Genomic DNA, 56,822 nt, shown 5'->3' on the forward strand with positions numbered 1-56,822 from the left:
CCACGACAATCCGCTCACCGGCATGACGAAGACCTCCGACGGCGTACGGGTGCAGGTGCGCAACCTCACCAAGCGGTTCGGCGACGTTCCGGCGGTCACCAACCTGAGCTTCACCGTGGAGCCCGGACGGGTGACCGGTTTCCTCGGCCCAAACGGCGCAGGGAAGTCAACCACCCTGCGGATGATCCTGGGGTTGGTCCGGCCCACCTCTGGCGACGCGCTCATCGGTGGCCGACGGTACGTCGAGTTGCCGCAGCCGGCTCGTACCGTCGGCGCAGCTCTGGACGCATCGTGCTGTCATCCCGGAATCAGTGCCCGGGACCACCTGCGGATCTACTGCGACATGGCCGGGCTGCCGGTACGGCGCGCGGACGAGGTCATCGAGGCTCTGGAGATGTCCGGGTTCGCAGGCCGGAAGACCGGCGGATTCTCCACGGGTATGCGCCAGCGGCTCGCCCTCGCCACGGCCCTACTCGGCAACGCCCCCGTGCTGCTTCTTGACGAGCCGACCAACGGGCTCGACCCCGGGGGGATCGCCTGGCTACGCCGGTTCCTACGGCAGCTCGCCGACGAGGGGCGCACCGTCTTGGTCTCCAGCCATGTGCTCAGCGAGGTGGAACAGATGGTGGACCGCGTGGTCGTGCTCAACGGCGGGCGTCTGATGGCCGAAGGCACCCTCGACGAACTCGCTGCGGTGACCGTTCCCGCCGTCGTGGTCCAGTCTCCTGACGCTGACCTCCTCGCCGCGCGACTGGCCGATGTCGCGACGACCGATGGCCGCCCGCCCCGGATCGACAACACCAATCCGGGCACCCTCCGGATCCATGGACTTGACGCCGAACAGGTGGCTGACACCGCCGCGGGCTCGGGTTTGCGGGTGTACGGACTGACCCCGTACCACACCGACCTGGAACAGGCATTCCTGCAGTTGACCGGGGCAGAGAGGATCACCCGATGAGCCACCTCGTCCGAGCCGAGTTCCGCCGGCTGTTCGCCACCCGCCTCTGGATCTGGGCGGTGGTCGCCGCGGTCGTCTTCGGGGGCGGCCTGGTTGGGCTGCTCACCGTCATCGGTCCGGAGAATGTCAATCCGCCACTGCCCGGACTGGACACCGAGGCCGGCATCCGGGCGGTACTCGGCCTCGCCGGGCTCGGAGTGATCGCCCCTGCGCTGTTCGGCGCGACGGCGGTCACCTCCGAGTACCGGCACCGGACCATCTCGGCCACCTTCCTGTTCGCACCTCGACGCTGGAGCGTGCTGGCCGCGAAACTCTTCGCCTACCTCGTCGCCGGAGTGGCCTACGGGCTGATCACCGCGACCACGGCCGGCATCGCGCTCTACGCCGGGATGGCTGTCCGCGACGTCCCCACCGGCGCGCCACTCGACGTCGTTGCCGGTCTGCTGTTGCGTCTGGTCGTGGCGATGGCCGCCTACACGGTACTGGGCGTGGGCATCGGCGCACTGGTCCGCAACCAGGTGATCGCGCTGGCCGGCCTGGGCGCGTACCTCTACATGGGAGAAAACCTGCTGCTCTTCGTACCCGGGGTGAACGTGGCCTACCCGTTCCTGCCCGGCGGCGCCACCGCCGCGCTGACCAACTTCACCGCGCTCACCCAGGTGGCGCACGACACGACGGGGGCCGCACCGCAACTGCTCTCCCCGCAGGCCGGCGCCGGGCTGCTGATCGCCTACGCGGTCGCCGCCGCGCTGCTGGCTATCGTCCTGCCCCTACGCCGGGACGTCACCTGACCGGGGCGGATCACCTGGAACGGGTATGGGATGTGGTGCTGGTGGCGTGGTCGGATACGACAGCGGCGCGGAGCGGAGAGAATCCGGTGAGAGGCATCCCAGCGCTGGCCCTGCCGTGGTCGCCGTCAGCGGCGCACGCGTGCCCGCCGCAGGGAGCAGCAGCGAGACGAATGGACTTGGGGCAAGTCCGCGGAGCTAGTTGGCGGCGGGGTGAGGGCTAGCCTCTTGGGTCATGTCCGCCCCTGCGCCGCGTCCGTTGCTTTTCCTTGACGTGGACGGCACCCTCATCCCGTTCGGAACACCCACGGCGGCTCAGCCGGGCATGCCGCATCGCCACCCCGAGGGACCTGGGCTGCCTGGCCACTCGGGACCGACGTTGGCGAACGGTGCACCGGAACGGCGACACCGGTAGCCGGCTGGGCTGCTCTACGAGAACGGAACGTTCGGAAGCAGATCGTCGTCGCGTCCGGTCTGGGGTAGCCCGGCGGCAGCGGCGAGGGCCTCGACGGCGTCGACCAGGGTGGTGGTCTCCGGTAGGACGAGTTCGTCGGGCCAGCCCAGGACGTCATGGGCGGCGTACCAGCCGCTCATGTGCTCGGCGGTGAACTCACCGGCCTGCGGGCGCGTGAGATGCCGGCGCAGGGTCTCGGCCAGGGACACGTCGAGGTAGCAGAACAGCGACCGGCCGCCGTGGCCGTCCCGCAGGGAGGTCAGCATGCTTCGGTAGCGGCTGGTGTGCATGATGCCCTCCAGCACCACGTGATAGCCGTGGTCCAGCGCGAACCGAACGGTCTGCGCGATCAACGCCGGTGCCGTGCCGCCGGGCTTGTCTCGCTCGCGCAGCAGGATGCGGCGCAGGTAGTCCTGCTCGACCTTTCCGACCATCCTCTTGGTGTACGTGACGTCTGCGGGCGTCTCGTCTGTTGATCATCCGGCGCTCCTAACCTTTCATGATCTCTATGTTCGGGACGTGGGGGTGTGAGGGCGCTTGGACCGCAGGCGGGTTGTAGGGCAGATACGGGTTCAGGAGGTCTTCCTCAGCGGCGGGCGCCGGTCGTGGACGATCCTGTGGCCGGAGGGCGCGGTCCACGAGGAGGCGGACCGTTTCCTGCGCCGGTATGAGGGCGAGCCGGGCACTCAGCGGACGTACGCGTATCTACTGGTGGATCACCTGCGGTGGCTTGAACGCGAAGCGCTGCAGTTCAAGGCGGTGCGGCTGCGTGATCTTGAGCGCCCTGATCGAAGGACCCGGGTTCGACCCGCTGTTTCGGGACGATGTCATCCACGTCCCCAAGAACCATCCGGTGCTGCACTGGAACTGCCTGATCGACGGCTGCGACGGCTACATCCGTGCTCAGGAGCTCTGCGGCAACCACCTGACCCGGTGGCGGGAGGCGGAAGCAGCCGGCGTGGACCGGTTGCAGTTCCTGCGCACCGCCCCGTTGGTCGACGCGCGGAAGCGGCTCAACGCCCCCACCGGCTGCCGCGTCCAACAGTGCGGCCGGCCAGCTGAGCGGAACATGCTCGCCGGGCTGTGCACCTTCCATCGCAACCGCTGGCAGGAGTTCAGCGGGTCCGTTCGCGTGTCGGACGACGACGGGTTCGAGACGTGGTTGTCCGTCCAAGATCCGTGCGCCTCCTACGGGCAGTGTGTTGCGCTCTGCTGCGCCGATCTGGCTCGCTCCCCGCTGGGACTCTGCGAGGACCACGAGAAGCTCTACCGGCGGGCCGGGCGCCCGGGCGGAGCTCGGCTGCCGTCCAACTGGGGCCGCTGGTTCGACCGTCGCGGCCAGCACGTTCCGATCTTCTACGACGACGGGCCCGCGTTCCGGCGCTGGTGCAGCCACGTCCAGCCGGCTGCCCGCCCGGGGCAGATCAGCCTCCACGGCATGAGTCCGCTGATCAAGGCGGAACTGAAGTGGGGCTTGCACTCCTACATCCAGCGCAGCGACCACACCCGGTGGTGGATGCACTCGATCCTGCGGGTCGTGGACGCCTGCCGCGGACTCGCCTCGCTGGAGTACTACAACCTGGACGGGGCGGGCGAGCACGAGCGGATGATCGTGAGCGAGATCCGCCGTGACTTGGAGGTCGTCTATGTGACGCCGAGCGAGAGCAAGGAGGCCGGATACATCGACTTCGAGCACTTCGGCCGCCGAATCAGCAAGCTCAACAGCAAGTTCGACCTGGCGTTGATCCCGCAGCGGTGGCTTCGTGATCTGCTCTGGGATCACCTCGCGGACCTCCTACGGTCGGTGAACTGCCCCCGTGGGCGGGGCACCTACTTCGCGATCCGCGTCGCGGTGCAGGAACTCGGGGCGTTCCTCGAGGCCAGGGCCCCGGCAGCAGGCCACGACCCGTCCCTGCTCCGCGCCGAACACGTCGACCAGTTCGTCGCCGATCATCGACGGCGAGCACGAGACCGACTCCCGGCGCTGCGGCTCGGCTACAACACCAAGCCGCCCATCGTCACGAGCGTGACCTGCAAGAGCACCTTCGACACCCTGCGCAAGATCATGCGGGCGGCGCTGGAGGCCGGCCGCGCCGAGCAGATCAGCCTGGACCGAGAGTTCGTCGTCGCCTTCCCCGGAGGTGACAAGCCCGCCTTCCGGCCCCGCAGCCCCTTCACCGACGACACCGCCCGAACCCTCGCCGACCAGGCCAACCTGGAACTGCTGGCCCAGTCCGACGTCAGGGACCGGGGAGTACGCGACATCTGGGAGACGATCGTCGTGACCGGCCGGCGGGCCGGGGAAGTCCTCGGGTTGCGGCTGGAATGCGTCGGGATCCACAACGGCGTCCCCCTGCTCTGGCACGACCAGACCAAGGTCGGCAACTACAACGAGGCCATCCGCATCCCCGACTACACCTACCAGCGGCTGCGGGAACGGCAACGCACCACCATCACCCGTTTCGAGCAGCGATACGCCCGAACCCCGACACACCAGGAACGCGCGACGATGGCGATGTTCCCCCGCGGCTACAAGAACCCCCACGGCACCTACGCCATCAGCCACACCTGGTTCCACCGGCACTTCCACCACTGGATTGCCGACCTCAACCTCGGGCCTGCGGTCCCGCACCAGGCCCGCCACACCCTCGCGACCAGGCTCCTGGCCGCTGGCGCCAGCCTGCAGCACATCAAGCGCTACCTCGGCCATGTCTCCGAGCGCATGACCGAGCACTACGCCAAGGTCGCGCTCAGCGAGATCGACGACGTCCTCCAGCACGTCTGGGTCGCCGGCCCCGGGGCACCACAACCCGGCCAACTGATCTCCGACGGAGTGACACCACTGCCGCGCGAGCAGGCCCAAGCCCTGGCGATTGACCTCGGACGGCGCAGCACCCCGACCGAAGGCGGGATCTGCACCTACCAGGTCGTCGTGGACGGCGGCGCCTGCCCCTGGAAACTGGCCTGCACCAACTGCGAGAAGTTCGTTATGACCGGCGCTGACCTGCTGTATTGGCGCCGCAAACGAGAGCAGTGGTACTCACTGGCCGAACGCGCACCCACCGACGAGATGGCCGACTGGCTGCACCAGCAGTTCGAGCCCACCGCCCGCGCCATCGCCGGCCTGGAACGCGCCCTCGCCGGCATTGGACTGCTCGACGACGCCCTCGCCCTGGACCTGCGACGCCCCCAGGACTACTTCCACCGCCTCTGGAACACCGCGTTCCGAACCTCCGACCTGACCACCGTCGGCGGCATCGAGAGCACCTCATGACAATCCCCAACCAGGGAACACCACGAACGATGGCGGCCAACCAAGCCCGCCAGCAGAGCACCCGCGACAAGCTCGAACGAATCGAGGCGACGCTGCGGACCATGCGCCGCGAGCGGACCCCTATCACCTACCCGGCCGTCGCACGGCGGGCCAGCGTCTCACGCACCTTCCTCTACCAGAACACCGACGCCAAGAACCTCGTGACCACCGCGATCGCCGCCAACGGCGACCAACGACGCCGAACCCAGGCAGCACACGACGCGCACGTCGAAGCCTCCTGGCACCAGCGAGCCCTCAACGCCGAAGACGCACTCAAAGCCGCCTACGCCGAGATCGACACCCAACGGGAACGCATCGGCATCCTCCTCGGGCAGATCCGCGACCTGCAAGCCGAATACACCGAAGGCACCGCCCAACGCCTCGCCGAGGAGAACACCACGCTCAAACAGCGCGTGCGCCAGCTCACCGAAGACAACCGGGCCCTGGAACAGAAGCTGCAAGCCGCCCGCTCCAACAACCGCTTCCTCGACAAACGCCTCGCCGACCTCGAAGCCCCACTACTCGACACCCAGCTCAACCACCCGACAAACGCCCGTCCCCTTCCTGATCAGTGACAGACGCAGTCGGAAGTAGCCTGCCCTAGTTGGGATGCCCGTCGCGGCACCGTCACCCTACGTGGTGACAAGCAAGGCCGCACGCCATGTTCCAGTGCGCGCTTCTGGTCGATGAGCGGATGGTTGGTTCGGATGTGTCCTCTCAGGAGCGGCTCGCTGTCCACCGTAGCCGAACCCGTTCGGATGAAATCTCCTCGACAGCGTGGAGGCCACTCAGCCGCTGGCGTTGCTCGCGCCTGTCACGGCCAGCTGAGACGCGAAACGTTCCCGGTTGCCGCTAAATCGTTACTCAGCGACTGGCGGCGATTACGATCAGCTTGAAGGAGGGCATATCACCGATAATGATCGCGCGTAAGGGCAGGTGGGCTGCCGGGTATCGGCACCAGCCCCAACCATCGACCGTCGGTAGCCGACGGCTTACGACCGGACCGGGCAGCCCGTGACGGGCGACGCGGCGGTGGGGTTGAGACGCCGGGCAGGCGGCCCGCAACGATCCACCCTGTTGGAATTGTTCCTCGATCTGGTGTTCGTTGCCGCTCTTGCGTTGATCTCGCAGAAACTGGCCGCCGATCTGACCTTGGTCGGTGCCTTTGAAACGCTGGTGCTGATTGCGGGGGTCTGGTGGGTCTGGTCGATCACCGCGCTCACGACCGATCTCTACCTGCCGCACCGACCGCCGATCTACCTCATGACCGTCTCGGTCATGTTCGGCACCATGTTGATGGCCGTCGCGCTGCCTGCGGCCTTCACCCGCGATGCCGTGGTCTTCGCGGGCGCCTACGTAGCGATCCACCTCGGCCGCAGCCTCTTCCTGGTACCCGCTTTACGAAGCCAGCAGGCACGCCGGCACGCCGGGCGGTTCCTCTTCTGGTTCTCCGTCTCGGCCGTACCGTGGCTCGCCGGAGCCGCCGTGCCCGGTCCCGCGCGTGGCGCGTTGTGGACGGCCGCCCTCGCCCTGGACTACGGGGCGGCCTGGCTCCGATACCCCACACCCTGGCTGGGACGGGTGCCCCGGTCGCAGTACGGGTTGGCGGCCGAACACCTGGCCGAGCGTTACCAGCAGTTCTTCACTCTCGCCCTCGGCGATCTCATCCTGGTCACCAGCCTCACGTACGCCGGTAACGGGTTCACGCTCGACCAGACCATCGCGTTCGCAGTCGCGTTCGCCACGACCGTGTTGCTGTGGCAGATCTACGTCCAACGCGCCGGAGCACTGCTCCAGAGCAGCATCGAGTCCTCCCATGATCCGGGCCGGCTCGTGCGGTCCGCGCCCTACACCCACCTGATCATGGTGGCTGGCGTGGTCGTCACCTCGGCCGGAGCCGAAGCGGTCATCCACCATCCCACCGGGGATAGCGGCCCCGGACTGGTCGGCGTCGTTCTCGGCGGGCCAGCCTTGTTCGTGGCCGGCCGAGCCCGATTCGAATACGAGGTATTCAGCCGGGTCTCCCCGTCCCGGCTGGTCGCGCTGCTCGTACTGGCCGCCGCCGCGCCGGCACTGGTCCTGGTGCACGGACCACCGCTGGGCGCCGCCATCGCCGCTACCCTAGTCCTGGCCGGGATCGCCACCACGGACATCGTTCGCGCTCATGGCCGCCCACCCGAACCACCATCCCCCGCCTTCTAGCGCCTGACGACGAACGTTCGCGGTGTTGGTTGACACACCGCCCGGCCTGCCGGCCTAGAGGACATCGTGGCGTTCAGGCCGTCGCGGTGGCAGATCCTGTTCGAGTACGAAGGCCGACCGAGCAGGAAGGTCAGACAGCCGACGTCACGAACATGTTCGCGACGTTTCCTCCCAGCTCAGAGACAATTCAACACCAACGGCGGTCAGTAAGGTCGGTCAGGGCGCAGCCCCGGCCGTGCCGGCGTCGTAGCTCGCGGGCGATGCTGCTTTTGCCCGAGCCGGAGTTGCCTCGGATGCAGACGAGGATCGTGTCCGGGCTGCCCGTGGGTTCAGCGAGCACGATGCCTCCCCGGCTTCAGTTGTTGCGTACGGTGAGGTTGAGGGCGGCGACGGTCAGCTGGGTGAGGTCAGGAAGCTGATCCTTGCCGAGAGTGACGCCGCGCAGGTTGTCCAACGGCGTCTTGAGGCCGCGGAGCCGGCTGCCCCGCAGGTCGGTGCCGTCGAGGTGGCAGGAGTCCAGTTCCAGGCCGGCGAGGTCACAAAACCGCAGCGCGATGCGCGGTAGTCGGCAGGAAGACCACGCGCCGTTGATGAGAGTGCAGTCGGTGAACGCGACTGAGCCTGCGGCGGTGACGCGGTGGAAGGTGGCGTAGTCGAAGCGGCAGCCGTCGAACAGGACGTCCTTGAGGCGGACATCGGTGAGTCTGGTGCCGGTGAACCGGGAGCCGGTAATGGCGCACCGTTCGATGGTGATGCCGGTCAGGGTCGCGCCGGAGAAGTCGGTGCGGGTGATCTCGCAGCCGTAGAGGCTGCCGGCTTCCCAGGTGCTCTCGCTCAGGTCCGCGCCGGTGATCAGGCTGCTGCGGATGCGGGCGTCCTCAAGGTGCGAGCCGTGCCACGCGGCGCCCTCGACGAGGGCCTCGGTGAGGCCGTCGGCAAGGTCCGTCGTGGTGTCGAGGTCGTCCGGTTCGAGGTCCGGCAGCAGGACCTTCACGTCGCCGATCGTGGTGGTGCGCATGCGTCCTCAACCTGTGTGGGCGCGGGGTGGGCATGCCACCCCGCGCGTCCCGTGGTGGGGGCTACTTCTTCTTGTTCCAGTTGTCCCAGCCGGGTCGACTGTCGAACTTACCCTTGTTATCCCAGGTGGGGCGGTTGTCGAACTTCGCCGCGTCGATCGACGCTACCGACCGCTGCGGGTCGACGCCGAGGCGGGCGAGTTGCTCGGGTGCGGCGTTGACGAGGACCGCGAGCGCGTTGGTCACAGTGCTCCTCCTTGAGGGGTGAGGTGGTCGGCGGCGGCGCGGACGAGGGCCTGTCGGGTGGTTCGGCAGTAGGTGGTCTCGCGGGCGGTGAACGTCGCGTGCTCGAAGTAGCGGTTGCCGGCCTGGGCGCCGCGGCAGAAGTCGTAGAAGGCGCAGAGGTCGGCGCAGTCGTTGAGGGCCGTGACGAACTCGGCGACGTAGTCCAGGTCGCCGGCGCGGGCGAGCATGGCGGTGATGGGCTGATGGAGGACGTTTCCGGCGATGAAGTCGCCGTATCGCGGCTCGGTGATGCCGAGCAGCTCCGGTGACAGCAACACCACCTGCCCATCCCAGGAGACGGTCGGGATCGGCTCGTACGGCGCGTCGTCGACGTGACCAGCGCGGGTGGCGGCGAGATAGTCGGCCAGCCGGTCCACGTCGCGGATCCGCAGCGGGCTGCCGCCGACACGACGCTCGATGACGTGCTGCCAGAACCGGTACGCGGCATCCTCCGACACCGCTGCCCGATCGGCGCCCTCCTGCTCTTCGATGTTGAAGCCCACCGACTCGCAGCCGGGCAGGCCGGCAAAGAAGTCGACGAGGGATTCCGCGTGGTCGATGGTTTCCGGGGTCACCACACAGATCACCGAGTACCCCAGCCCCGCGTCGGCCAGGGTCTGCATGCCGCGCAGGGTTCGGGCATCCGTCGACGTGCCGGCCCGGTCGAGGCGGTTGCGGTTCAACGCACCCGGTCCGTCGATGCTGACCCCGACCTCGAACCCGTAAGCGGTGAACAGCTCGCACCACTGTCGGTTAATCAACGTCGCGTTCGTCTGGATCTCGTGACGCACCATCCCCGCGCGCCGCAGCTCCTCGAACGGGGCCAGTAGATCCCGGAGCAACCCGATGGGTGTGGCGGTGGGTTCGCCCCCGTGCCACACGACGCTCACCGGATGACCGCTGTTCTGCTGGGCGACCGACTCGGCGCAAGCCTGCGCGACCGCGCCGTTCATCAGGCGGAGGGATCTCCGGTCGGGCAGGTAGCAGTAGGTGCAGTCGAGGTTGCAGAAGCTCGTCGGCTGCACGACCAGGGTGTGGAAGCTGCCGGCGATCGCCGGCTGGCCGGTGGCGTTGATGAGGCCGATGCCGTTCACGAGGAGGCCTCTTCGATGCTGACGGCCGTGGTGGTACTGACGCGGTAGGCGTGGGTATGGCGGGCGGGCCAGCCGAGGAACCGGTCGAACATGTCGGCGGCGCTGCCCGTGACGCTCGGGTTGAGCCGGTGCAGGTCGTCGATCGCGTCGTGCAGGCAGCCGGCCAGGTAGAGGAACAGGCTCACCGGCACTTCTCGGTACTCGGCTAGGAGCGCGAGCTTCGCTGCGCCGCAGGGCCACGGCTGCCCGCATCGGCGGCACAGCCACAGCGGGCGCATCGGCAGATGTTCCACCTCGGCTGGCGCGAGCCGGTTCGCCGCGAGACGGCGCTGCGGCCCGGTCACCGGCGACCGCCCTCGCGGGCCTGCTGCTCGAACAGCCGACGCCACACGAAGGTGAGTAGCGGCGGATCAGCGGGCCACACCTGCCCCTGCTTGGACGTCCACCTGGGCTCGGGGCGCCGGGACTGGCTGGCCATGGCGTTACGCGAGACGTACACCGTCATGCCGCCACCCCCACCAGGGACGATGAGCGGCGGGCTCGCCGGGGGAAGGGCGAGCCCGCCGCCGCATCACGGCGGCTGGGAGCAGACCGCCGATCACCCACCCGCGCAGCCCTCATGGCGGTACGCAGGCGGGGAAAGCGCTGAGACAGTTCGCTCCCGGACGGGCCGAGCCAGCGGCCCAAGCCGTGGTGTGGTGCGCCGCTCATCGATCCCTCCATCTGCAGCTCCCTGTCAGTCATCCCGACACCGGCATCGACACACGCCGGTGATCTGGGGTGAACTGAACGTAGGGGCGGTCCGTACGGAGGACCGGGAAAATCCGTACCGGGTCCGGCGGGCTTCAGCGGGCAGGGTGATGGTGTGCGAGGGATGACGGACGACATGACGATCGGCCAGCGCGTCGCCTTCTACCGGCGTCGGCGAGGGCTCTCCCAGGAGGTGCTGGCCGGTCTGGTCGGCAAGACGCAGGAGTGGTTACGCAAGGTCGAGACGAACCGGGCCGACCTGGACCGGCTGTCGGTCATACGCGCGATCGCCAAGGCCCTCGACGTGTCCCTCGGCGACCTGATCGGTGCACCGAGCCTGTTCGAGTGGTCGGACGACTCAGGTCGCGAGACGATCCCGGCCTTGCGGGCCGCGCTTCACGACTATCGTCACCTCGCGCCGGCGCTGGCCAGCTCCAGGGACGTCGAGGCACCTGCCCTGCGCGAGATCGAGAACGACGTCGCCGAGATCTGGACCGCCTACCAGCACTCGCGGTACGGCACCCTCGCCCGCCGGCTGCCCTACCTCATCCACGACTGCCTCGCCGCCACTGAGGCGTACGACGGAGGCGATGGCCAGCGCGCGCATACGATGACCGCCTACGCGCACCAGCTCGCCGCGTTGTTCCTTACCAAGCTGGGCGAAGGTGATCTCGCGTGGACCGCCGCCAGCCGAGGGCTGGCCGCCGCCAACGCCAGCCAGGACCATGTCGTCATCGGCTCGCTCAGCCGCTCCGCCGCACACTCGCTGGCATCCATCGGTGAGTACGCCCAAGCCCGCGGCCTCGGCGCCACGGCGGCACAGTTCCTGGAACCACGGCTCGTTAAGCCGACTCCGCAGCTGCTGTCGGTCTACGGCAGCCTGCACCTGGTCTGCGCGCTGGCCGCCGCTCGAGACGACGACCGCGCCTCGGCCGACACCCACATCGCCGAGGCCGATGCCGCCGCACGGCAACTCGGTGCCGATGGCAACCACGTGTGGACCGCGTTCGGGCCGACCAACGTGTCGATCCACAAGACGACCGTGGCGATGGAACTCGGCGACGTGCAACGCGCCATCGCCATCGGCGCCCCACTCGACACCAGCACCGTGCCCGTCGAGCGGCAGGTTCGGCACGCCATCGAAACCGCCCGAGCCCTTGCCCGGTGGAACCGCATCGACGACGCGCTCGCCGCGCTTCTGGACGCCGAGGTCATCGGCCCCGACCAGGTGCGCTATCACCGGCTCTCCCGCGACCTTGTCCGGGACATCCTCACCCGCCCCCGGCCACCTCGACTGGCCGTCGAACTCAGCGACCGGATGGGCGTCCGGTCGGGAGGGCCACGCTGGTAGCTGTGCTCAGATCAGCCGACTCGTGTAGCCGGCCGCCACCAGGCGTCCGAAGGCCGCCCGTACCTGGTCCGGCATCTCCTGCGGGATCGCGAACCCGCGCTCCGCGTACACCTCGATCCGCTGCGTGTCGCCCACCAGCATGTCCACCACCCGCCGCGGGTCGCCGATGCTGCGCACATAGTCGTCCAGCTCGAGCGGATTCGACGCGCACACCACATCGACCTCCGGCCACATCAGCCTGCAGGTGGCGTAGGCCCGACGCTGCTGGTAGGGCCGCGACATGATCAGCACCGACTTCACCGGGATCCGGTGTTCGGTCAGGAGCTGACGCGAGTACTCCAGGTTTTGGGCGGTGTTCGTGGCACGCGGCTCCACGAGAATCGCTTCCACGGGTACGCCCTGCTCGACGGCGTACTCGCGGTAGTGCACTGCTTCTCCACGCGGGAACCGCTCGACGGTCGTCGGGGCGTTCGCGCCGGTGAACACGATCCTTGGGAACAGGCCCCCGTGAAACAGGCGCGTCGCGATGACAGCCACGCCGAGGTCATGACTGCCCAACCCGATCCCCACGTCGCACGGGCGCAACTCGTGACGCATGTCGTGGTAGCGCCAGAGCGTCTCCACGTCCGCCCGGATAGCATCGGGAATCGCCTCGGCATGTGCCGCCGCATGCCGGTTCATCAGCACCTACCAGTCCGGTCCGCGCTGGGTTCCCTCATGCCGCCAGCGTAGGGGTAGCAGCGCAGCACGACGCCGCTGACTCCAGCACCACGCCGCTGGCCTCCTCAGGATCAGGAGGTTGGCGGCGGCCGGGGCATCGTGACGTGGTGAGGTCAGGTTCCGACCTCGATGAAGCGACGCCTGCCAGTCTCGCCCGGCACCTGCCATACCTGCTCGTCCGGCCAGTGGCGATACAACAACTGCCGCCTGGTCGTGGCGGCAGCGTTCCGCAGCGGCCCGCGGAGCAGGTCGGCCTGCAGTCGTTCCTCCCGCTCGGCGTCCTGAGCGATCACCAGAACCGCCCCGACCGGCACCAGCCGGTCCGCCCGCCGGTAGCCGGTCAACAGACCACCCAGCCCTGACGTCGACCGCTCGTGCTCGGTGACAACGTCGCCGACCGGGCCACGGTCGACGTGGACCAGGAACCGCAGGCACCGTCCGTCCTGCAGCCATATGCCGTAGCCGTCGGCCCGCAACTGCGCGAGGTCGTGCTGGCGCAACCACGCCGAGGTCTCCATCGTCGCCAGCCACTGGAACAGCTCGCACCGCCCCGGGTTGCGCCGCGACACCTCGATCAACGGCAGAAACAGCAGGTCATCCGCCATGCCGGCGGGCCGCTGACCCAACCTCAGCGGAACTGGCCGCCCCGACGCCGTCAGGGCGCGCCGGAGCACGTCGGTCCCCTCGGCCGTGACCCCGTACCACCAGGTGTGGGTCCGGTCCTCCGGCGAGCGCTCGCGGCGCACCAGTCCCGCCTCGTGCAGCCACACCAGGTCCCGGTGAGCCGTCAGCCGCGACACCGCACAGACAAGCGCCACGTCCAGCGTCGACGCGGAACCATGCTGCGCCAGGTACCACAGGGCCCGCCACCGCCGCGGGGACAACCGCCGCCTGGCATCCTGCTCGCCCATCCCCCGATGATCCTCCAGGCGCCGACAGTCCACATCCCGCTTGCCCGCAGCTGCAACAGGCAGTAGTCAATACGCCAACCCGGAAGATCGGAAGCCTGGACCGCCGTGACCGGAGACAACGCCCGCCGTGGGCCATTGGGCAAGGCGTCGGCGGGCCGTGCGAGCACCCACATACCCAAACCGTGGTTTTGGGGCCGATTTTGGAGATCACTGTTCAGTGAATCAGCCGAAGAGCCGAGGACAGAAGAAGCGAAGCGGTCAAACCGGGCCACCAAAAGTTGATCTCCACGGATAGCACCGCACCGCGGCACCGATCTCCAGAAACGCCTGACACGCGCCTTCCCGGCTCGGCGATGACGCGCCATACGCCGAGACGGCGGTTACTAAAAGTGACAAAGCCAGGTGAGCTCTCTGCGCCGGCGTTCGGCCGAGAGGCTGGCCCTCACCCCTGCCGGCTAGCGCCCGATCCACTCAGATGCGAGACTGTCTATGTAACTAAATGTGCCTGGGCGGCTGCATTTAGCGATGTGGGTGGTTCCGTTGGAACAGCTTCCGTTGTGGGGACCGAGCACCGACGAAGATCCGAGACCGAAGCCAGTCCTGGCACGACCAGCGACACTCCGCCTCCTGATCACAGTGAAAGCGGCACCCAACCCCTCCGCGCGGTACGGGGAGACGGTCTGCGTCGGGGCACTGGGCATGGACCCGCCCTGGACGGGTTGGATTCGCCTCTACCCGGTCCACTATCGGGACCTCGACGACGGCGGCAAGTTCCACAAGTACGACATCATCCACGTCGATGCACTGCCAGCCAGGCAAGACCAGCGGCGCGAGAGCTGGAAGCCGATCGTGGACACCATCACCACCGAGCGGCACATTGCCAGTCGGCAGTCGCGTCGAAACCTCCTCGATCCGCTCGTCGAAGACTCCATGTGCCGGGTCAACAAACAGACCCGCGACGACCCGAGCGCACGATCGATCGCGCTGATTCGCGTGGCCGACATCTCGGCTCTTCAGGTCAAGCGACATCCCGGCTGGTCGGCGGAGGATCGCAAGAAGATTGCCGGGTACCTCAACCAGCTCGACCTACTGGAACCGGCCAAGCGCAGCCCGCTTCAAGCACCACGCTTCACCGGCGCCTACCGCTACCGCTGCGCAGACCGTCATTGCCGCGGTCACCAGCAGACACTCTGGGACTGGGAGTTCGTCGCCCTACAACGCCGTCTGGACCAGCTCACCGACGCGGAGGCTGCGGAGCAGCTGAGAAACAAGTTCCTCACCCAGCTCTGCGCCGCTGACCGCGACGTCGCCTTCTACGTAGGCAACCAAGCGGCAAGACCGCAGTCCTTCAGCATCGGCGGTGTCTACGCACCGAGACGGCCCGCCGCTCGATACCGATTGCACCTCAACCGATGATGTCGGCCAGCACGTCGGCATGGCACGCATCCTCGACGCGGCACCAGCACGCCAACTGCTTCCCCGTGAGTTCCCGACGCGCCCGGTCAACAAGGGCCGGCTGCCCCACAAGCCACTGCCGATAGAGGCGTAACGCCTCCGCCCGATCATGCTTTCGCAGGCTGAACGGATTGGCCCAGGGAGAACGCCGCAACCCGAACCCCTGCCGCCCCACATACACGGCACCGGGCGGCACCACCGGGTGATAGAGGTCTCCCTGCACGCGAACCCGCGGCTGTCCCCCCACGCCACCAGCGTAATCGCCAACGACCGGCTCCGCGTGGATGCTCGAAGGAAGCGCGTCGCCCCTGGGCGGGCGGATGCGCCAATAACCCCGAAGGCCCGATGCATGCTGGCCACCTCAGAAATGACGATGAGCGCAGGCTTCCACGGAACAACGACGTGTCCCGGCAACGCCAGCCCGGTCCAACGGCTCCCGAGCACCCACCGAGCGACCACCCACCGCCCGCGTACACGAAAAAGGCCCCGACCGGTGTGAACCACCAGGTCAGGGCCTTGATCGTTGGTGCGCCGCCAGGGACTCGAACCCCGAACCCGCGGATTAAGAGTCCGCTGCTCTGCCAGTTGAGCTAGCGGCGCTCGTTGGCAACGGAGAGAACACTAGCACGGCCCCTGAGCCGGGTTCCAATCCGATACCCGGCTCCCCTGTTCGGTCGAGCTTAACGGGCAAAAGCCACGAAAACCCTCGGTCGACCGCCCGACGGGACCAGGGCGGCGGTGGTGATGCGGCACCATGTCGCCAGGCACGCGAGAACTGAGGTGGGGATGGGCAGGTTCACGCAGGCCGGGGCGATGGTGGGCGCCCTGGCCCTGGTGGCGTCGTTGGCACTGACCGGGTGCGGTGACGACCAGAAGAAGGCCGCCGAGTTCGTCGGCGGCAGCACGGCTCCGGGTACGGGCGCGCCCACGGCGCCGCAGGCGGGCGAAGGCTCGGCGGCCGCGAGCCTGGCGGTGAGCCCGGCCGACGGAGCGAAGAACAGGCCGGTGAGTGCCGAGATCAGCGCCGAACTGCCGGGCGGCGGCACGGTGTCCTCGGTCACGCTCGCCTCGGCTGACGGCAAGCAGGTCGCCGGCAGGATGCGGTTGGACGGCTCCTCCTGGGTGCCGTCGGCCCCGCTGAAGTACGGCACCCGGTACACCGCCACGGTGACCGGCACCGGCTCCGGCGGTGAGACCCGGCAGGGCACCAGCACCTTCACCACCATGGCCAAGCCGAAGTCGATGATCAGCTCCGGCCTCTACCTCTTCGACGACCGGACGTACGGCGTGGCCATGCCGGTGGTCGTCGAGTTCCACCCGGGCATCCCGAAGAAGGACCGCGCGGCGGTGCAGAAGCGGATGTTCGTCAAGACCGATCCGCCGCAGCCGGGTGCCTGGCACTGGGTCTACAACGGCACCCAGGCCTACTACCGGGCCCCGGAGTACTGGAAGCCGGGCACCACGCTCGACGTCCGGATCGCGCTGGGCGGCATGCCGCTGAGCAACGGCCGCTACGGCAACGTCGACCGGTCGGCGACCGCCAAGATCGGCCGGTCCTTCGTGATGAAGGTCGACAACGCCAGCAAGAAGATGACGGTGCTCCAGGACGGCCAGGTGATCCGCACCCTGCCGGTCAGCCTGGGCAAGAAGAGCACCCCCTCCTCCAGCGGCACTCTGGTGGTGATGGAGAAGAAGGAGAAGACCGTCTTCGACACCATGGACGAGCCCGATCCGGACAACCGGTACCGCACCGAGATCGACTTCGCCCAGCGGCTGACCTGGGGCGGCGAGTACATTCACGCGGCGCCCTGGTCGGAGGGGGTGCAGGGTCGGCAGAACGTCTCGCACGGCTGCGTCAACGTCTCGATGGCGATGGGCAGGTGGCTCTTCGACCAGACGAAGATCGGCGACCCGATCACCATCACGGGCACCGAACGCAGGGTCTCGCCCGGCAACGGCTGGACGGCCTGGAGCCTGAGCTGGTCGGAGTTCGTCAAGGGCAGCGCCGTGCCCGTGCCGCAGGGCGGCTCCGGCCCGCTGCTGTAGAACCTGCCCGGTCGGGCCGGCGTGACCGCCGGCCCGACCGGGGGCACGTGCGCGGCCCGCCCGGGTCATCGGCCCGGCGGAGCGCGGGGTCCACCACCGGGCGATCCGCCGCCGGACGAAACCGAGCGGGATTCGCGAAAGCCCCGCATTTTATCGGTATTCGTACACCCCCAGTGGCATGTTTCTGATCACGACCGGCAACCGACCGGCGCTCCCCCGCGTCAGTGGGAGAGGATGGGGCATCGGGGACCACGACTGTGAGGGAATCATGCGAGCTACCCACCACCGGCTGACCCGGCACGCCGGGCGGCGCCGCGCACTCGCGGCGGGGCTCCTCGCCGCGACGCTGGCGCTCACCTCCGCCTGCACGAGCTCCGGCGACGACAAGCCGTCGAGCTGGCAGGACGGCAGCGGTGAGAGCGCCCCGAAGGCCGCGGCCACCATCACCGAGCCCAAGGCCGACGCGACCGGCGTCCCGGCCTCCACCGGCATCACCTTCACCACGAAGGACGCGCAGGAGACCACCGTCGAGCTCAAGGACGCCAGTGGCAAGGCCGTCGAGGGCACGCTCGCCGCCGGCGGCAAGAGCTGGCTTCCGGCGGGCGCCCTGGAGTACGGCGAGAAGTACATCGCCACCGTCACGGCGACCGGTGACGACGGCAAGCCGGCCACCGCGACCAGCGCCTTCACCGTGATGGCCAAGCCCGACAAGCAGGTGCGGATCACCAGCTTCCTCGGTGACAACCAGGTGGTCGGGGTGGGCATGCCGCTGATCGTCCGGTTCGGCCGGGCCGTCCCCGAGGACTACCGCGACGACGTCCAGCGCCGGATGACCGTCACCTCCACCCCGGCACAGGAGGGGATCTGGCACTGGTCCAGCCCCACCGAGGTCCGCTACCGGCCGAAGAAGTTCTGGAAGTCGGGCACCACGGTGTCATACCGGGTGCAGGCCGGCGGGCTGCCGATGGGCGGCGGCTGGTACGGCCGCTCCGACCTGACCGTCGACATCAAGATCGGCCCGTCGCTGGTCATGCAGGTGGACAACAAGACCAAGCGGATGACGGTCACCAAGGACGGCAAGGTCGTCAAGACGATCCTGGTCAGCCTCGGCAAGAAGAGCACCCCCTCGTCCAGCGGGACCATGGTGGTGATCGAGAAGCTCCGCAAGACCGTCTTCGACACCATGGACGAGCTGGGCCCCGAGGAGGGGTACCGGACGAAGATCGACTACGCCCAGCGGCTCACCTGGGGCGGCGAGTTCATCCACGCCGCGCCCTGGTCGGAGGGACAGCAGGGCAGCGTCAACGTCTCGCACGGCTGCGTGAACGTCTCGATGGCCGACGGCGCGTGGCTCTTTGCCAACACCCGCATCGGCGACCCGATCACGGTCAAGGGCACCGAGCGCAAGCTCCAGAACGGCAACGGCTGGACCGACTGGAACATGAGCTGGGACGACTACGTCAAGGGCAGCGCCCTGCCGTACGAGGAGCCGGACGCCGCGCAGAGCCCGGAGGCCACCCCCGGCGACCAGGCCCCCAGCGTCGACCCGACTCCCTGACCCGCCGGGAACGACGAAGGCCCCCTCCGCGAGGAGGGGGCCTTCGTGTCTGGGGTGACTGATGGGAATTGAACCCACGACAACCGGGACCACAACCCGGTGCTCTGCCAACTGAGCTACAGCCACCATGCCTTCCGCGCCGGTCGCCCGGGCGGGTGCGGACTAATAATAGCCACACCCCCGCCGGCCCCGTCCAGCGGGTTGCGCACCGCCCGGCCCGCCGGGGAGGACGCCCTGGTCAGAGCTGCGCGGCGATCCCCTTCGCCGTCTCCACGTCCGGCCCCGGCAGGGGTACGAAGATGGTCCGGCGGTAGTACTCCAGCTCGCGGATGCTCTCCCGGATGTCGGCCAGCGCCCGGTGGGCGAGCCCCTTCCGCGGCTGGCCGAAGTACACCCGCGGGTACCAGCGCCGGGTCAGTTCCTTGATCGAGGAAACGTCGATCATGCGGTAGTGCAGGTGGGCGTCGAGGCGGGGCATGTCCCGAGCGATGAAGCCCCGGTCGGTGGCGATCGAGTTGCCGCACAGCGGGGCGGCGCGCTGGTCCTTGACGTGGCTGGTGACGTACTCCAGCACCATGTCCTCGGCCTCGGCCAGGGTGACGGTGGAGCGCCGCACCTCCTCGGTCAGCCCGGACTTGCCGTGCATCGTGCGGACGATCTCCGGCATCGCCTCCAGGGCCGCCTCGTCGGCGTGGATGACCACGTCGACCCCCTCGCCCAGCACGTTGAGGTCGGGATCGGTGACGAGCGCGGCAACCTCGATCAGCGCGTCGCTGCCGAGATCCAACCCGGTCATCTCACAGTCGATCCAGACAAGAAGATCAGCCACCGGCACAGCCTAGTCGCAGCCCAGGTGTCGCGCCTCGCCACTGCCGGCGCGGCGGACCGCTAGGGTTTCCCCGTGCCAGCCGAACCCGTCGCACCACCCGCCGTCACCGCCGACGAGCAGCGGAGCCGCACGGTCCGTCGGGTCGTCACGGTGCTGGCGCTGGCGGCCGTGCTACCGGCGCTCTATCTGCCCGGCATGGGGCACGACTTCTTCGACCTGAAGATCTACATGCGGGCGATGGACTGGTGGTCGTCCGGGCACCCGCTCTACGACTACGTGCAGTCGGACCGGGTCCAGGGCGAGCTCTACTTCACCTATCCGCCGTTCAGCGCGCTGCTGCTGTGGCCGTTCGCGGTGCTCCCGCTCGGCCTGACCATCGCCGTCTTCACCGTCCTGACCGGGATCGGTGTGATCGTGACCACCCGCTGGCTGGTCAGCCCGGTGATCGAGCGGCACAACCTGCCCCGGGCGTTCGCCCTCACCGTGGCGGTGCTGCTGGTGTTCGCGGTGGAGAGCACCCGGGAGACGATCACCTTCGGGCAGATCAACATGCTGCTGGTGGTGCTGATCCTGGCCGACCTGCTCTTCGCCGTACCGCGGGGGTGGCGCTGGGCCGGGGTGGGCGTCGGGCTGGCGACGGCGCTCAAGCTCTTCCCGGGCATCTTCATCGCCTACCTGCTGGTGACCCGGCGGTGGCGGGCGGCGGTGGTGGCCAGCGTCACCGCGGCGGCGGCGACGCTGCTGGCCGCGGCGTTCGCACCCCGGGATTCCTGGCGCTTCTGGACCCACGAGCTGTGGGCGACCAACCGGGTCGGCCGCACCGACTACACCGGCAACCAGTCGCTGTTCGGGCTGCTCAGCCGGATCGACGCGCCAGCGAAGCCGAACCAGTTGCTCTGGCTGGCCCTGGTCGTGGTGGTCACCGGGTACGGCCTCTGGCGGGCGGCCCGCGCCGCCCGGGCCGGGGACGTGCTCACCGGGGTGACCCTCACCGGGCTGGTCGGCGGCCTGGTCAGCCCGATCACCTGGACCCACCACATCTACTGGTTCATCCCCGCCGTGGTGGTGCTGGTGGACGCGGCCCTCGACGCCGACCGGGCCACCGTGACGGGGGCCCGGCGCCGCCGGCGGCTGCTCGCGCTCGCGGTCGGCACGTCGATCGTGATCATCTACGGAGTGGTGTCCTTCTACGACTGGGGCGTGGCCCCGGCGCGCACCGACACCCCGGCGGAGTTCCTGCTGCGCAACTCCTACGTGCTGCTGGCCCTGCTGCTGCTGGTGGCGCTCCCGGTGCGCCGCCGGGCAAGGCCCGGCCCACGAATAACTTGCGCTAAATGGACAGATGTTCCGGCGGCCCACTTTCGCCGCTAATCTGGCGACACCTACCTCAGACGTCTGTCGGGTAGCACCGATCCCCCGGTGAGGACGGCCCTCCGCGTCGGCAGCGCGGAGGGCCGTTTGCCGCCGGGGTCAGTCCGGGTGAGCGGGCCGGGAAACTCCGGGGACCGGGTCGGCCGTGTCCTCCGGACGCTCCGGCGGCCAGGGCAGCAGGTCGGCGAGGGTGGCCGGACGCCGGGCCGGCACCGCGCCGATGGCGGCCCGGGACGGCTCGGGCGCCCCGACCGACACCAGCTGACGCTCCGGCTCCGGCGCGGCGCCGAGCCCGCTGAGCGAGCTGACCCCGAGCCGGCCGGCGAGCACCGGGACCTGGTCCGGCTCGACCACGAAGACCACCTCGCGCGGGCGCACCGGGCGCAGCAGCACCAGCACCGCCAGCACGATCAGCAGGAGCCCGCCGGCCAGCGACCCCCAGGCCACCGGACGGAACCAGTCAGACCGCACCTCGGCCCGCAGGTCGACGGCGAGGTCCGCCCCACCGTCCGGGCGCATCACCACCAGGCTCAACCGGCGCCCGGCCAACTGCCCGGGGTTCCACTCGACCGCGCCGATCCCCTCGCGTACCCAGAAGGGCGCATCGAGCGGGACGGCCGGGATCGCGCCGGCGGGCCCGGCGGTGGGCGCGGCGTCGGTCAGCCGGACCGGCAGCGGGCCGCGGGCCAGCGCGATCCGCCCGACGGTGGCGTGTGGGACCGGGGCGAGCCAGCGGCGGACCTCGTCGGCGGGCGCCAGGCCGACGAAGGCCGGCCCGTCCGGGGTCCGGGCCGTCAGCCGCAGCCTCGCCTGCCCGACCCGGGTGAACGGCGCCTCCGCGCGCAGCAGCGCGTCGACGTCCTGCACCACGACCGCCCGGCCCGCGGTGCGCACCGGCTCGAAGCGGGCGCCGAAGCTGCCGTCGGTACTCGCGTGCCGGGCGACCAGGCAGAGGCCACCACCGGCCAGCAGAGCCGGAATCCCGACGACCAACAGCAGCATTCCGACGAGCGCCCGCACGAACCGCATTCGTTCCGTCTCCTTCGGTGACCGGGTACCCGGCCGACCTTACCGACGGGGCCGCCTTGATCTGCGGATATCGGTGCGGACGGACAGCCCACGGCGCGCCGGACGGGTCCGGCGCGCCGGCGGGGCGGAGCGGGTCAGGCCTTGGGCGCCGGCTGCCGACGGGTACGGGCGAAGGCCAGTCCACCGAGGAGCAGGCCGGCCAGCCCGGCCACCAGACCGGCGATGGCCAGCCCGGTCGCCGGCCCGTCGGAGTCCTCGTCGGCGGCGGCCTGGGCCTGCCCGGCCGGCGACGCCGCCGGCGTGGCCGACGCAGAGGCCGTGGCCGAGGCCGGGGTCAGGGTGAGCACCGGCGCCGGGTTCTCCGGCTCCTCGGCCCCCGGGGTCGGCTCGTCGATCCACCGCTGGACGTTGCCGTCGGAGTACGTCTGCAACGTCTTGAAGACCATCCGGTCGACCTGCGGCAGCGGGCCCAGCGAAACCGGGAACTCCTGGAACTGGCCGGGCTTGACCGCCGCGTCGCCGGTGGCCGTCCAGGTCAACTTCGACACGGCCTCGGTGAGCTGGCTGCCGTGCACCTCGATCGGCGGGTCGACCTTGCGCTTCTCCACCGCCACCGTCCAGCCCGGCACGGGCATGGTGGAGACCGAGCCGACCGGCGCGTTCTCTGGCAGCACCACCTCGACCTTCGTGGTGGACGCGGTGTCGCTCTCGTTCGGCACCCGGAAGGCGAAGCGGCCGTAGGAGCCCTGGGTCGCCTCCTTCGGGTTCACCGAGACGTGCGCCGAGGCGGGCCCGGCGAAGCCGAGCACCGCCGTGGTGACGGCGGCGAGCGCGAGAGCGGCGGCGGTGGCGGGGCGCCGGAGACGAATCATGGGTGGAGAGCCTTTCTCGTTACCTGATCGGCACGGTGGCGGTCACCGTGGCCTGGTCGATGTCGGAGATCCGGACGGTGAGGCGCAGCTGCCACTCGCCGGCCGCCGGGAAGCTGATCTCCCCGGTCACGTGGTTGTCGGTCAGCGGCAGCAGCGGGATGTCGATCGGCTCGATGCCCGCCGACGGCAGGGCCGCCGTCGCCTTCCACTCGGCCACCGGCTGCGGCCGGTTGTCCGTCGTGTACGCGTACAGGTGCATCGAGTTGTTGCCCCGCTCGGCCGGGTCCAACTCCACCTGCAGGGAGTAGATCGGGCTGGTCAGCGTGGTGGAGAAGTAGCCGGGGGTCGCGCCAGCCCCGTCGGCGCCGGCGGCGACCCGGGCCGGGGTGGTCTGCACCAGGGTGGCCGTCACGCCGAGCACCACCGCGGTGATCGCCAACTCGGCCCAGATGGCCCGCCGCACCGGGGCCGGACGCTGCGCGGCGGTCCGCCGCCGCACGAGCTGCCGGGAGTACGCGGCCACCCCGAGCACCAGCGCGAACAGCCCGATCTTGGCGAGCAGCAGCCGGCCGTACGTGGTGTCGACCAGGGCCTGGACCCCGCCCACCTCGATCAGCCCCTGCACGATGCCGGCGAGCAGCAGCGCCGCCACCGCCAGCGCCGCCCAACGGGACCAGATCGGCAGGATCGCGCCCAGTTCTCGCTCGTCGGCGCGGCGCAGCAGGAAGACCGCGAGCATCACCAGCCCGCCCAGCCAGACCGCCATGCTGCCCAGGTGCACCGCGTCGACGACCACCGACACGGCCGGCGCCGGGGAGGCCGCCGCGTGCCCGGCCAGCGGCCAGGTGAACAGCGCCGCCCCGGCCAGCACGGCCAGGATGAGTGCGTCGGTACGGCCGACCGGGCCCCGGGTCAACGGGCGCAGCAGGAACACCGCCGCCGCGAGCAGACCCAGGCGGACCAGGTGCGCCGTGCCGTACGTGCTGCCCAGCACCTCGCCGAGGCCGGCGCCGGTGACGTCGATCAGCCCGCCCCCGGCGGTGTACGGCACCTGCAACCACAGCTCGGCCAGGGTGGCGAGGGCGAGCAGCCCCGCCCCCGCCCAGGCCAGCCGGGCCGGGCCACGGCGGGACAGCCGTTGCGGCCAGAGCGCGGCGAGCACCAGGGCCGGACCCACGACCAGCAGCAGGCCCGCGTACCCGAGGTACTTCGCCACCTTGACCGCGGTGTCCACCACCGGGTTCGCCCGGCTGTCCACCCCCGAGTCGGTGGGTGGCGACGAGGGCGCGCCGACGGAGTAGGTGAACGCGCCGGAGACCGGGTGGCTGTCGGCGGAGATCACCCGGTAGCTCACCAGGTAGGTGCCGCGCGGCCCGGACGGGTCCACCGGCACGGTCACCACCGAACCCTCGAAGGTGGGCTCGCCGCGGTCGGCGCGGGAGCCGTCCGGGGCGATGACCCGGATCTTGCCGGTGACCTTGCGCACGGACTCGCTGAAGGTCAGCACCACCTCGGGCGGGGCGCTCGGCACCACGGCCGAGGCGACCGGGCTGCTGGCGACCAGCACGGCGTGGGCGCTGGCCGGGGTGGCCGGGGCGAGCAGCAGCGCGACGAGGGTGACCAGCAGTCCGGCGGCGGTGCCCAGCCGCGCGAACCAGCGACGATCGACGACGTTCATGCCGGCCATGGTCGCCGACGCGAGGCCCCGACGGCGACCCGACCCGGTACGGGCGTCGGTCCGGCTCACCCGCGCCCCGCCGCGACGGCACGCGACCAGAGCCGGTCGGCCTCGCCGCTGACCCGGCCGAGCGCCCACAGCAGACCCGCCTGCACCACGGCGGCCAGGTGGCCGATCTCGTGCACCAGCGCGGTGGTCGAGTTGGCGATGTCGACCACGCTGGTGCCGGCCAGGCAGAGCGCCAGCACCAGCGCCACCGGCAGGAACGCCCGGGCCCGCTCCGGCCGCCACGCGGCCAGCGCGAAACCCACCGCGAGGGCCACGTCGAAGGAGGCCATCTCCCGGCTGGTGTGCGGATCGGCGGCCACCCCCAGCCCGGCCAGCAGGATCGGCAGCGCGATGGCGAGCTGGGCCACCGCCGCCACCGCCACGGCGACCCGCAGCACCTGACGACGGGCGGCCCGGACGGCGGCCGGCGTACGCCCGGCCAGCACCGGGTCGGCGGCGACCGCCGCCAGCACCCGGGCGGTCAGGTCCGGCACCTGCACGGAGCGGACCCGGGTGAGCCGGGTCACCTGCTCGGCCCGAGCCAGCCAGGAGCGACAGTCAAGGCAGGTCCGGGTGTGCTCGTCCAGCGCCGCGGCCGGTGTCTGCGGGTCCTCGCCGTCCAGCCGCGCCGACAGCGCCACGCGTACGTCGTCGCAGTTCATGTGGGGGTAGTCGGGTGGCGGGTCGGGAAAGTTCCCGACGTGGGCCGGGCCATAGAAAGAGCCGAAGGACCCTGCTCGCCGCTGGTACGCCGCGTAACCTCGGGTGGCGTGATCCCCGCCCCGCGCGACACCGCCGCCGCCGGCCGCCCCGACGCGGCACCCGACGCTGCGCGCGACACGGCGACACACTGGGCGCTGACCGCCCGCGACGGTGATCCACTGGCCCAGGCCGCCTTCGTCCGGGCCACCCAGGCCGAGGTGTGGCGGTTCGCCGCCGCGCTGGTCGACCCGGACAGCGCCGACGACCTCACCCAGGAGACCTACCTGCGGGCGTTCCGGGCGCTGCCCGGCTTCGAGGGACGCGCCAGCGCGCGTACCTGGCTGCTCGGCATCGCCCGCCGGGCCTGCGCCGACCACCTGCGCACCGTGATCCGGCGGCGCCGCCTCGACGAGCGGCTTACCGCCGACGCCCACACCGGCCGCCCGTACCCGGACCCGGCCGGGCACCTCGGCGCCGCCGACCTGGTCCGCCGGCTTCCGGCCGAGCGCCGCGAGGCGTTCGTCCTGACCCAGCTGCTCGGCCTGTCGTATGCCGAGGCCGCCGCCGTGGCCGGCGTGCCCGTCGGCACCATCCGCTCCCGGGTGGCCCGGGCCCGGCACGACCTGGTCGACGCGGTCGGCGAAGCGTTGGCCGGCTGAGCGGTGGAACTAACCGGCCGGACGCGACGACCAATGATCGTGACCGCAGCGCGCATCCGGGCCACCCGCTGGCCCACCGTCCGTCCCTGGATCGGCCTCGCCGCCCGACTCGGCCTGGCCACCGTCTGGCTGGTCGCCGGCGCCGCCAAGGTCGGTGACCTGGCCGCCTCCGGGCGGGCGGTCAACGCCTACCAGGTGATGCCCTACGACGTGGCCACGGTGATCGGCGCGGCGCTGCCCTTCATGGAGCTGGCGCTCGGCCTGATCCTGCTGCTCGGCCTGGCCACCCGGCTCGCCGCCGGCGTCTCCGCCGCGCTGCTGGTGGTCTTCGTCACCGGCATCGTCTCGGCCTGGAGCCGCGGCCTGTCCATCGACTGCGGCTGCTTCGGCAGCGGCGGCCAGCTCGCCGCCGGGCAGGCCCCGAGCTACCTCCCGGAGATCCTCCGGGACCTGGGATTCCTGGCGCTGGCCGGATTCCTGCTGATCTGGCCCCGCACCCCCGTCTCGGTGGACGGCTGGCTGACGGGCGAACCCGCCGTGGAGGACGAAGATGAGTAGCCGTAAGGGGCAGCGGAACGCCGCCCGGGTGGTACGCGAGCAACTGGCCCGGGAGCGGCGGCGCAAGCGGGCGCTCTGGACGTCCGTCGGCGCGGTCGTGGTGCTGGTGATCGCCGGCATGATCGGCTGGAGCGTCTGGTCCAGCCAGCGCCCCCACGAGTTCACCGCGCCGCGCGGCGCCAACGACGCCGGCACCGGCATCGTGATCGGCAGCGGCCCCGTCACCATCGACCTCTACGAGGACTACCTCTGCCCGGCCTGCAAGCAGTTCCAGCAGGTCAGCGGTGCGACGATCGACCAGCTGGTCAGCGCCGGCAAGGCCCGGGTGGTCTTCCACCCGGTCGCCTACCTCAACCGCTTCTCCACCACCGAGTACTCCACCCGCTCGTCGGCCGCCTCCGGCTGCGCCGCCCAGGGCGGCAAGTTCAAGGAGTTCACCGACGTGCTCTTCGCGCGGCAGCCGCCGGAGGGCAGCGCCGGGCTGAGCAACGACGAGCTGATCGACATCGGCGCGGGCGTCGGCCTCAACCGGGACGACTTCGGCTCCTGCGTGAAGGACGGGACGTACAAGCCGTGGACCGCGAAGGTGACCGAGGACGCCAGCAGGTCCGGCGTCAACAGCACGCCGACCATCAAGGTCAACGGCAAGGAGGTCGCCGACCGCAGCCCGGCGGGGATCACGGCGGCGGTGGAGGCGGCCGGCAAGTGATCGCCGCCCTGCTCCGGCGGGCCGGCCTGGTCGCCACCGCCGCGCTCGTCACCCTGCTCGCCCTCGCCACGCCGGCCGCCGCGCACGGCGCGGACGCCCCCGACGGCACCGACTACCGCACCGAGGTGACCGGCCTCACCCCGGCCCGGCCCGGGCTGACGGTACGGGCCGTCGAGGCGGGCGCCCGGCTGGAGCTGGTCAACCGCACCGGCCGGGACGTCGAGGTGATCGGCTACTCGGGTGAGCCGTACCTGCGGGTGGGACCCGGCGGCACGTACGAGAACAGCCGCTCCCCCGCGACGTACCTGAACCGGACCCTGGCCGGCGACACCCCGCTGCCGCCCGAGGCGGACCCGGCCGCGCCGCCCGAGTGGCGGCGGATCGCCGACGAACCGCGGGTGCGCTGGCACGATCAGCGGGCCCTGTGGCGGGAGTCCGGGCCACCGGCCCGGGCCGCCGCGGACCCGACCCGCGCGCACCGGGTCCGCGACTGGACGGTGCCGGTCCGCGACGGCACGGAGCAGGTGGAGATCCGGGGCACCCTGGACTGGGTGCCGCCGCCGGACGCGTACCCCTGGTGGGTGGCCGCCACCCTCGGCTTCCTGGCCGTCGGGGCGGCCGGGCTGCTGCCGGCCGGCTCGGTGGCCGGCGACCGCGCGCTGCGCGCGGTCGGGGCGCTGCTGGCGCTCGGCGGCGCGGCGGCGGTCGTCCTGGTGCTCGGGCGGGAGCTGGACGCCGGCGCGGAGGGCGTCGGCGGGGTGCTGGCCGGGCTGCTCACCGGGCAGATCTGGCCGCTGCTCACCGGGCTCGGCGCGATCGCCGCGGGCGGCTACGCGCTGGCCCGCCGGCCCGCCGCGGCCGACTTCGCGCTGGCGCTGGCCGGCGCCTGCCTGGCGCTCTTCGCCGGCTTCACCAACCTGAGCGTCTTCTCCCGCGCGGTCGCCCCCGTCCCCTGGTCGGCCACCGCCGCCCGGGTGCTGCTGGTGCTGATCGTCGCCGGCGGCGCGGGCGCGGTCGGCGCGGGCGTCCTCCGCCTGCACGCCGCCTCGCGGGTCACCCCGGTACGGCCCGATCCGGCAGCCGCCACCCCGGAGCCCCACCCCTCGGCCTGAACCCTGCGACGCGCACGTCGCCGTGCGGGACGCGGCCGCTCAGGGGCGGGGCAGGGAGTGCGGGGTGAAGCCGTAGGGGAGTTCGAGGCGGTGACAGGCGAGGAGGTCGGGGTCGGCGAGGATGTCCGGGGTGGGGGCGTCGGCGACGATGCGGCCGGCGTCCAGGATGACGGCGCGCTCGCAGAGCTCCGCCGCGTACGGCAGGTCGTGGGTGACCATCAGCAGGGTCACCGGCAGGCCGCGCAGGATTTCCGCCAGCTCCCGCCGGGCGGCCGGGTCGAGGTTGGACGAGGGCTCGTCGAGCACCAGGATCTCCGGGCGCATGGCGAGCACGGTGGCCACTGCCACCCGACGCCGCTGGCCGAAGGAGAGGTGGTGCGGGGCACGGTCCCGGTGCTCGCCCATCTTCACCGCGGCCAGCGCCTCGTCCACCCGCTCGGCCAGCTCCGCCCCGCGCAGCCCCAGGTTCGCCGGCCCGAACGCCACGTCCTCGGCGACCGTGGGCAGGAAGAGCTGGTCGTCCGGGTCCTGGAAGACGATCCCCACCCGGCGGCGGACCTCGGCCAGCTCGGCCCGGTCCCGGGTCACCGTCAGCCCGCCGACGCTGACCGTCCCCTCGGTCGGGGTGAGGATGCCGTTGAGGTGCAGCACCAGGGTGGTCTTGCCGGCGCCGTTCGGGCCGAGCAGGGCCACCCGCTCGCCGCGCGGCACGGTCAGGTCCACCCCGGCCAGGGCGACGTGACCGTCCGGGTACGCGTATCGGACGCCGCGGACGTCCAGGGAGACAGCGGTCTGCACGTACCCGATCATGTCAGCACGACGGCGGTGGCGGCGATGAAGACGGCCGCCAGCGGCACGGTCGCCGCGGCCAGCCACTGCCCGGTGGTCGCCGCGCCCGCGCCCTGCCAGACCGCCGGCATCCGGCCGGAGTAGCCGCGCGACACCATCGCCAGGTAGACCCGCTCGCCGCGCTCGAAGGCACGCAGGAACAGCGCCCCCACCCCGGCGGCGAAGCCGCGCAGCTGCCACAGGAAGCGCGGGTCGTCGCCCCGGGAGACCCGGGCCACCCGCATCCGGCGGGCCTCGCCGACCAGCACGTCCAGGTAACGCAGCATGAACGTGGCGATCTGGGTGAGGATCTGCGGGCAGCGCAGCCGGTCCAGGCCGAGGATCAGGTCACGGGTCGTCGTGGTCCCGGCCAGCAGGAGCGACGCGAGTACGCCGAGGGTGCCCTTGGCGAGGATGTTCCACCCGCCGTACAGGCCGTCGACGGAGAGGTTGAGCCCGGCGACCGGCACCCGCTCCCCCGCGCCCAGGAACGGCAGCGCGAACGCGAACAGCACGAACGGCAGCTCGATCGTGGCGCGCAGCAGCAGCCAGCGCAGCCCGACCCGGGCCAGCACGGCCACCCCGGCGACCAGCAGGGCGTACCCGCCGAAGGCCCAGAACGCCTCGCGCGGGGTGGCCACCACGGCGACCGTGAAGAGCACCATCGCCGCGATCTTGACCTCGGGGGCCAGCCGGTGCACCGGGGAGGCCCCGTCCCGGTAGAGCACGTGCGCGTGTCCCGCACCCATCCGCGTACTCCCTGTTCAGCCGGCGGTGCCGGCCGGCTGCCGGTCCTCGCGCGGGGCACCGTCGGCGTCGTCGGGGCGGGCCGGGCCGCGCCGGCGCAGCAGCCAGAAGGCGCCGCCGCCGACGGCGAAGGTGAGCAGCACGCCGAGCACCCCGGACAGGCCGGTGGAGAGGAAGTCGTTGTCGACGCCGCGGATGCCGTAGTCGGCCAGCGGGCTGTCGGCCAACTCGTGGTCCTTCGCCTGCTGGGCCGGGCAGGAGCCGCCGGTGATCTCACCGTCGGCATCGACCGTGCAGCCCTTGAGCAGGGAGGAGTCCAGCCCGTCCGGATGCGACGAGGCGTAGTTGCTGACCACACCGGCGAGCAGGAGCGCGACCAGCAGGCCGACCGCGAGGAAACCCCAGGAACGCTTTCTCACCGGACACCTCCGACGGCCGGGACGGGCGCCGGCGCGGCCGGCTTCAGGGCGCGCAGCGCGTACACCAGATCGGGCCGGACCTTCGCGACGGTGACCACGGTGGTCGCGGTGATCAGGCCCTCGCCGATGCCGATCAGCAGGTGGACCACGGCCATCGTGCCGGCCAGGCCGGCGAGGTTGCCGCCCAGGTCGGTGGTGCCGCCCAACCAGTACTGGAGGACGAAGCCCTGGGACGCGACGACCACGCTGAGCAGCGCGGAGACGAACGCGGTCACCCCGAGCCCGGCCGGCGTACGGGGCAGCACCCGCAGCAGCCCGGCGATCAGCAGGTACGCCGCGGCGGTGCCGAGGATCGCCATGTTGGTGATGTTCAGGCCGAGCATCGCGACGCCGCCGTCGCCGAAGACCAGGGCCTGCACGACCAGCACCACTGCCACGCAGAGCGCGCCCACCCAGGGGCCGACCAGCAGCGCGGCGAGCGCGCCGCCGAGCAGGTGGCCGCTCACCCCGGCGGTGAAGATCGGGAAGTTGAGCATCTGCACGGCGAAGATGAAGGCGGCGACCAGGCCGGCCATCGGGGCCAGCCGGTCGTCCAGGTCACGCCGGCCGCGTAGGACGCAGAAGGTCAGCGCGCCGAGTGCGACGGCCGCGAAGATCCCCGCCACGGGACCATTGATGATCCCGTTCGAGATGTGCATCGCCAGGGTTTCCACACCGCGCAGCCTATTTGGCAGACCATGTTGTTGCCAAGACTTGGCAACAAGCCATGTTCTTGATCACCAAGCGCCCGGCGCGCGTCGCCCGCCATCGCCCGGCGCGGCGGTAAGGTCGCTGCCATGACCGCGCCCGACCGCCTCGCCCCCGGCGACCCCGCCCCCGACTTCACCCTGCCGACCGACACCGGCGAGACGCTCTCCCTGGCCGACCTGCGCGGCCGCCGGGTCATCCTGTACGCCTACCCGGCCGCGATGACGCCCGGCTGCACCAAGCAGGCCTGCGACTTCCGCGACTCGCTCGCCTCACTCCAGGCCGCTGACTACGAGGTGGTCGGCATCTCCCCCGACAAGCCGGAGAAGCTGGCCACGTTCCGCGAGCGGGACGCCATCACCTTCCCGCTGGTCGCCGACGCCGACAAGGCGGTGCTCACCGCGTACGGCGCGTACGGCGAGAAGCAGTCGTACGGCCGGACGGTGACCGGGGTGATCCGCTCGACGTTCGTCATCGACCCGGACGGGAAGATCGAGCGGGCCCTCTACAACGTCAAGGCCACCGGGCACGTGGCGAAGCTGCGCCGCGACCTCGGCCTCGACTGAAGCTGTCGCACCGGGCCACTACGGTCCGTGCGTGGTTCGGTACAGGTACACGCCGGAGATGCTGGCGGGCGCCGAACCACGTCGTCGCAGTTGCTGGTACGGCTCGCGGCAGGCTCCCGCCGGACATCGGGCATCCGGTCGACGTGGGCGCTGCGGGACATCGGCGTGCCGCAGGAGTGCGAGGAATGCGGTGTCGGGCCAGTCTGCAGGAGACGGGAAGCGTCGCTCCAGGTCGCTGCGGCCGCCGGGCACGTGGTCCACGCAGTTCAGGAATTGCGCCCGCCTCGTCATCGAGCCCACCAGACGTTCCAGTTAGACTCTCAAATGCAGGCGGGAGTGGTGGAATTGGCCAGACACGCAGGATTTAGGTTCCTGTGTCCGTGAGGACGTGGGGGTTCGAGTCCCCTCTCCCGCACCACCAAGCTCCCCGGGTCGGCATTGTCTGACCCGGGGAGCTGGCGCCCGACCCGCCACTCAACTGTCACCGACTGTCATGAGGGTCACGATGGTGGGCGATCGGTTAAGCCACCGGGCAAGGATGACGGTCGTGACCCTGCGTTTCGTCCTCGACCCCGAGCTCACCCCTGAGCTGCGCGAACAGATCCTCTCCCTGTGGGTGGACGTGACCAACGCCGGCGGCGCGGTCGGCTTCGTCGCCCCGGTCACCGCAGCCGAGGTTCGCCCGGTCGCCGAGGAGACCTTCGCCGACATCACCGACGGTCCGGACCGGCTGCTGGTCGGTTACGAGAGGGACCGGCTGGTCGGCATCCTGGTCATCGCCGACAACCAGTTCCAGCTGAAGACGCACTGGCGGGTACTCAAGCGGGTGATGGTCCACCCCGACACCCAGGGCCGCGGCTACGGCGCCGCAACGATGCGCGAAGCCGAGCGGATCGGCCGGGAGCTGGGCCTGGACGGACTGCACGTCACGATCCGGGGCGGCCTCGGGCTGGAGCGGTTCTACGCGGGTCTCGGATACCGAGAGGTGGGCCGGCTGCCCCGCGCGCTGCGCCTGGCCCCCGGCGACGACCGGGACGAGGTGCTCATGTGGCTCGACCTGACCGGTCCGGCGGCCTGACCGCAACCGCTCCGGCCGGGGTACCTCGTCGGTCCGGCCCGCGCCGGCCCTCCGCCAGGCCGCCGGAGGGCGGCAGCGACCCGCGCCGGCTGTCGACCTGATGTCGTGAACGGATCTGCGAATGATCGCCGCCGTGAGTCGTTCACGCCATCAGCTCCGTAGGGCGTCGCGAGCACCCGGTCAGCCGCAGCCGGCGCCGCCTGGGGTGGACGGTGCACCGACCGCGTCCACGGGTCCATGACGAGGACCCGGACGCTGCCCTTCGGGCCGGTGACGTCGAGGAAGCCGCCGCAGGCCGCGCCGGCGGCGTACTCGCTGGGGCCGAGGACGGCGTAGAGCCGGTTGGCGGGCGCGCTCGGGCGGGAACAGTTGCCGCCGGACCCCTTGGAGTCGTAGAAGGTCGCCTTGCCGGTGTGGACGGTGTCGCCGAGCGGCGGCCCGGCGAGCGCACCGGGCAGTGCGGCGAGCCAGCGGCGCGGTCGGGCGGGGGCGCGGCGTCCCGGTCCGACCCGCGCGTGCCGATCGTCGTCCACGACGGAGGGTGGCGGGTCGGCGGGAGCGCTACCGTCGGTCACGCCGGTCGATGCTGCCGGAGCATTACCGCTCGGACAGTTGTGGTGTTCGCGGGAGGTGAACAGCGAGCGGGCGGAGACACCCAGCACCGTGCTGTCATGCCGGACGACCCGGGCCAGCCGCTCCGGGAAGGCGGCGACCGGCGCCAGCCGGGTACGGGCGATTGCCCGACGGAACTTCGTTGCTCCACGGGAGGTCTCTATCAGGCGAAAGGATTCACTGACGATGAAGAGTTCCCTGGCGGCGTGACCGTGCGGGGGGTACGTGGGGGGCGCGGTAGGTCAGTAGCATCGCAGCATGTCGTATCCCCAACAGTATGCCGATCCTCACCCTTTCGAGCCTCCGATTGGCCAAATCGGCGATCCTTCTGAGGTGGAACCGGGTGAGCCACCACGGCGGCGGCGCCGGTGGAAGCGGATCGTCCTGATCAGCCTGCTGGTGGTGGCGCTGCTGGGTGGTGGTGGCCTGATCGCCGGTGGGATCTACCTGAAGTCCGTCGAGTCCGGCATCGACCGGGTCGATGCCTTTACCGGGGTGCCCGATGAGGGCCGCCCGACGGCCGTGGCCAAGGGTGCACAGAACATCCTGATGCTGGGCAGCGACTCCCGCGACCCGGAAAAAACCGTCGGGACACGGACGGACACGATCATCGTGGCCCACCTTCCGGCGGACCGGTCGAGCGCGCAGTTGATCTCGATCCCCCGGGACACCTGGGTGTCCATTCCCAAGTCCGCGGATGGCCGGCGCGGCGGCCGGGACGCGAAGATCAACGCGGCCTTCGCCTGGGGCGGCGTCCCGCTGATGGTACAGACGGTGGAGAAGTTCACCGGGGTGCGGATCGACCACGTGGCGATCATCGACTTCGCCGGCTTCAAGGAGATCATCGACGCCCTCGGCGGCGTGAACGTCAACGTGGAGAAGTCCTTCAAGTCGATCCACCCGCCGTTCCGCTCGTTCCAGGCCGGGCCACAGCAGCTGGACGGGGAGGCGGCGCTCGACTACTCCCGCCAGCGCAAGCAGTTCGCGGACGGGGACTTCGCCCGGATCCGGCACCAACAGGATGTGATCAAGGCGATTATCGACAAGGCCGCATCCGGCGGCATCCTCGCCAACCCTGCCAAGCTCAACAACTTCCTCAAGGCGACGTCGAGTTCGGTCTCAGTGGACAAGGAGATGTCACTGTTCGACATGGGGATGCAGATGCGCGGCGTGCGGGGCAACAACCTGTCGTTCCTCACCAGCCCGACGAAGGGCACCGGCCGCATCGGCAGCGAGAGCGTGGTACTCGCCGACACCGAGCGGGCGAAGGCCTGCTACGACGCGGTGCGCCGCGACTCGGTCCCGGAGATTCTTTCCGCCGGAAAGTAGGATCTCGCAATGCCTTGTCGGCTCTGGTGGTGCGACTGACCTGTTCGTATCCTTCGATCGCCCGGGGCCTGCGTCATGCGGGCCCCGGGCTTTCACGGGGGAGGATCGACCATGTCAGGGCAATCGGCGACGAGGGACCCGGCTGCGGCCACGAAGCTTGAGGACGCATCGCGGCAGACCGTGGCGCCGCCGACCGACGCGGCGGGCGACGAGGGGATACTCGCGGTGCTCCCCGCCGTGCAGCTGTCCGGGGAGCCCACGGCCACCGCCGAGGCGCGCATCGGTCTGGACACGACGGCGGTGCTGCCGTACGCCAGCTCCCGGGCCTCGAAGCGCACGCGTTGGCTGCGGGCCTGGATGGTGACCGCTCCCATCGACGTCATCGCGCTGCTCGCCCCGCTGCTGGTGAGCCAGAACTACTGGCGCGGGACCCTGGTCAACGCTGGCCTCACGGTGGCCTTCTTCGCGGCCGGCGGGCTCTACCGGGCCCGCCGGCACGTCAGCATCCTGGACGAGCTGCCGAGCCTCGGCGGGCGGCTTCTGGCAGCCGGCGCGGTGGTGGCAATCATCGCGGCCCAGCGGCACGACTCGGTACCGTACGTCAGCGGCTTCATGCGGGGCGTCGCGCTGTCCGCCGGCCTGGTGATCGTGGGCCGCGCGGTCAACCACACGTTCATCCTCGTCGCGCGCAAGCGGCGGTGGGTGGAGCACAACGCCATCATCATCGGCAGCGGTCCGATCGGCGTCGAGCTCGCCCGGCTGCTCCGCCGCTACCCGCAGTACGGCCTGCGGTTCGTCGGCAGTGTCGACGCCCCGTCGCGGCAGCGCACCGGGCCGCTTCCGCTGATCGGCACCCTCGACGACCTCGAACACCTCACCAGGCTGATGGAGTGCGAGGTCCTGGTCATCGCCGACCCGGACTGCCCGGAGTCCAGCCTGATGGACACCCTGCTCCGGCCGGCCAGCTCGCGCTGCGACCTATGGGCGGTGCCCCGCCTCTGGGGTTCCCGGTCGCAGGGCGGCTATCCCGACCACATCGGGGCCATCCCGATCGTCAAGATCGGGGACACCACGCTCACCGGTCCGCGGTGGAAAATCAAGCGGGCCTCCGATGTGCTCTTCGCCGCGCTGGCGTTGATCGTGCTGAGCCCGGTGCTCCTGCTCTGCGCGATCGCGACGTTCCTCGACGGCGGCCGCGGCATCTTCTTCTACCAGGAGCGGATCGGCCGGTACGGCGAACCGTTCAAGGTCATCAAGTTCCGCTCGATGCGCCCGGTCGACGAGCACGAGTCGCAGACGAACTGGTCCATCGCGAACGACCGGCGGGTCGGGCCAATCGGGCGGTTCATGCGCCGGACGTCGCTGGACGAGCTGCCCCAGCTCTGGAACATCCTGCGCGGCGAGATGAGCGTGGTGGGGCCGCGGCCCGAGCGGCCGTACTTCGTCGAGAAGTTCTCCGTCGAGTACCCCAACTATGCGATGCGCCACCGGGTCCCCGTCGGGCTCACCGGGCTCGCACAGGTCAGTGGCCTGCGGGGCGACACGCCGATCTCCGACCGGGCGCGGTTCGACAACTTCTACGTCGAGAACTGGTCGCTCTGGCTCGACATCAAGATCGTGCTCCGCACCGTCGCGGAGGTCTTCCGCGGTGGTGGTCGCTGAGCCGGCCCGGCCGAACATAGTGGACCCGACCCCCTGCCGCCCGTCCGCCGGGCCACAGGGGGTCGGCTACAGGGCGTTGCCGGCCAGCGCCTCGGCCAGGCTCGACCGCCAGTCGGCCAGCGGCCGGAGCTTCGCGGCGGCCCAGCGGTCGTGGCCCAGCACGCTGTAGCTCGGACGGGCCGGGCGGGGAAGACGATGCCACCCTGAGCTACCTCTGCTCCACCACTTACAACGCCACCGCCGAGCACGCTGTGCACCCACTCGACCCGGAGCTGGCGATCGACTGGACGGCCGAGTCGCCACAGTTGTCGGCCCGGGACGCCGCCGCACCGAGTCTCGTGAAGGCACGCGAGTCGGGGCTGCTGCCGGACTATGAGAGCTGCCGGTCGTTCACGACCGGCAGCTGAACGCGGTCACCAGCGCCTCGCTCCCGGACGACACCCTTCCATCCGGTTGTCAGGTCAGTGACGGAGGTCCGCAGCAGCTGCCGCTGCCACATCCGCGCCAGGATCTCAAAGTCGCGCTGCGGGCGATTGCTGAAGTGTTCCTCGGCGGAGGTTGACGATCTCGTCGTCACTCGGCTCGTCGGTGGATGGCAGCGCAGGCTCGGCCACGAGCGGCGCAGGCGCGCGTGTGGCGGGCACGACGGGCACGGCGTCGGCCGCGCGCATGCCGTCGAGCGACCGGAGGAGGGCCCGCCGGAGCCGCCTCGCGGCCGGGCGTTCGACCAGCCGGTGGACGAGGTACGCGAGAAGCAGCAGCCCGGCGATCGTCGCCCCCAGCAACACCCACGCCGGAAGGTACGGCCGGGCCGCGGCGATGACGGTCAGGCCGATCTGCGCATGCAGCAGGTACAGCGGGTAGGTGAGGCCGCCGGCGGTGGTGAGCCACCGCCACCGGATGCGGTCGGACTTACCGTTCGCGATGAGCGCCATGACGACGAAGAAGACCGTGACGCAGGCGGCCGCGGGCAGGAACTCGCTCGTGTCGTACGTCTCGATCTCAGACCACATGCGGGAGATGGCGATGATCCACGAGCACCCGACAATGGCCCAGAGCAATGCGTTCGCCCCGAACCGGTACATCAGGTAGAAGGCGATTCCGGCGATGAAGTACTGGGCGTATCCGCGTCCGAGGAACATGAAGACCGCGGAGTTGTCCACCCACGGGGCGGCCAGCGACGCCAGCGTCCACAGCGCACAGAACGCCACCACGCGTCGGACGGTCACCCCGCGCGCCACCACCACGAGGGCAAACAGCACGTAGAACAGCAGCTCCACGGAGAGCGTCCAGTAGGCCTGCTCGACGTCGGGGACACCCATGAGCGACTGCAGCATGGTCATGTTGGCCAGGACGTGGGTCCAGTCCCGGTGCGTGGCGAAGACCGGGAACAGGACGAGGACCGTGGTGGTCGCCACGACAGCGAACCAGTACGCGGGGTAGAGCCGCACCACGCGCGCGACCGCGAACTCCCCCACGGTGCGGCCCCAACTGCTCATGCAGATGACGAAGCCGCTGATGAGAAAGAACATCTCTACCCCGAGCCAGCCGTACGCCGCCGCGCCGGCTAGCCCGGGGAAGAGCTGATCGGTCGGAGCCCCCCAGGCGCCGTCCCGCACGCCCTCCCCGTGCAGGAGGTGGTACACGACGACCATCAGCGCAGAGAGCAGGCGCAGACCGTCGAGCACGACGAGGCGATCATGCCCGCCGCGCCGGACGGCACCGTGAGACTCCATGGTCTTCCTCACTAGGTCGAGCGGCCCGCCGGTCCGCGACGAGCGCTGAAGATGCGGCGCGGCAGGCTACCGACGAAACTGCTCAAGGCCCGGCCACACGGCTGCGTACGCCGCGGCGAGCTGCTCACGCACCGCGTTCGAGCTGTGGAAGTCCAGCGCCCACCGCTTGCCGGCGGCAGCGAGCCACTGGCCTCTGGCCGGATCGGTGAGCACACTGCTCAGCTCGTTCACCCAGGCCTGCGCGTCCGCTCCCACCACGACCTCGTGATCGTGCCGTACCCCCGCTCTGCGGGCAACCTCGGGCGTGGTCACCGCGGGAACACCCGCCGCCAAGGCTTGGATCAGCTTCATCTGCACACCCGTACCACGCCAGACCGGAACGATGGCCGCCGAGGCCTGCGGGTAGTAGGGGGCGACGTCGGGAACGTTGGCGTGGATCTCGACGCCGCTGCCACGGAAGGCTAGGACAGAGGCGGGCGGGTTGGTCCCGACGATGTCGAGTACGGCGTTCGGGACCCGCTTCTTCACCTCGGACCAGCAGTTCTTGAGGAACCACAGCAACCCGTCGACGTTCGCCTCGTAGGTCAGTCTCCCGACGAAGAGCACACGCGGCTCCGTCGTCCGCGGGGTCGTGTCCTCCGGGTGGTCGTACGGGCTCCGAACGACGTACGTGTTCGGCCGCTCCTCGCCCGGCTCGAAGGGCGCCGACACCATCAGCGGCACATTGTGAGCCACCAGGGCATCCTCCCGTGCCTGCATGCGGGGCGCCTCGATCTTGCCCACCAGCTTCAACTTCGGGCCGGCGGTCTGGGCGAGCTGGCTGTAGTACTCGCTGCGGAACTCATCGAGGTCCACAATCACCGGCACCGGCGCGCACCGCTCCACGAGGTGTACCGTACGAAAGACGTTGAGATGCACGACGTCCGGTCGCCACTGCCGGAGCTCGCTGGCGAGCGCGGCCGACAGCTGGGGCACGTCGGCGTAAGCCTGCTGGAGCGACGTGCCGGTCGGCAGCGCCGTGGCACAACGGAGCATCGACGTGATCCGGTTACGCGGCACCAGCACGGTGGACTCCACGGGCAGTTCCTGGGCCTGCCGCACCTCCTCGTCCGAACTGGTCAAGCCGAGGAAACGGATCTGGTGATCCTTGGCGAGAATCTCGAGCAGGGCCAGGCTCCGCGGGCGGATCTTCGAGGGAATCCAGGGAGCGACGAAAAGAATCTTCATAGCGGAAGTCTCCTGAGGGCGCGTGCCGAGAACCTGTCCACCGCGGTGCCGTACTTGTCGCAGTATGTAACCAAGCCCGAGCGGTACAGCCGGTTCTTGCCGACCGCACTGGTGCTCGTGCTCTCCCGATGCATGGCCCATGCGGTCCCGACCGACACGACGCGCCAGCCGGCACCGCGCAGACGTCTGCAGAGGTCGACATCCTCGAAGTAGAGGAAGAAGGAAGGATCGAACCCGTTGATGTCGCGAAACGCGGTGGCCCGGACCAGCATGCAGAATCCGGACACCCAGGCGACGTCCGCCGCCGCTGCCGACCCACTCTTGTCGAGGTAGTCCAGCATGGGGAGCCGGCTGCGGAGCAGCTGCGACTTGGCGAGTTCCCGCTTCACGCGGCCGGGAACCATGTGGTCGACGCGCAACGCAGCGAGCCATTCCTTGGCCAGGCTCACGTCCGGACCCGCCGAGATGCCGGGCTCGCCGTCCGCGTACCGCATCTGAGGCGCGACAACTCCGATCTTCGCGTCGTCCTGGAGCGCCCGCGAGAGTTCCGCGTACGAGTCGGGCGTGAGCGCGGCGTCCGGGTTCAGTAGCAGGTAGGCCTCGGCGTCGGGAAATTGCTCCACCGCCGCGTTGATCGCCTTACCGAACCCCACATTGGACGAACGGATGACGTGCGGGGTGTACTGCGCCGCCACCTCGACACTGTCGTCGGACGACGCGTTGTCCACCACCACAACTTCGGCGATGGGCAGTTCACGCAGGCTGCCCAGGCTCATGGGCAGGTCTCGGGCAGAGTTGTGGGACACGACGATGGCTACTGTTTTCACATTTCGCTCGCGATCCTGGGAGTTCATCGGTCACGCCGCCGACGTCGAGTGCCCGGCCGTGTGCGGCACGACCGGCATCGCCCGTTCGCTCCGCAGCACGGCATCACCCACGACGAGCAGCGACGCGTGCTTGAAGAGATACGTCAGGGAGACCGCCGCGGCTGCGCCGACCGCACCGAACAGCGCCGCGCCGCCGGCCACCGTGACGAGCAGCGCGGCGGCGCTCACCACGCCGATCTTCGCCACCAGCGCCCCCTGGCCCACGCCTTGCAGCACGGCGCCGCAGGGCGAACTCGCGCAGAACGAGGGCACGCCTGCGAGCATCACGGCGATGACGACACCGGCCTTCGAATAGATCTCGCCGAACAACAGCTCCGCCAACCACGGCGCGGCGGCCATCCCGGCGGCGCTGATCGCGCCGACCACGAGTACCACGGCGAGGTTCATCCGCCAGAAGAGCCGCCGTGCCTCGCCGGCCCGCGCGGTCGCCGAATGCGGCACCAGCACGGTGCTGAGTGCGGACGGGATCGATACGAACGGTGAGAAGATGCGAGACGCGGCGGCGTACAGTCCCGCGCCGGAACCCGGCGCGACGAGGGAGACGACCGTCGCGTCCAGGACCCGCGCCTGTGCTGAAACGTTGCTAACCAGGTATGCCCGCGAGTCCAGCACCGCTCGCCACACGTCGGCGGCGGCGGCCGAGCCGGAGATCCGGACCGCGAAACGCACGTGGACCTGCCCCAGCACCGACGCGACCACCAAGCCGTACGCGAGCGAGGCGAAGGGTTCGCCGCCAAGTTCGACGGCGGTCACGAAGATCGCGACCTGCACGGCTTTCCGGCCCAGGATCGACACGACCGCGTGCCCCATCCGGCCGTCGGCGATCGCGAGCGACAACATCGTCTCGACGTTCTTGTCCAGCATCCAGCCGGCCGCGAGGAGCACGGCGATCCACGGCGCCATGGTGCCAGCGGTGAGGCTCAGGCCGATCGCCGCGGCGATGACCAGGCCACCGATCGTGGTGAGGACGTTCAGGCGCAGGCCCGCGCTGACGGCGGTGTCGCGCCCGAGTGCCCGCCACCGGAGGAGGGCGGTCGAGACGCCCGCGTCCGCCACGACGGCCAGGAAGGCCACCGCGCCGAAGTACCCGCCGAAGGCACCGAAGCCTTGCGGGTCCACATTCCGTGCCAGCAGAACCATCGCGACGGCCTGCAGCCCGCTGCCGGCGATGCGGGAGGCTGCCAGAGCCGAGGCTCCGCCCACCACCCCGCGCACGTTCGGCCCCCAGGACGAACCCGCCCGCACCGGGATGCCTGAGGCGTCCCGGCCGTGTCGCTTTTCCTCCCCACCCTCGGGGGCCCCGCCTCCCTGGTCCGCGCTCCCGTGGCCTTCGCGCGTCGGGGCATCGCCTCCCCGGTCTCCGCGTCGTTGGTCCTGGTGCTGGTGGTCCTCCACCAGCCATACGGTCGCTACTCCCACAACGAGGAACCACAGCGGCAGCATGGACTCGGCCACGACGCCGTACGTGGTGGCCGCGATCCCGAAGTAGGCCACCGTGAAGGTGAGGCAGAACGCCGGAATGAGGGTCGGCCGGAAGACACCCTTCCACACGCACAGCACGGCCAACGCCGAAGCCGGCGTGAAGAGGATGACCGCGCCCGGTATGCCCAGTTCGACGGCGGCGAGCAGAACGCCGTTGTGCACCGGCACCCCGCTCGCCACGAGCGGATCTATCCGGCCGATGACCTCCACGTAGTTATTGGGGCCGATGCCCCACCACGGTTTGCTGGCCAGGAACTCCAGTGCGCTGGACACGATCTGCGCCCTGGCGCCGCCGGCCGGGTCGGCGATCATCCGGATGATGAACACGGGGGCCACCGCGAGCACGCCGATGCCGAGCAGTATGAACCCGATGACGGTTTCCCGGCTTCTGCGGCCGGTACGGACCCCTGCCGCGCCCAGCCTGCGCAGCATCAACTCGCCCACCACCATCAGCATCAGGACCGCCAGCAGCCCGGTCCGGCTGCCGGTCAGGGCGGCCGTCGCGAGCGCGGCGGCGGGAATCCCGTACCGCCCGACGATCGCGGGAAGCTGAAGCCGGCCGAGGCCGAGGCGGCTGTCCGGCCCTGTCGTGAGGTAGTAGAGGGCGAGAACCAGCACGATCGCCTTCGCGAGGTTGCCCGGGTGGTTCAGCGTTCCGTTGGTCCGGTCGCCGAGGAAGCGGGCCGCTTCGACGGTCCCCATGGGATTGAGCGGTACGCCGAGCCACTGGAGAGCCGCGCAGCCGAACTGGGCGGCGATGACTCCGGCGGAGGTCAGTCTGAGCGCCGGGACGGCGGACCTGTGCATGGCAAACAGACATCCCACCGCATAGGCGACCGGTGCGGACAGATACTGCACCGCTCCGACCAACTCCCGGGTGGAGGCGCCGCCGCGTATCACGCTGCCGATGCCGATACACAAGGCCAGGGCACCGATCCCCGACACCAGGACCGACATCCATCGCAGCCGCCGCCAGGTCGTCGCCAGCAGCACGACGGAGGCCACGAGGAGTGCAATCATCCAGGTCGATGGCGCGAAGACCGGGATGGCGATGCCGACGTGCCACGGCGCGCCGCCCTGACCGAAAGTCTTGGGTAGCAGGGCGAGGCAGATCACCGAGACGGCCGCACTCAGGGCTACCGGCCATTCGGTACGAGCGATGGCTGCGGCCGACGAACCGGTCCCTACCGTTACCGTCGGGCCCACTGGCGCACTTCCGCGCCCGCATCGGCCTCCGTGCGGCGTCGCCGCGGCTGCCGCACGCCGGCCGCCACGGCCTTCACGAGTCCCGCAGCCATGGCCCCGCACGCGTAGCCCACGGCGGCTGCGCCCGGTCGCCCGACCCGCAGTCCTTCCGAGAAGACCCCCACCATCCCGCCCATCGTGCCCTGGCGGCGGGCATACGTCATGACCGATCCCAAGTAGTAGTCACCCCGGTCCCTAGGGGTTGACGAGCTGAGGTACTCGCGCGCCCAGTCGAGCTCGCGGGCCAGCGAGATCGAGCGCGAAACGCCGTCACCGATCGCGTCGTACCTCGTCAGGGCGTCGTTCAGTTGGCGGACCACCAGCCCGGGCAGGCTTCGGGAGAGTTGAAGGAGCCAGGTCAGGTCCTGGTGCAGACTCAGCCCTTCGTCGAGGGGCACGGTCATCGGAAGCGACCGCGGGAAGAGGAGCGTGGAGGACGGGAGGAACGCTTGCCCGCGTTGGACCCGGTGCCGCCGCAACAGGTTGTTCTCCAGGCTGCGGCTGGGGTCGTAGGGCGCACGGGGCCAAGTCTCGGAGCCGTGTTCGAAGTCCACCATGACCTTGGTGGACGAGATCCATGTCGACGACCCGGCGAGTCCGGCCTCGGCGATGTCCCGCACCTGGCACTCGATCTTCGTCGGATGCCAGGCGTCGTCATCGTCCAGGAATGCGACCAGGTCTCCGGCGCACCTCCGGACACCGGCCATACGGGCGGCATTCCCGTTCCGGCGCTCGAGGTAGCGCAACAGCCGAACGCGTGGATCGCCAGGAACGTCCACATCGGCCTCCGAGTTGAGCACCACGTGGACCTCGGTGACCGGATGCGTCTGCGCGAGCACGGATTCGACGGCTCGGCGAAGTCCCGGCTTGCCGACTGAGGGGATGACGACGCTGACTGTGGGACGCCACGTCGCGGATCGCGTCGGCACTGTGGGATCCACCCGACCCTTCCATACCAGTTTCGCTACAACGGAACCGCAACGCGCTCAGCTCGCTGCCGACCGTACGCGGGCACCACATGTTACAGAGCGCTGGCCTCGGGCGATGCCCCCTGAACCGCACCCCTTCTGCCGGCGGGATCGCCGCCGGCGCGCATCAGAAGGACAAGGTTGTCCGGATGCCGTTGGCCACCTTACGCACCTCACTGACATGCGCTCCCGTCGCGGTCATGCGGATGACGATCTGGCGGTCGATCACGCCGTCGGGGCTGCTCCGCCACCAACCGATCACCACCAGTCCGTATCGATCCTTCCCGCTGACCTGTGGGGCCTCGGCGAAGGTCGCGTTCCCGGCCTGGACCCATTGCAGGCCCCACACCTCCTCGGCCCTCCGGTACGCGGCCTGCACCTCTTCGCCACAGGGCTTCGGGCAGTTCCGGACGATGATCTCCCCGCCGACCTCGGGGACACCGGGACGCGAGATGCCGCAGAGATACCTGGCGAAGCCGGGGCCGCGCTGGCGCGCGTCGCAGGCCCAGGAATCGGGCACCTTGAAGGTGAAGCCGAGGCCGGCGGGGCTCTCCTCCTTGACCCGGTCGGCGTCGCCGAACTGCGGCTCGATGGGCCAGGAACCGGGCTTTGGCGGTTCAACACCCGGGCTGCGCGGTACGCCCACGGGGAAGGCGATCGGCTCGGGGCTGCTGGAGACGGCCGCGGAGGGGGACGGGCTCGACCCGGCCGCGTTGGGTGCCCCGCCGACGGACTGCCACGCGAATATGCCGACAACCGCGCCCAGCGCCACGACCACCGCGACCGCGATCCCGACCCGCAGGCCGGTGCGCCGGGGCCGCTCCGGCACGGCCGGCGTCAGTGGTGGATAGCTGGTCGAGTACGGCTTGAGCCACGGCACCGGCGTATCCGGGGCGGACGATGGGGGAACCGACACCGGAGAGACTGGTGCCGATACCGGCCCCCCCGCACCCGAGGTGGGTTGGAGGTCCTCCGGAGGCCCCTCGATAGCGTCCGCCGAGTTCTGCCCTCCGTTGCCGGACGTTCCACTGGCGGAAATCGGAAGGGCTTGGGTCGGCTCGCCGATGGCCAGCTTCGCCCAGGGTGGGTTGAGCGTGCTCAGGTCGGTGGGTTGCGCCTGTGCCGGTGACGAGGTCGGGTGGTACTCCATGCCGAGGGCGACGAAGACCTGTTCGGCTCTGGGACCGCTGTCGGCCGCGTAGGTGACCCAGGGCGCCGGGGCCGAGAAGTCGGCGTGGAGGAAGCTCGATCCGCCGTCCCGGCGCTTCAGGGCGTTCGCGGTGGAGGCGAAGGCCTTTCTCCAGTGCTGGTCGGTGGCGACGGCCGCGTCCAGGACGGCAACCGTCACGGCCCGGCCTTGGGCATCGACACCCGACCAGACCTTGCCCACTTGACACGATCCCAGGGTCTCGAGCAACTGGAACGGACTGCCTGGCTGCATTCCACCCTCCCCGGAGGTCACGGTGTGGATACTAGCGATCGGGCGCCCGGTGGCCAGAGGCAGACCGGGGCTGCCCGCTTGGTCAACGCCAGGACTTCCCGGCAAGAATGCTCCCCGTGGGGATCAGACGATGGCTGGCTGCCGCATTCATACTTCCGCTTCTGGCCGGGTGCGAGTCATCCGTCGGTGGCGGTGGCTCACCGGGCCCGGTAGCCGCGTGGCGTCCCCCTATCGCACCGGGCACCACCGGGGCCATCGACCTGGACAGCCGGCCGTTCCAGCTGCATGTGCCGGCCGGGTACGACCCCGCCAGGAAGGTCCCCCTCGTCGTGCTGCTGCACGGCTACGAATCCAGCGCCGCCCAGCAGGAGCGGTACTTCAACCTCACCCCCGAGTCCGACCGCCGTGGTTTCCTCTACGCCATGCCGGACGGCACCACCGACCGGGACGGCAAGAGATTCTGGAATGCGACCGAAGCGTGCTGCAACTTCTACAACAGCGGGGTGGACGACGCGGCGTACCTCGAACGGCTCCTTGACGCCGTGGAGTCGGCGTACTCGGTCGACACTGCACGGGTCTACCTGGTTGGCCACTCCAACGGCGGCTTCATGGCCTACCAGATGGCCTGCGAACGCTCGATGAGGATCACCGCGATCGTCTCACTCGCCGGCGCCGTCGACAACGACACATCACTGTGCACACCCCAGCGGCCGGTCAGCGTCCTGCAGATCCACGGTACCGCCGACGCAAGCATCAAATTCGGCGGTGGCACGAAAGGCGGCCACCCGTACCCGTCGGTCGACACCACGCTCGCCACCTGGCGGCGCATCAACGGCTGCTCAGCGCGGGCCGACACCTCGGCCCCGCCGCTGGACCTCGAACCCCGGCTGCCCGGGGCGGATACCGGAGTGACGATCTACTCCGTCGGCTGTCGCGACGCCAGCCGGGTTGAGTTGTGGCACATCAGCGGTGGCGGCCACACGCCCACGCTCAATGCGAACTTCGCCCCGGCCGTCATTGACTTCCTCTACGCCAGGCTGTCCCGGCCCTGACTCACTCCCCTATCACAGCAGGACGTGAGCTTTGATCCGCTGCTGTTGTTGTGATGGACGAGCAGCCAGCGCCGGTCGCCGGCCAGGCCCCATGGCTCGACCTGCGCGCCGTCGTGGTCGAGCCGATGACACCCCTTCGGGTACGACCACCTTGCGCCCTGAATGATTTCATGCATAAGCTCAGCTCGTGAATGATGCGGTGCTGGGTCTGTTCCAGGGAGTCCGGCTCACGCCGACCCAGCGGCGCATCGCGCACAGCCTGGTCACCCACGCCGCCGCCGCGGCGTACCTCTCGGCTGCCGAGGTCGCCGAGCTGGCACAGGTCAGCCAGCCCTCGGTGACCCGGTTCGCGATGGCGCTCGGGCACGACGGCTACCCCGCGCTGCGCCGCCGGCTGCGGGAGTTGACCGCCACCGCCGACGCCGATTCAGCCGACGCCGGAAATGCCCTCCAGCGGGCGGTCCGCGCCGAGCTGGGCAATCTCGACCGGCTCGCCGCCCAGCTCGCCGACGCCGACCGGATCGTCGAGGTGGGGAAGCTGCTCGCGGCGAGCCGCCCACTGCCGGTGCTCGGGTTGCGCGCGGCCGCGCCGCTGGCCGCGTACTTCGCCTACTTCGCCGCCAAGGTGCACCCGGACGTCCGGGTGCTCGACGACGGCGGCAGCCTGCTCACCGACCGGCTGGAGCAGGCGGCGGCGGCCGGGGCGAGCGCCCTGCTCGCCTTCGTCCTGCCGCGCTACCCCCGGGAGACCCTGGACGCACTGCGCGAGGCCCGGGAGGCCGGGCTGACCGTCGTGGCGATCACCGACTCGCCGGTGAGCCCCGCGACCGAGTACGCCGAGCTGGTGCTGCCCGCCGCCGTCGGCACCGACCTCGTCTTCGACCTGCACACCGCCCCGATGACCCTGGCCATGGTGGTTCTCCAGGCGATCTGCGACGCCTCCCCGGCGGACACGCAGGCCCGCCTGGAGGCGTTCGAGTCGTCCGCCGCCCGCCGCCAGTTGTTCCTCGGCTGAGAGGAGTTCCGAGATGCACCAGCCCGTCCGCGCCGCCCGCGGCACCGCACGCACCGCGAAGGGGTGGCCGCAGGAGGCCGCCCTGCGGATGCTGATGAACAACCTCGACCCGGAGGTGGCCGAGCGCCCGGACGACCTGGTCGTCTACGGGGGCACCGGGAAGGCCGCCCGGGACTGGCCGTCGTACCACGCGCTGGTGCGCACGCTGACCGAGCTGCGCGACGACGAGACGATGCTGGTGCAGTCCGGCCGCCCGGTGGGGGTCATGCGGACCCACGAGTGGGCGCCCCGGGTGCTGCTGGCCAACTCGAACCTGGTCGGTGACTGGGCCACCTGGCCGGAGTTCCGCCGCCTGGAGCAGCTCGGCCTGACCATGTACGGGCAGATGACCGCCGGCTCGTGGATCTACATCGGCACCCAGGGCATCCTCCAGGGCACGTACGAGACGTTCGCGGCGGTGGCGGCCAAGAGGTTCAACGGCACGCTGGCTGGGACGCTGACGCTGACCGCCGGCTGCGGCGGGATGGGCGGGGCGCAGCCCCTCGCGGTCACCATGAACGGCGGCGCCTGCCTGGTCGTGGACGTGGACCGCAGCCGGCTGGACCGCCGGGTGCACGACCGCTACCTGGACGAGGTGGCCGACTCCCTGGACGACGCGGTGCAGCGGGTGCTCGCGGCGAAGCGGGACCGCCGGGCACTGAGCGTCGGCGTGGTCGGCAACGCAGCCACCGTCTTCCCGGAGCTGCTGCGCCGGGGCGTCGAGATCGACGTGGTGACCGACCAGACCAGCGCGCACGACCCGCTGTCGTACGTGCCGGAGGGGGTGGACCTGGCCGACGCCCGGGACTACGCGGCGGCGAAGCCGGCCGAGTTCACCGGCCGGGCCAGGGCGTCGATGGCGAAGCACGTGGAGGCAATGGTCGGCTTCCTCGACGCGGGCGCGGAGGTCTTCGACTACGGCAACTCGATCCGGGGCGAGGCGAAGCTCGGCGGGTACGAGCGGGCGTTCGACTTCCCCGGTTTCGTGCCGGCGTACATCCGGCCGCTGTTCTGCGAGGGCAAGGGCCCGTTCCGCTGGGCGGCGCTCTCCGGCGACCCGGCCGACATCGCCGCCACCGACCGGGCCATCCTCGACCTGTTCCCCGAGAACGAGTCCCTGGCCCGGTGGATGCGGATGGCCGGCGAGCGGGTCGCCTTCCAGGGCCTGCCGGCCCGGATCTGCTGGCTGGGGTACGGCGAGCGGGACAAGGCGGGCGTGCGGTTCAACGAGATGGTCGCCTCGGGTGAGCTGTCCGCGCCGGTGGTGATCGGCCGGGACCATCTGGACTGCGGCAGCGTGGCGAGTCCCTACCGGGAGACCGAGGCGATGGCCGACGGTTCCGACGCGATCGCCGACTGGCCGCTGCTCAACGCGCTGGTCAACACGGCCAGCGGGGCGTCCTGGGTGTCCATCCACCACGGCGGTGGCGTGGGCATCGGGCGGTCCATCCACGCCGGGCAGGTCTGCGTCGCCGACGGCACGGCGCTGGCCGGGCAGAAGATCGAGCGGGTGCTCACCAACGACCCGGCGATGGGCGTGATCCGGCACGTGGACGCCGGCTACGACGCCGCCCACGAGGTCGCGGAGCGGACCGGGGTGCGGGTGCCGATGGCGGAGGGCACGGCGTGACCGACCTCGCCGCCCGGTTCCGCACCCTGTGGGACGAGATCGCGCCGGTCGGGCGGGACGCCGGCAGCGGCGGCTACCTGCGCTACGCGCTGACCGAGCCGGAGCTGACGCTGCGGGAGTGGTTCCACGAGCAGGCCGACCGCCGGGGCATGCCGGTCACCGCCGACGGCAACGGCAACCTCTTCGCCTGGTGGGGTGAGCCGGAGGGCGGCGACGCGGTGCTGACCGGCAGCCACTTCGACTCGGTGCCGCACGGCGGGGCGTACGACGGGCCGCTCGGCATCGTCAGCGCGTTCCTCGCCGTGGACGAGCTGCGCGGCGCGGGCGTCGTACCGGGCCGGCCGGTGGTGGTGGCCGCGTTCGTGGAGGAGGAGGGGGCGCGGTTCGGCGTACCCTGCCTGGGGTCACGGCTCCTCACCGGGGAGATCGCGGTGGACCGCGCGGCCGGGCTGCGCGACGCGGCCGGGGTGAGCTTCGCCGAAGCGCTGGGCGAGCGGCCGGCGGGCGCCGACCCGGGGCTGCTCGGCCGCTTCGCGGCCTTCGTGGAGCTGCACGTCGAGCAGGGCCGCGCGCTGGTCGAGCGGGACGCGCCGGTCGCCGTCGCCAGCGCGATCTGGCCGCACGGCCGCTGGCGCTTCGACTTCCACGGCGAGGGCAACCACGCGGGTACGACCCGGATGGCCGACCGCCGCGACCCGATGCTGACGTACGCCTTCACGGTCCTCGCCGCGAACAAGGAGGCCCGGCTGCGCGACGCGCACGCCACCGTGGGCCGGGTGTCGGTGGAGCCGAACGCCACCAACGCGATCCCGTCGCGGGTGACCGGCTGGCTGGACGCCCGGGCGGCAGAGCCGGAGACCCTGCGCGGGCTGGTCGGGGCGGTGCACGCCAAGGCCGCCGAGCGGGCGAAGCGCGACGGCACGGAGCTGACGTGCACCGAGGAGTCGGCCACGCCGCTGGTCGCCTTCGACGACGGGCTGGCCGACCGGCTGGCCCGGCTGCTCGACGCGCCGGTGCTGCCCACCGGGGCGGGGCACGACGCCGGGGTGCTGGCCGCACACCTGCCCACCGCGATGCTCTTCGTGCGCAACCCGACCGGGGTGTCGCACTCCCCCGCCGAGTCGGCCACCGACGCCGACTGCGCCGCCGGGGTGACCGCCCTGGCCCGGGTGCTGGAGGAGCTGGCATGTCGCTGAGCCCGCGCATGACCGCGACCCGCTGGCTCGCCGAGTACGCCTGGCTGCCCGATTACGCCGAGCCCACCCCGGACGTGCTGATCGAGGCGGTCGACGGGCGAATCACCGCCGTCGCCCCGCTGACCGCCGGCCGGCCCACCGCCGGGGTAGAGGTGCTGGGCGACGCGGTCCGGCTGCCCGGGCTGACCCTGCCCGGCCTCGCCAACGCGCACTCGCACGCCTTCCACCGGGCGCTGCGGGGGCGCACCCACAGCGGGCGGGGCGACTTCTGGACCTGGCGGGACCGGATGTACGCGGTCGCGCAGCGGCTCGACCCGGACTCGTACCTGGCCCTGGCCCGGGCCACGTACGCGGAGATGGCGCTGGCCGGGATCACCTGCGTCGGCGAGTTCCACTACCTGCACCACGGCCCCGGCGGCAGTCCGTACGAGGACCCGAACGCGATGTCGGCGGCGCTGGTCGAGGCCGCTGCGCAGGCCGGCATCCGGATCACCCTGCTGGACACCTGCTACCTGACCGCCACGGTGGACGGCGACCCGCTGGTCGGGCCGCAGCGGCGCTTCGGCGACGGCGACGCGCTGCGCTGGGCGGACCGGGTCGACGCGTTCACCCCTGCCGCCGGCCACGCCCGGGTCGGCGCGGCGATCCACTCGGTCCGCGCGGTGCCGGCGGAACAGCTCGCCACCGTCGCCGGCTGGGCCGACCGGCGCGGCGCGCCGCTGCACGTGCACCTGTCCGAGCAGCCCGCCGAGAACGACGCCTGCCGGGCGGCGCACGGCCGCACCCCCACCCGGCTGCTCGCCGACCACGGGGTGCTCGGCCCGGACGTCACCGCCGTGCACGCCACCCACCCGACCGGGGCGGACGTGGCGCTGCTCGGGGAGAGCCGCACCGGAATCTGCCTCTGCCCCACCACCGAGCGGGACCTGGCCGACGGGATCGGCCCGGCCCGGCGGATGGCCGAGGCCGGCAGCCCGCTCAGCCTGGGCAGCGACAGCCACGCCGTGGTCGACCTCTTCGAGGAGGCGCGCGCGGTCGAGCTGGACGAGCGGCTGCGCACCCGGCGGCGGGGGCACTTCACCGCCGTCGACCTGCTGGCCGCCGCGACCACCGGCGGGCACGCCGCGCTGGGCTGGGCCGACGCCGGCCGGCTCGCCGTCGGCGACCGCGCCGACCTGGTCACCGTACGGCTCGACACCGCCCGCACGGCCGGGGTGCCGCCGGTGGGCGCGTTCTTCGCGGCGACCGCCGCGGACGTCAGCTCGGTGGTGGTCGACGGGCGGCAGGTGGTGCGCGACGGCCGGCACCTGACCGTGGACGTGCCGCGCGAGCTGCACGCCGCCATCGAGGAGGTGGCCGGTGCGCGCGAGGAGTGAGCCGGCGATGACCCGGCCGGGAGCCGGGACGGGAGGCGCGGCGTGAGCAGCCTGCTGGTCGACGACATCGGGGAGCTGGTCACCAACTCCGCCGGCGCGGGCGAGGGCGGCCCGCTCGGCATCCGCCGCGGGGTGGCGCTGCTGGTCGAGGAGGGCCGGGTGGCCTGGATCGGCCCGTCCCGGGACGCCCCGGCCGCCGACCGGCGGATCGACGCCGGCGGTGCCGCGGTGCTGCCCGGCTTCGTGGACAGCCACGCCCACCTGGTCTTCGCCGGTGACCGGGCCGCCGAGTTCGCCGCCCGGATGGCCGGGCAGCCGTACACCGGCGGGGGCATCCGCACCACGGTCGGCGCGACCCGCGCGGCCTCCGACGACGAGCTGCGGGCCACCGTGCGCCGGCTGCGCGGGGAGGCGACGCGGCAGGGCACCACCACCATGGAGATCAAGAGCGGGTACGGCCTCACCGTCGCCGACGAGGCCCGCTCGCTGCGGATCGCCGCCGAGGTCAGCGAGGAGACCACCTTCCTCGGCGCGCACGTCGTCCCCGCCGAGTACGCCGACCGGCCCGACGACTACGTGGGGCTGGTCTGCGGGCCGATGCTCGCCGCCGCCGCCCCGTACGCGCGCTGGGTGGACGTCTTCTGCGAGCGGGGTGCCTTCGACGCCGACCACACCCGGGCGATTCTCACCTGCGGAAAGGCGGCCGGGCTGGGCATGCGGGTGCACGCCAACCAGCTCGGCCCCGGGCCGGGGGTGCGGCTCGGGGTGGAGCTGGGCGCGGCCAGCGTCGACCACTGCACCCACCTGACCGACGCCGACGTCGACGCGCTGGCCGGCTCGCCGACCGTCGCCACCCTGCTGCCGGGGGCGGAGTTCTCCACCCGCTCGCCGTACCCGGACGCCCGCCGGTTGCTCGACGCGGGCGTGACCGTCGCGCTCGCCACCGACTGCAACCCCGGCTCGTCGTACACCTCGTCGATGCCGTTCTGCGTCGCGCTCGCCGTACGCGAGATGCGGATGACCCCGGCGGAGGCCGTCTGGGCGGCGACCGCCGGGGGTGCGCGGGCGCTGCGCCGCGACGACATCGGGGTGCTCGCCCCGGGCGCCCGGGCCGACCTCGTCGTCCTGGACGCCCCGTCCCACCTGCACCTGGCCTACCGGCCGGGGGTGCCACTGATCCGCCAGGTTCTGCACAACGGAGTGCCGCAATGACCGTGACCATCCAGCCCACCGGGATCACCCCCGCCGACGTGCTCGCCGTGGCCCGCGGCACCGCCAAGGTCGTCCTCGATCCGGCCGCCGTGGACGCGATGACCGCCAGCCGGTCCATCGTGGACGGGATCGAGGCCGCCGGCCGCCCCGTCTACGGCGTCTCCACCGGCTTCGGCGCACTGGCGAACACCTTCGTCGCGCCCGAGCGCCGCGCCGAGCTGCAACACGCGCTGATCCGCTCGCACGCCGCCGGTATCGGCGCGCCCATGCCCCGCGAGGTGGTCCGGGCGATGATGCTGCTGCGGGTCCGCTCGCTGGCGCTCGGCCGCTCCGGGGTACGCCCGCTGGTCGCCGAGGCCCTGGTGGACCTGCTCAACCACGAGATCACCCCGTGGGTGCCGGAACACGGCTCGCTCGGCGCCTCCGGCGACCTGGCGCCGCTGGCGCACTGCGCGCTGGTGCTGCTCGGCGAGGGCTGGGTGCTCGGCCCGGCCGGCGAGCGGCTGGACGCCGCCGAGGCGCTGCGCCGGGCGGGGCTGACGCCGATCGAGCTGGCCGCCAAGGAGGGGCTGGCGCTGATCAACGGCACCGACGGCATGCTGGGCATGCTGCTGCTGGCGATCCACGACGCCCGGCACCTGTTCACCATGGCCGACGTGACCGCCGCGCTGGCCATCGAGGCGATGCTCGGCTCGGAGCGGCCGTTCCTGCCCGAGCTGCACGCCATCCGGCCGCACCCCGGCCAGGCCGCGTCGGCGGCGAACATCCACCGGCTGCTCCAGGACTCCCGGGTGATGGACTCACACCGCGACGACCTGGCACACGCGGTGCAGGACGCGTACTCGATGCGCTGCGCCCCGCAGGTGGCCGGCGCCGCGCGGGACACGCTGGACTTCGTCGCGACGGTGGCCGAGCGGGAACTGCTGTCGGTGGTGGACAACCCGGTGGTGCTGCCCGACGGACGGGTCGAGTCCACCGGCAACTTCCACGGCGCGCCGCTCGGTTTCGCCGCCGACTACCTGGCCATCGCCGCCGCCGAGGTGGGCGCGATCGCCGAGCGCCGGGTCGACCGGCTGCTCGACGTGGCCCGCAACCGGGAGCTGCCGGCCTTCCTCTCCCCCGACGCCGGGGTCAACTCCGGCCTGATGATCGCCCAGTACACGGCCGCCGGGATCGTCGCGGAGAACCGCCGGCTCGCCGCCCCCGCCTCGGTGGACTCGCTGCCCACCAGCGGGATGCAGGAGGACCACGTCTCGATGGGCTGGGCGGCGGCCAAGAAGCTGCGCACGGTGCTGGACAACCTGACCAGCCTGCTCGCCGTGGAGCTGCTGGCCGGTGTGCGCGGGCTCCAGCTCCGCGCGCCGCTGGACCCGTCCCCGGCCGGGCGGGCCGCCGTCGAGGCGCTGGGCCCGATCGCCGGCGAGCCCGGGCCGGACGTCTTCCTCGCCCCGGTGATGGAGGCCGCCCGGGCGGTGCTGGCCGGGCCGGAGCTGCGGGCCGCGATCGAGCGGGAGGTCGGCCCGCTCGGCTAGGGCGTGTCTCCCGGCGGCGCTGGCCGCCCTGCTGGCCACGGTGACGACGTAACCGGGCGCCCGCCGCCGGGGCGGGCCCGGGCGGCACGCCGCCGGGGCGGGCCGGGTCAGCCGGCGGGCGGCAGCACCTTGGCGACCAGCTTGGCCAGCTCGCGCAGCGCCTTGCCGCGGTGGCTGACCGCGTCCTTCTCCTCCGGCGTCAGCTCGGCGCTGGTCCGGTCCTGGCCGTCGCCGAGGAAGATCGGGTCGTACCCGAAACCGCCCTCGCCGCGCGGGGCGCGCAGCAACCGGCCGGCCTGGCGGCCGTCGACCAGGTGCTCCTTGCCGCCCGGCAGCACCAGGGCGACGGTGCAGACGAAGGAGGCGGCGCGGTGCTCGTCGGGCAGGTCGGCGATCTGGTCCAGCACCAGCTGGAGGTTGGCCCGGTCGTCGCCGTGCGCGCCGGCCCAACGGGCGCTGAACACACCCGGCATGCCGTTGAGGGCGTCGACCGTCAGCCCGGAGTCGTCGGCGATGGTGGGCAGGCCCGTCCGCCGGCAGCCCTCCCGGGCCTTGATCAGCGCGTTCTCGCCGAAGGTCAGGCCGGTCTCCGGCAGCTCCGGGTATTCCTCGACGTCGTCCAGCCCGATCAGGGCGATCCGGTGCGCGCCGAGCGCGCCGTCGAGGATCCGCTGGAGCTCGATCAGCTTCTTGCGGTTACGGGTGGCGAGCAGGACCTTGTTCATGCTGAGTCACCTTCGTTCGCGACTGCGGGCCTCGCAAGCTCACTCCTCGCGCTCACGATGCCAGTGCCTTCCGCTGTGCCTCGGCCAGTTCCACGCAGCCCAACATTCCCAGGTCGAGCAGCGCGTCGAGCTGCTCCCGGGAGAAGACGCCGGCCTCGCCGGTCCCCTGCACCTCGACGAACTCGCCCTCGCCGGTGCAGACCACGTTCATGTCCACCTCGGCGGCCACGTCCTCGGAGTAGTCGAGGTCGAGCCGGGGCTCGCCGGCGATGATGCCGACGCTGACCGCCGCCACCGACCGGTGCATCACCTTCTCCGGCCTGCCGGCCAGCGCCTTGCGCCCGGCCAGCCAGGTCACCGCGTCGTGCAGCGCCACGTACGCGCCGGTGATCGCCGCCGTGCGGGTGCCGCCGTCGGCCTGGAGCACGTCGCAGTCGAGCACGATCGAGTTCTCGCCCAGTGCCTTGAGGTCGATCGACGCCCGCAGGCTCCGGCCGATCAGCCGGGAGATCTCGTGGGTACGACCACCGACGCGCCCCTTGACGCTCTCCCGGTCCGAGCGGGTGTTGGTGGCCCGGGGCAGCATCGCGTACTCGGCGGTCACCCAGCCCAGCCCGGAGCCCTTGCGCCAGCGGGGCACCCCCTCGGTGACGCTGGCGGTGCAGAGCACCCGCGTGCCGCCGAACTCGACGAGCACGGAGCCCTCCGGATGGGTGCTCCAGCCGCGGGTCAGGGTCACCGGTCGAAGTTGGTCGGGCAGCCGCCCGTCAGGTCGCGCCATGCCTGCACCCTATGCGGTCGGTTGATCCAACCGCCCCGGGGTGCCCTCAGCCGGTGGTGCCCCGCGCCGCCGGCGACGCAGCGGGCGGGTCGGGCTCCGCGCCGTGCGCCCGCAGGAAGCCGGCCACCGCGGCGGGCCAGCCGAACTCCTCGGCCCGGGCGCGGGCGGCGACCCGCCGGGCGGCCGCCGGCCGGTCGAGCAGCCGGAGCACCGCGTCGGCCAGCGCGGAGGGTGTGCCGTACGCGGCGACACCGGCCCCGCCGACCACCTCGGGCAGCGCGCTGGCGGCGTTCACCACCACCGGCGTGCCCGAGGCCAGCGCCTCCAGACCGGCCAGCCCGAACGTCTCCACCGGGCCCGGCGCGAGCACGACGTCGGCGGTGGCGAGCAGGGCGGCGACGGCCGACCGGTCGGGCAGGAACCCGGTGAAGTGCACCGGCAGCCGGGCCGCTCGCCGGGCCAGCACGCCGCGCAGCGGTCCATCGCCGGCCATCACCAGCACCGCCGGCACGCCGGCCCGGCGCAGCGCGGCGAGCGTGTCGATCGCCAGCCCCGGCCGCTTCTCGGTGGAGAGCCGCGCGCAGTGCACCAGCAGCACCTCGGTGTCGTCGGCGTAGCGCTCGCGCAGGGCGCGGTCGGCCCGGTCCGGGTGGAACGTGGCGAGGTCCACGCCGAGCGGCACCAGGTCGACGGTGGGCGCGTCGATCCGCCCGAACTCCTCCGCCGCCCACCGGGTGGTGCACACGACCCGGTCGTACTCCGCGACGGTCCGCCGGTTGAGCCGGTCCGCGACGCGCCTGGCAGCGGACCCGGTCATCCCCC

General features: G+C 71.2%; 51 protein-coding genes, 3 tRNA genes and 5 pseudogenes (2 of these 59 running past the window's edge). 27 read left to right on the top strand and 32 right to left on the bottom strand.

All coding sequences use genetic code 11. From position 1 onward, the window contains the following. Positions 1-958, top strand: the 3' portion of a protein-coding gene (locus tag ABZ807_RS18970) for an ATP-binding cassette domain-containing protein (protein ID WP_357159251.1). The gene continues 32 nt to the left of window position 1, outside the view; the window shows 958 of its 990 coding nt (coding positions 33-990); its start codon lies off the left edge, out of view; it ends in the stop codon at positions 956-958. Continuing rightward, positions 955-1,749 carry an ABC transporter permease gene (locus tag ABZ807_RS18975; RefSeq protein ID WP_357159254.1) on the top strand — a complete coding sequence of 265 codons (795 nt, stop codon included), beginning with the start codon at positions 955-957 and terminating at the stop codon, positions 1,747-1,749. Before ABZ807_RS18970 ends, ABZ807_RS18975 begins: the two co-directional genes overlap by 4 nt. Positions 1,750-2,175: 426 nt before the next feature. On the opposite strand, the pseudogene ABZ807_RS18980 reads toward ABZ807_RS18975, so the two are convergent. After that, positions 2,176-2,625 (bottom strand): annotated as a pseudogene (locus tag ABZ807_RS18980) (kinase); the annotation flags it as partial. A gap of 344 nt (positions 2,626-2,969) precedes the next feature. Between ABZ807_RS18980 and ABZ807_RS18985 the strand changes: the two are divergent. The 3 genes from ABZ807_RS18985 to ABZ807_RS18995 all read left to right on the top strand — a co-directional run bounded on the left by ABZ807_RS18985 (position 2,970) and on the right by ABZ807_RS18995 (position 7,715). Next, the gene (locus tag ABZ807_RS18985; protein ID WP_357159258.1) at positions 2,970-5,474 is read left to right on the top strand and encodes a site-specific integrase; all 2,505 of its coding nucleotides are present in this window, start codon (positions 2,970-2,972) and stop codon (positions 5,472-5,474) included. Further along, positions 5,471-6,088, top strand: coding sequence for a DUF6262 family protein (locus tag ABZ807_RS18990; RefSeq protein ID WP_357159261.1), 618 nt, complete (start codon positions 5,471-5,473; stop codon positions 6,086-6,088). The genes ABZ807_RS18985 and ABZ807_RS18990 overlap by 4 nt, the downstream gene beginning before the upstream one ends. A gap of 457 nt (positions 6,089-6,545) precedes the next feature. Continuing rightward, complete coding sequence (locus ABZ807_RS18995) at positions 6,546-7,715, top strand: low temperature requirement protein A (RefSeq protein WP_357159431.1); 1,170 nt, start codon at positions 6,546-6,548, stop codon at positions 7,713-7,715. Between the two features lie 211 nt (positions 7,716-7,926). Here ABZ807_RS18995 and ABZ807_RS19000 read toward each other — a convergent pair. From ABZ807_RS19000 to amcA (ABZ807_RS19025), 6 genes and pseudogenes are all read right to left on the bottom strand, one after another. Continuing rightward, a pseudogene (locus ABZ807_RS19000) lies at positions 7,927-8,055 on the bottom strand (kinase); the annotation flags it as partial. Positions 8,056-8,070: 15 nt separating this feature from the next. Beyond that, positions 8,071-8,733, bottom strand: a complete 663-nt coding sequence (locus tag ABZ807_RS19005) for a pentapeptide repeat-containing protein (RefSeq protein ID WP_357159264.1) — start codon at positions 8,731-8,733, stop codon at positions 8,071-8,073. 61 nt (positions 8,734-8,794) lie between these two features. Beyond that, entirely contained in the window at positions 8,795-8,977 is a 183-nt protein-coding gene (amcA, locus tag ABZ807_RS19010; protein ID WP_013732934.1) for a multiple cyclophane-containing RiPP AmcA, read from the bottom strand. Then, a complete protein-coding gene (gene amcB, locus ABZ807_RS19015) occupies positions 8,974-10,110 on the bottom strand; it encodes a cyclophane-forming radical SAM peptide maturase AmcB (RefSeq protein WP_357159267.1) in 1,137 nt (378 codons plus the stop codon). The genes amcA (ABZ807_RS19010) and amcB overlap by 4 nt, the downstream gene beginning before the upstream one ends. Beyond that, a complete protein-coding gene (locus tag ABZ807_RS19020; RefSeq protein WP_357159270.1) occupies positions 10,107-10,454 on the bottom strand; it encodes a hypothetical protein in 348 nt (115 codons plus the stop codon). The genes amcB and ABZ807_RS19020 overlap by 4 nt, the downstream gene beginning before the upstream one ends. Continuing rightward, the gene (amcA, locus tag ABZ807_RS19025) at positions 10,451-10,615 is read right to left on the bottom strand and encodes a multiple cyclophane-containing RiPP AmcA (protein ID WP_357159273.1); all 165 of its coding nucleotides are present in this window, start codon (positions 10,613-10,615) and stop codon (positions 10,451-10,453) included. The genes ABZ807_RS19020 and amcA (ABZ807_RS19025) overlap by 4 nt, the downstream gene beginning before the upstream one ends. A gap of 369 nt (positions 10,616-10,984) precedes the next feature. On the opposite strand from amcA (ABZ807_RS19025), the gene ABZ807_RS19030 reads away from it, so the two are divergent. Continuing rightward, positions 10,985-12,211 (top strand): helix-turn-helix transcriptional regulator, encoded by a 1,227-nt coding sequence (locus tag ABZ807_RS19030; protein ID WP_357159276.1) that lies wholly within the window; start codon positions 10,985-10,987, stop codon positions 12,209-12,211. Positions 12,212-12,217: 6 nt separating this feature from the next. Here the strand turns inward: ABZ807_RS19030 and ABZ807_RS19035 are convergent, their stop codons facing one another. Both ABZ807_RS19035 and ABZ807_RS19040 read right to left on the bottom strand, forming a co-directional pair. Continuing rightward, positions 12,218-12,898 carry a YdcF family protein gene (locus ABZ807_RS19035; RefSeq protein ID WP_357159279.1) on the bottom strand — a complete coding sequence of 227 codons (681 nt, stop codon included), beginning with the start codon at positions 12,896-12,898 and terminating at the stop codon, positions 12,218-12,220. 146 nt (positions 12,899-13,044) lie between these two features. Continuing rightward, positions 13,045-13,842 carry a DeoR family transcriptional regulator gene (locus ABZ807_RS19040; protein WP_357159282.1) on the bottom strand — a complete coding sequence of 266 codons (798 nt, stop codon included), beginning with the start codon at positions 13,840-13,842 and terminating at the stop codon, positions 13,045-13,047. Positions 13,843-14,367: 525 nt separating this feature from the next. Here ABZ807_RS19040 and ABZ807_RS19045 point away from each other — a divergent pair. Then, entirely contained in the window at positions 14,368-15,258 is an 891-nt protein-coding gene (locus ABZ807_RS19045) for a hypothetical protein (protein WP_357159285.1), read from the top strand. Here ABZ807_RS19045 and ABZ807_RS19050 read toward each other — a convergent pair. Next, positions 15,248-15,544, bottom strand: coding sequence for a DUF4326 domain-containing protein (locus ABZ807_RS19050; RefSeq protein WP_357159288.1), 297 nt, complete (start codon positions 15,542-15,544; stop codon positions 15,248-15,250). The two genes, ABZ807_RS19045 and ABZ807_RS19050, sit on opposite strands and share 11 nt — an antisense overlap. A gap of 277 nt (positions 15,545-15,821) precedes the next feature. Further along, positions 15,822-15,897: transfer RNA gene (locus ABZ807_RS19055), tRNA-Lys, on the bottom strand. Positions 15,898-16,083: 186 nt separating this feature from the next. Here ABZ807_RS19055 and ABZ807_RS19060 point away from each other — a divergent pair. Together ABZ807_RS19060 and ABZ807_RS19065 are read left to right on the top strand one after the other, a co-directional pair. Continuing rightward, on the top strand, positions 16,084-17,343 hold the full coding sequence (locus ABZ807_RS19060; RefSeq protein WP_357159291.1) for an Ig-like domain-containing protein: 1,260 nt from the start codon (positions 16,084-16,086) through the stop codon (positions 17,341-17,343). 268 nt (positions 17,344-17,611) lie between these two features. Further along, on the top strand, positions 17,612-18,901 hold the full coding sequence (locus ABZ807_RS19065) for an Ig-like domain-containing protein (protein ID WP_357159294.1): 1,290 nt from the start codon (positions 17,612-17,614) through the stop codon (positions 18,899-18,901). A 50-nt stretch (positions 18,902-18,951) separates the two neighbouring features. On the opposite strand, the gene ABZ807_RS19070 is transcribed toward ABZ807_RS19065, so the two are convergent. Together ABZ807_RS19070 and orn are read right to left on the bottom strand one after the other, a co-directional pair. Beyond that, a tRNA-His gene (locus ABZ807_RS19070) sits at positions 18,952-19,027 on the bottom strand. 112 nt (positions 19,028-19,139) lie between these two features. After that, entirely contained in the window at positions 19,140-19,736 is a 597-nt protein-coding gene (gene orn / locus ABZ807_RS19075) for an oligoribonuclease (protein WP_357159297.1), read from the bottom strand. Between the two features lie 66 nt (positions 19,737-19,802). On the opposite strand from orn, the gene ABZ807_RS19080 reads away from it, so the two are divergent. Beyond that, a complete protein-coding gene (locus ABZ807_RS19080; RefSeq protein ID WP_357159300.1) occupies positions 19,803-21,101 on the top strand; it encodes a glycosyltransferase family 87 protein in 1,299 nt (432 codons plus the stop codon). A 16-nt stretch (positions 21,102-21,117) separates the two neighbouring features. Here the strand turns inward: ABZ807_RS19080 and ABZ807_RS19085 are convergent. The 4 genes and pseudogenes from ABZ807_RS19085 to ABZ807_RS19100 form a co-directional block, all read right to left on the bottom strand. Next, positions 21,118-21,605: pseudogene (locus tag ABZ807_RS19085) on the bottom strand (hypothetical protein); the annotation flags it as partial. 659 nt (positions 21,606-22,264) lie between these two features. Next, positions 22,265-23,002 carry a YcnI family protein gene (locus tag ABZ807_RS19090; RefSeq protein ID WP_357159303.1) on the bottom strand — a complete coding sequence of 246 codons (738 nt, stop codon included), beginning with the start codon at positions 23,000-23,002 and terminating at the stop codon, positions 22,265-22,267. A 19-nt stretch (positions 23,003-23,021) separates the two neighbouring features. Beyond that, positions 23,022-24,689, bottom strand: coding sequence for a copper resistance protein CopC (locus tag ABZ807_RS19095; RefSeq protein WP_357159434.1), 1,668 nt, complete (start codon positions 24,687-24,689; stop codon positions 23,022-23,024). A gap of 56 nt (positions 24,690-24,745) precedes the next feature. After that, positions 24,746-25,390, bottom strand: coding sequence for a zf-HC2 domain-containing protein (locus ABZ807_RS19100; RefSeq protein ID WP_357159306.1), 645 nt, complete (start codon positions 25,388-25,390; stop codon positions 24,746-24,748). A gap of 108 nt (positions 25,391-25,498) precedes the next feature. Between ABZ807_RS19100 and ABZ807_RS19105 the strand changes: the two genes are divergently transcribed. From ABZ807_RS19105 to ABZ807_RS19120, 4 genes are read left to right on the top strand one after another with little or no spacing between them, the layout of a single operon-like run. Continuing rightward, positions 25,499-26,089, top strand: coding sequence for a sigma-70 family RNA polymerase sigma factor (locus tag ABZ807_RS19105; protein WP_357159309.1), 591 nt, complete (start codon positions 25,499-25,501; stop codon positions 26,087-26,089). A 33-nt stretch (positions 26,090-26,122) separates the two neighbouring features. After that, on the top strand, positions 26,123-26,647 hold the full coding sequence (locus ABZ807_RS19110; RefSeq protein ID WP_357159312.1) for a MauE/DoxX family redox-associated membrane protein: 525 nt from the start codon (positions 26,123-26,125) through the stop codon (positions 26,645-26,647). Further along, positions 26,640-27,356: a thioredoxin domain-containing protein gene (locus ABZ807_RS19115; protein ID WP_357159315.1), complete on the top strand. Its 717-nt coding sequence runs from the start codon at positions 26,640-26,642 to the stop codon at positions 27,354-27,356. Before ABZ807_RS19110 ends, ABZ807_RS19115 begins: the two co-directional genes overlap by 8 nt. After that, positions 27,353-28,468, top strand: a complete 1,116-nt coding sequence (locus tag ABZ807_RS19120; RefSeq protein WP_357159318.1) for a hypothetical protein — start codon at positions 27,353-27,355, stop codon at positions 28,466-28,468. The genes ABZ807_RS19115 and ABZ807_RS19120 overlap by 4 nt, the downstream gene beginning before the upstream one ends. A gap of 39 nt (positions 28,469-28,507) precedes the next feature. On the opposite strand, the gene ABZ807_RS19125 is transcribed toward ABZ807_RS19120, so the two are convergent. From ABZ807_RS19125 to ABZ807_RS19140, 4 genes are read right to left on the bottom strand one after another with little or no spacing between them, the layout of a single operon-like run. Continuing rightward, positions 28,508-29,278: an ABC transporter ATP-binding protein gene (locus tag ABZ807_RS19125; protein ID WP_357159320.1), complete on the bottom strand. Its 771-nt coding sequence runs from the start codon at positions 29,276-29,278 to the stop codon at positions 28,508-28,510. Then, complete coding sequence (gene cbiQ, locus ABZ807_RS19130) at positions 29,275-30,045, bottom strand: cobalt ECF transporter T component CbiQ (RefSeq protein ID WP_357159323.1); 771 nt, start codon at positions 30,043-30,045, stop codon at positions 29,275-29,277. Before cbiQ ends, ABZ807_RS19125 begins: the two co-directional genes overlap by 4 nt. 15 nt (positions 30,046-30,060) lie before the next feature. After that, the gene (locus ABZ807_RS19135; RefSeq protein ID WP_357159326.1) at positions 30,061-30,462 is read right to left on the bottom strand and encodes a PDGLE domain-containing protein; all 402 of its coding nucleotides are present in this window, start codon (positions 30,460-30,462) and stop codon (positions 30,061-30,063) included. Further along, positions 30,459-31,175, bottom strand: a complete 717-nt coding sequence (locus tag ABZ807_RS19140; protein WP_357159329.1) for an energy-coupling factor ABC transporter permease — start codon at positions 31,173-31,175, stop codon at positions 30,459-30,461. The genes ABZ807_RS19135 and ABZ807_RS19140 overlap by 4 nt, the downstream gene beginning before the upstream one ends. 123 nt (positions 31,176-31,298) lie before the next feature. Between ABZ807_RS19140 and bcp the strand changes: the two genes are divergently transcribed. The 3 genes from bcp to ABZ807_RS19155 all read left to right on the top strand — a co-directional run bounded on the left by bcp (position 31,299) and on the right by ABZ807_RS19155 (position 32,853). Continuing rightward, positions 31,299-31,775, top strand: a complete 477-nt coding sequence (gene bcp, locus ABZ807_RS19145) for a thioredoxin-dependent thiol peroxidase (RefSeq protein ID WP_357159332.1) — start codon at positions 31,299-31,301, stop codon at positions 31,773-31,775. Positions 31,776-32,105: 330 nt separating this feature from the next. Continuing rightward, positions 32,106-32,193, top strand: a tRNA-Leu gene (locus ABZ807_RS19150). 129 nt (positions 32,194-32,322) lie between these two features. After that, positions 32,323-32,853, top strand: a complete 531-nt coding sequence (locus tag ABZ807_RS19155) for a GNAT family N-acetyltransferase (protein WP_357159335.1) — start codon at positions 32,323-32,325, stop codon at positions 32,851-32,853. Positions 32,854-33,086: 233 nt separating this feature from the next. Here ABZ807_RS19155 and ABZ807_RS19160 read toward each other — a convergent pair. Further along, positions 33,087-33,269 (bottom strand): annotated as a pseudogene (locus ABZ807_RS19160) (hypothetical protein); the annotation flags it as partial. 580 nt (positions 33,270-33,849) lie between these two features. Between ABZ807_RS19160 and ABZ807_RS19165 the strand changes: the two are divergent. Both ABZ807_RS19165 and ABZ807_RS19170 read left to right on the top strand, forming a co-directional pair. Beyond that, entirely contained in the window at positions 33,850-34,794 is a 945-nt protein-coding gene (locus tag ABZ807_RS19165) for an LCP family protein (RefSeq protein ID WP_357159437.1), read from the top strand. Positions 34,795-34,905: 111 nt separating this feature from the next. Continuing rightward, positions 34,906-36,456 carry a sugar transferase gene (locus ABZ807_RS19170; RefSeq protein WP_357159338.1) on the top strand — a complete coding sequence of 517 codons (1,551 nt, stop codon included), beginning with the start codon at positions 34,906-34,908 and terminating at the stop codon, positions 36,454-36,456. A 66-nt stretch (positions 36,457-36,522) separates the two neighbouring features. Here the strand turns inward: ABZ807_RS19170 and ABZ807_RS19175 are convergent. Further along, positions 36,523-36,657: pseudogene (locus ABZ807_RS19175) on the bottom strand (dTDP-4-dehydrorhamnose reductase); the annotation flags it as partial. A 2-nt stretch (positions 36,658-36,659) separates the two neighbouring features. Here ABZ807_RS19175 and ABZ807_RS19180 point away from each other — a divergent pair. Further along, positions 36,660-36,863 carry a dTDP-4-dehydrorhamnose 3,5-epimerase family protein gene (locus ABZ807_RS19180; protein ID WP_357159440.1) on the top strand — a complete coding sequence of 68 codons (204 nt, stop codon included), beginning with the start codon at positions 36,660-36,662 and terminating at the stop codon, positions 36,861-36,863. Between the two features lie 105 nt (positions 36,864-36,968). Here the strand turns inward: ABZ807_RS19180 and ABZ807_RS19185 are convergent, their stop codons facing one another. From ABZ807_RS19185 to ABZ807_RS19210, 6 genes are all read right to left on the bottom strand, one after another. After that, the gene (locus ABZ807_RS19185; RefSeq protein ID WP_357159341.1) at positions 36,969-38,144 is read right to left on the bottom strand and encodes an acyltransferase; all 1,176 of its coding nucleotides are present in this window, start codon (positions 38,142-38,144) and stop codon (positions 36,969-36,971) included. Between the two features lie 114 nt (positions 38,145-38,258). Continuing rightward, positions 38,259-39,419, bottom strand: a complete 1,161-nt coding sequence (locus ABZ807_RS19190; protein ID WP_357159344.1) for a glycosyltransferase — start codon at positions 39,417-39,419, stop codon at positions 38,259-38,261. Continuing rightward, the gene (locus ABZ807_RS19195) at positions 39,416-40,273 is read right to left on the bottom strand and encodes a glycosyltransferase family 2 protein (RefSeq protein WP_357159347.1); all 858 of its coding nucleotides are present in this window, start codon (positions 40,271-40,273) and stop codon (positions 39,416-39,418) included. The genes ABZ807_RS19190 and ABZ807_RS19195 overlap by 4 nt, the downstream gene beginning before the upstream one ends. A 3-nt stretch (positions 40,274-40,276) precedes the next feature. Then, positions 40,277-42,994 (bottom strand): O-antigen ligase family protein, encoded by a 2,718-nt coding sequence (locus tag ABZ807_RS19200; protein ID WP_357159350.1) that lies wholly within the window; start codon positions 42,992-42,994, stop codon positions 40,277-40,279. Next, entirely contained in the window at positions 42,979-43,974 is a 996-nt protein-coding gene (locus ABZ807_RS19205) for a glycosyltransferase family 2 protein (RefSeq protein ID WP_357159354.1), read from the bottom strand. The genes ABZ807_RS19200 and ABZ807_RS19205 overlap by 16 nt, the downstream gene beginning before the upstream one ends. A gap of 154 nt (positions 43,975-44,128) precedes the next feature. Continuing rightward, the gene (locus ABZ807_RS19210) at positions 44,129-45,349 is read right to left on the bottom strand and encodes a hypothetical protein (protein ID WP_357159357.1); all 1,221 of its coding nucleotides are present in this window, start codon (positions 45,347-45,349) and stop codon (positions 44,129-44,131) included. Positions 45,350-45,549: 200 nt separating this feature from the next. Between ABZ807_RS19210 and ABZ807_RS19215 the strand changes: the two genes are divergently transcribed. From ABZ807_RS19215 to hutH, 7 genes are all read left to right on the top strand, one after another. Then, a complete protein-coding gene (locus tag ABZ807_RS19215) occupies positions 45,550-46,494 on the top strand; it encodes a PHB depolymerase family esterase (RefSeq protein WP_357159360.1) in 945 nt (314 codons plus the stop codon). Positions 46,495-46,681: 187 nt separating this feature from the next. Continuing rightward, complete coding sequence (locus ABZ807_RS19220) at positions 46,682-47,509, top strand: MurR/RpiR family transcriptional regulator (protein WP_357159363.1); 828 nt, start codon at positions 46,682-46,684, stop codon at positions 47,507-47,509. A gap of 13 nt (positions 47,510-47,522) precedes the next feature. Continuing rightward, positions 47,523-49,178, top strand: a complete 1,656-nt coding sequence (hutU, locus tag ABZ807_RS19225) for a urocanate hydratase (RefSeq protein ID WP_357159366.1) — start codon at positions 47,523-47,525, stop codon at positions 49,176-49,178. Beyond that, positions 49,175-50,374 (top strand): allantoate amidohydrolase, encoded by a 1,200-nt coding sequence (locus ABZ807_RS19230; protein ID WP_357159369.1) that lies wholly within the window; start codon positions 49,175-49,177, stop codon positions 50,372-50,374. Before hutU ends, ABZ807_RS19230 begins: the two co-directional genes overlap by 4 nt. Positions 50,375-50,382: 8 nt before the next feature. Beyond that, the gene (locus tag ABZ807_RS19235) at positions 50,383-51,750 is read left to right on the top strand and encodes a formimidoylglutamate deiminase (RefSeq protein WP_357159443.1); all 1,368 of its coding nucleotides are present in this window, start codon (positions 50,383-50,385) and stop codon (positions 51,748-51,750) included. A gap of 42 nt (positions 51,751-51,792) precedes the next feature. Further along, entirely contained in the window at positions 51,793-52,962 is a 1,170-nt protein-coding gene (gene hutI / locus ABZ807_RS19240) for an imidazolonepropionase (protein ID WP_357159372.1), read from the top strand. Further along, a complete protein-coding gene (gene hutH / locus ABZ807_RS19245) occupies positions 52,959-54,494 on the top strand; it encodes a histidine ammonia-lyase (protein ID WP_357159375.1) in 1,536 nt (511 codons plus the stop codon). Before hutI ends, hutH begins: the two co-directional genes overlap by 4 nt. Positions 54,495-54,601: 107 nt before the next feature. Here hutH and rdgB read toward each other — a convergent pair whose 3' ends face one another. The 3 genes in view from rdgB to ABZ807_RS19260 are tightly spaced (at most 52 nt apart) and all read right to left on the bottom strand, a layout consistent with a single transcriptional unit that may run on beyond the window. Next, positions 54,602-55,219 carry an RdgB/HAM1 family non-canonical purine NTP pyrophosphatase gene (gene rdgB, locus ABZ807_RS19250; RefSeq protein WP_357159378.1) on the bottom strand — a complete coding sequence of 206 codons (618 nt, stop codon included), beginning with the start codon at positions 55,217-55,219 and terminating at the stop codon, positions 54,602-54,604. A gap of 52 nt (positions 55,220-55,271) precedes the next feature. Continuing rightward, positions 55,272-56,000, bottom strand: coding sequence for a ribonuclease PH (gene rph, locus ABZ807_RS19255; RefSeq protein ID WP_357159381.1), 729 nt, complete (start codon positions 55,998-56,000; stop codon positions 55,272-55,274). 46 nt (positions 56,001-56,046) lie between these two features. Beyond that, a protein-coding gene (locus ABZ807_RS19260) for a glycosyltransferase (protein WP_357159446.1) crosses the window boundary here: on the bottom strand, positions 56,047-56,822 show its 3' portion. 376 nt of this gene lie beyond the right edge of the window; only the last 776 of its 1,152 coding nucleotides appear in the window; its start codon lies off the right edge, out of view; it ends in the stop codon at positions 56,047-56,049.

It is taken from the genome of Micromonospora sp. NPDC047548, assembly GCF_040642975.1.
Classification (GTDB): Bacteria; Actinomycetota; Actinomycetes; order Mycobacteriales; family Micromonosporaceae; genus Micromonospora.

What these genes read in the sequence shown, in the direction of transcription:
- ABZ807_RS18975 (WP_357159254.1), top strand. Translation starts at nt 955, where the DNA reads ATGAGCCACCTCGTCCGAGCCGAGTTCCGCCGGCTGTTCGCCACCCGC.
- ABZ807_RS18990 (WP_357159261.1), top strand. Translation starts at nt 5,471, where the DNA reads ATGACAATCCCCAACCAGGGAACACCACGAACGATGGCGGCCAACCAA.
- ABZ807_RS19005 (WP_357159264.1), bottom strand. Translation starts at nt 8,733, where the DNA reads ATGCGCACCACCACGATCGGCGACGTGAAGGTCCTGCTGCCGGACCTC.
- amcA (WP_357159273.1), bottom strand. Translation starts at nt 10,615, where the DNA reads ATGACGGTGTACGTCTCGCGTAACGCCATGGCCAGCCAGTCCCGGCGC.
- ABZ807_RS19030 (WP_357159276.1), top strand. Translation starts at nt 10,985, where the DNA reads ATGACGGACGACATGACGATCGGCCAGCGCGTCGCCTTCTACCGGCGT.
- ABZ807_RS19040 (WP_357159282.1), bottom strand. Translation starts at nt 13,842, where the DNA reads ATGGGCGAGCAGGATGCCAGGCGGCGGTTGTCCCCGCGGCGGTGGCGG.
- ABZ807_RS19045 (WP_357159285.1), top strand. Translation starts at nt 14,368, where the DNA reads ATGTGGGTGGTTCCGTTGGAACAGCTTCCGTTGTGGGGACCGAGCACC.
- ABZ807_RS19060 (WP_357159291.1), top strand. Translation starts at nt 16,084, where the DNA reads ATGGGCAGGTTCACGCAGGCCGGGGCGATGGTGGGCGCCCTGGCCCTG.
- ABZ807_RS19065 (WP_357159294.1), top strand. Translation starts at nt 17,612, where the DNA reads ATGCGAGCTACCCACCACCGGCTGACCCGGCACGCCGGGCGGCGCCGC.
- ABZ807_RS19090 (WP_357159303.1), bottom strand. Translation starts at nt 23,002, where the DNA reads ATGATTCGTCTCCGGCGCCCCGCCACCGCCGCCGCTCTCGCGCTCGCC.
- ABZ807_RS19095 (WP_357159434.1), bottom strand. Translation starts at nt 24,689, where the DNA reads ATGGCCGGCATGAACGTCGTCGATCGTCGCTGGTTCGCGCGGCTGGGC.
- ABZ807_RS19100 (WP_357159306.1), bottom strand. Translation starts at nt 25,390, where the DNA reads ATGAACTGCGACGACGTACGCGTGGCGCTGTCGGCGCGGCTGGACGGC.
- ABZ807_RS19110 (WP_357159312.1), top strand. Translation starts at nt 26,123, where the DNA reads ATGATCGTGACCGCAGCGCGCATCCGGGCCACCCGCTGGCCCACCGTC.
- ABZ807_RS19115 (WP_357159315.1), top strand. Translation starts at nt 26,640, where the DNA reads ATGAGTAGCCGTAAGGGGCAGCGGAACGCCGCCCGGGTGGTACGCGAG.
- ABZ807_RS19125 (WP_357159320.1), bottom strand. Translation starts at nt 29,278, where the DNA reads ATGATCGGGTACGTGCAGACCGCTGTCTCCCTGGACGTCCGCGGCGTC.
- cbiQ (WP_357159323.1), bottom strand. Translation starts at nt 30,045, where the DNA reads ATGGGTGCGGGACACGCGCACGTGCTCTACCGGGACGGGGCCTCCCCG.
- bcp (WP_357159332.1), top strand. Translation starts at nt 31,299, where the DNA reads ATGACCGCGCCCGACCGCCTCGCCCCCGGCGACCCCGCCCCCGACTTC.
- ABZ807_RS19170 (WP_357159338.1), top strand. Translation starts at nt 34,906, where the DNA reads ATGTCAGGGCAATCGGCGACGAGGGACCCGGCTGCGGCCACGAAGCTT.
- ABZ807_RS19190 (WP_357159344.1), bottom strand. Translation starts at nt 39,419, where the DNA reads ATGAAGATTCTTTTCGTCGCTCCCTGGATTCCCTCGAAGATCCGCCCG.
- ABZ807_RS19195 (WP_357159347.1), bottom strand. Translation starts at nt 40,273, where the DNA reads ATGAACTCCCAGGATCGCGAGCGAAATGTGAAAACAGTAGCCATCGTC.
- ABZ807_RS19215 (WP_357159360.1), top strand. Translation starts at nt 45,550, where the DNA reads ATGCTCCCCGTGGGGATCAGACGATGGCTGGCTGCCGCATTCATACTT.
- hutU (WP_357159366.1), top strand. Translation starts at nt 47,523, where the DNA reads ATGCACCAGCCCGTCCGCGCCGCCCGCGGCACCGCACGCACCGCGAAG.
- ABZ807_RS19235 (WP_357159443.1), top strand. Translation starts at nt 50,383, where the DNA reads ATGACCGCGACCCGCTGGCTCGCCGAGTACGCCTGGCTGCCCGATTAC.
- hutH (WP_357159375.1), top strand. Translation starts at nt 52,959, where the DNA reads ATGACCGTGACCATCCAGCCCACCGGGATCACCCCCGCCGACGTGCTC.
- rdgB (WP_357159378.1), bottom strand. Translation starts at nt 55,219, where the DNA reads ATGAACAAGGTCCTGCTCGCCACCCGTAACCGCAAGAAGCTGATCGAG.
- rph (WP_357159381.1), bottom strand. Translation starts at nt 56,000, where the DNA reads ATGGCGCGACCTGACGGGCGGCTGCCCGACCAACTTCGACCGGTGACC.